The organism is Rheinheimera mesophila, assembly GCF_000986865.1.
Classification (GTDB): Bacteria; Pseudomonadota; Gammaproteobacteria; order Enterobacterales; family Alteromonadaceae; genus Pararheinheimera; species Pararheinheimera mesophila.
In genome coordinates, this window is record NZ_LAVS01000006.1 from 1 (window position 1) to 57,671 (window position 57,671).

The 57,671-nt window shown below is 48.4% G+C and carries 52 protein-coding genes, 1 tRNA gene and 2 rRNA genes (1 of these 55 running past the window's edge); 38 read left to right on the forward strand and 17 right to left on the reverse strand.

Annotation, left to right across the window (positions count from 1 at the left end; translation table 11 throughout):
- The 3 genes from SD53_RS03845 to SD53_RS03860 all read left to right on the forward strand — a co-directional run.
- Positions 1-660: ribosomal RNA gene (locus tag SD53_RS03845) — 23S ribosomal RNA — on the forward strand; the annotation flags it as partial.
- Positions 661-740: 80 nt separating this feature from the next.
- Positions 741-855 (forward strand): 5S ribosomal RNA (gene rrf, locus SD53_RS03850).
- A gap of 633 nt (positions 856-1,488) precedes the next feature.
- Positions 1,489-3,516, forward strand: a complete 2,028-nt coding sequence (locus SD53_RS03860; RefSeq protein ID WP_082101772.1) for a S9 family peptidase — start codon at positions 1,489-1,491, stop codon at positions 3,514-3,516.
- 76 nt (positions 3,517-3,592) lie between these two features.
- On the opposite strand, the gene fre is transcribed toward SD53_RS03860, so the two are convergent.
- Genes fre through ubiD form a run of 3 tightly spaced genes read right to left on the reverse strand, consistent with a single transcriptional unit; the run spans position 3,593 to position 6,090 of the window.
- Complete coding sequence (gene fre / locus SD53_RS03865) at positions 3,593-4,288, reverse strand: NAD(P)H-flavin reductase (protein WP_046518913.1); 696 nt, start codon at positions 4,286-4,288, stop codon at positions 3,593-3,595.
- Positions 4,289-4,303: 15 nt separating this feature from the next.
- Complete coding sequence (locus SD53_RS03870) at positions 4,304-4,582, reverse strand: 2Fe-2S iron-sulfur cluster-binding protein (protein WP_046518914.1); 279 nt, start codon at positions 4,580-4,582, stop codon at positions 4,304-4,306.
- Entirely contained in the window at positions 4,579-6,090 is a 1,512-nt protein-coding gene (ubiD, locus tag SD53_RS03875; RefSeq protein ID WP_046518915.1) for a 4-hydroxy-3-polyprenylbenzoate decarboxylase, read from the reverse strand. Before ubiD ends, SD53_RS03870 begins: the two co-directional genes overlap by 4 nt.
- A 217-nt stretch (positions 6,091-6,307) precedes the next feature.
- Here ubiD and SD53_RS03880 point away from each other — a divergent pair, with 217 nt between their 5' ends.
- Positions 6,308-7,078 carry an EAL domain-containing protein gene (locus SD53_RS03880; RefSeq protein ID WP_046518916.1) on the forward strand — a complete coding sequence of 257 codons (771 nt, stop codon included), beginning with the start codon at positions 6,308-6,310 and terminating at the stop codon, positions 7,076-7,078.
- Positions 7,079-7,129: 51 nt separating this feature from the next.
- Positions 7,130-8,302 carry a cystathionine beta-lyase gene (locus tag SD53_RS03885; protein WP_046518917.1) on the forward strand — a complete coding sequence of 391 codons (1,173 nt, stop codon included), beginning with the start codon at positions 7,130-7,132 and terminating at the stop codon, positions 8,300-8,302.
- 25 nt (positions 8,303-8,327) lie between these two features.
- Here the strand turns inward: SD53_RS03885 and SD53_RS03890 are convergent, their stop codons facing one another.
- Entirely contained in the window at positions 8,328-9,023 is a 696-nt protein-coding gene (locus SD53_RS03890) for a VC0807 family protein (protein ID WP_046519003.1), read from the reverse strand.
- 310 nt (positions 9,024-9,333) lie between these two features.
- Here SD53_RS03890 and bfr (SD53_RS03895) point away from each other — a divergent pair, with 310 nt between their 5' ends.
- Positions 9,334-9,810: a bacterioferritin gene (gene bfr, locus SD53_RS03895; RefSeq protein WP_046518918.1), complete on the forward strand. Its 477-nt coding sequence runs from the start codon at positions 9,334-9,336 to the stop codon at positions 9,808-9,810.
- A 2-nt stretch (positions 9,811-9,812) separates the two neighbouring features.
- Entirely contained in the window at positions 9,813-10,280 is a 468-nt protein-coding gene (bfr, locus tag SD53_RS03900; RefSeq protein ID WP_046518919.1) for a bacterioferritin, read from the forward strand.
- A 63-nt stretch (positions 10,281-10,343) separates the two neighbouring features.
- Here bfr (SD53_RS03900) and SD53_RS03905 read toward each other — a convergent pair.
- A tRNA-OTHER gene (locus SD53_RS03905) sits at positions 10,344-10,406 on the reverse strand.
- Between the two features lie 61 nt (positions 10,407-10,467).
- On the opposite strand from SD53_RS03905, the gene SD53_RS03910 reads away from it, so the two are divergent.
- Entirely contained in the window at positions 10,468-11,229 is a 762-nt protein-coding gene (locus SD53_RS03910; protein WP_052749243.1) for a fumarylacetoacetate hydrolase family protein, read from the forward strand.
- A gap of 41 nt (positions 11,230-11,270) precedes the next feature.
- Positions 11,271-12,617 (forward strand): cation:proton antiporter, encoded by a 1,347-nt coding sequence (locus SD53_RS03915; protein WP_046518921.1) that lies wholly within the window; start codon positions 11,271-11,273, stop codon positions 12,615-12,617.
- An 8-nt stretch (positions 12,618-12,625) separates the two neighbouring features.
- Here the strand turns inward: SD53_RS03915 and SD53_RS03920 are convergent, their stop codons facing one another.
- Positions 12,626-13,759 carry an RNA polymerase sigma factor gene (locus SD53_RS03920; RefSeq protein ID WP_046519004.1) on the reverse strand — a complete coding sequence of 378 codons (1,134 nt, stop codon included), beginning with the start codon at positions 13,757-13,759 and terminating at the stop codon, positions 12,626-12,628.
- Between the two features lie 5 nt (positions 13,760-13,764).
- A complete protein-coding gene (locus tag SD53_RS03925; protein ID WP_241481746.1) occupies positions 13,765-14,655 on the reverse strand; it encodes an alpha/beta fold hydrolase in 891 nt (296 codons plus the stop codon).
- Positions 14,656-15,030: 375 nt separating this feature from the next.
- On the opposite strand from SD53_RS03925, the gene ppc reads away from it, so the two are divergent.
- A complete protein-coding gene (ppc, locus tag SD53_RS03930; RefSeq protein ID WP_046518922.1) occupies positions 15,031-17,661 on the forward strand; it encodes a phosphoenolpyruvate carboxylase in 2,631 nt (876 codons plus the stop codon).
- 49 nt (positions 17,662-17,710) lie between these two features.
- Here ppc and SD53_RS03935 read toward each other — a convergent pair whose 3' ends face one another.
- Positions 17,711-19,951 carry a TonB-dependent receptor gene (locus tag SD53_RS03935; protein ID WP_046518923.1) on the reverse strand — a complete coding sequence of 747 codons (2,241 nt, stop codon included), beginning with the start codon at positions 19,949-19,951 and terminating at the stop codon, positions 17,711-17,713.
- A gap of 253 nt (positions 19,952-20,204) precedes the next feature.
- A complete protein-coding gene (locus SD53_RS03940; protein ID WP_046518924.1) occupies positions 20,205-21,149 on the reverse strand; it encodes a hypothetical protein in 945 nt (314 codons plus the stop codon).
- Between the two features lie 159 nt (positions 21,150-21,308).
- Here SD53_RS03940 and SD53_RS03945 point away from each other — a divergent pair, with 159 nt between their 5' ends.
- Together SD53_RS03945 and SD53_RS03950 are read left to right on the forward strand one after the other, a co-directional pair.
- Positions 21,309-22,568, forward strand: a complete 1,260-nt coding sequence (locus SD53_RS03945) for a beta-barrel domain-containing protein (RefSeq protein WP_046518925.1) — start codon at positions 21,309-21,311, stop codon at positions 22,566-22,568.
- 93 nt (positions 22,569-22,661) lie between these two features.
- A complete protein-coding gene (locus SD53_RS03950; RefSeq protein WP_046518926.1) occupies positions 22,662-24,776 on the forward strand; it encodes a peptidase domain-containing ABC transporter in 2,115 nt (704 codons plus the stop codon).
- On the opposite strand, the gene SD53_RS03955 is transcribed toward SD53_RS03950, so the two are convergent.
- The 3 genes from SD53_RS03955 to SD53_RS03965 form a co-directional block, all read right to left on the reverse strand.
- Positions 24,773-25,138 carry a VOC family protein gene (locus tag SD53_RS03955; RefSeq protein ID WP_046518927.1) on the reverse strand — a complete coding sequence of 122 codons (366 nt, stop codon included), beginning with the start codon at positions 25,136-25,138 and terminating at the stop codon, positions 24,773-24,775. The genes SD53_RS03950 and SD53_RS03955 overlap by 4 nt on opposite strands.
- Positions 25,139-25,153: 15 nt before the next feature.
- Positions 25,154-26,356 (reverse strand): S-methyl-5-thioribose kinase, encoded by a 1,203-nt coding sequence (gene mtnK, locus SD53_RS03960; protein WP_241481747.1) that lies wholly within the window; start codon positions 26,354-26,356, stop codon positions 25,154-25,156.
- A 62-nt stretch (positions 26,357-26,418) separates the two neighbouring features.
- Positions 26,419-27,225 (reverse strand): copper resistance protein NlpE N-terminal domain-containing protein, encoded by an 807-nt coding sequence (locus tag SD53_RS03965; RefSeq protein ID WP_046518928.1) that lies wholly within the window; start codon positions 27,223-27,225, stop codon positions 26,419-26,421.
- A gap of 201 nt (positions 27,226-27,426) precedes the next feature.
- Here SD53_RS03965 and SD53_RS03970 point away from each other — a divergent pair, with 201 nt between their 5' ends.
- A complete protein-coding gene (locus SD53_RS03970; RefSeq protein ID WP_046518929.1) occupies positions 27,427-30,513 on the forward strand; it encodes an efflux RND transporter permease subunit in 3,087 nt (1,028 codons plus the stop codon).
- Entirely contained in the window at positions 30,500-31,567 is a 1,068-nt protein-coding gene (locus SD53_RS03975; RefSeq protein WP_046518930.1) for an efflux RND transporter periplasmic adaptor subunit, read from the forward strand. The genes SD53_RS03970 and SD53_RS03975 overlap by 14 nt, the downstream gene beginning before the upstream one ends.
- Here SD53_RS03975 and SD53_RS03980 read toward each other — a convergent pair.
- The 3 genes from SD53_RS03980 to ygfZ form a co-directional block, all read right to left on the reverse strand.
- The gene (locus tag SD53_RS03980; RefSeq protein ID WP_046518931.1) at positions 31,564-32,034 is read right to left on the reverse strand and encodes a CreA family protein; all 471 of its coding nucleotides are present in this window, start codon (positions 32,032-32,034) and stop codon (positions 31,564-31,566) included. The two genes, SD53_RS03975 and SD53_RS03980, sit on opposite strands and share 4 nt — an antisense overlap.
- A gap of 66 nt (positions 32,035-32,100) precedes the next feature.
- Positions 32,101-32,586, reverse strand: coding sequence for an FKBP-type peptidyl-prolyl cis-trans isomerase (locus tag SD53_RS03985; protein WP_046518932.1), 486 nt, complete (start codon positions 32,584-32,586; stop codon positions 32,101-32,103).
- Between the two features lie 11 nt (positions 32,587-32,597).
- On the reverse strand, positions 32,598-33,572 hold the full coding sequence (ygfZ, locus tag SD53_RS03990) for a tRNA-modifying protein YgfZ (protein ID WP_046518933.1): 975 nt from the start codon (positions 33,570-33,572) through the stop codon (positions 32,598-32,600).
- 115 nt (positions 33,573-33,687) lie between these two features.
- Between ygfZ and SD53_RS03995 the strand changes: the two genes are divergently transcribed.
- Entirely contained in the window at positions 33,688-33,939 is a 252-nt protein-coding gene (locus SD53_RS03995; protein WP_046518934.1) for an FAD assembly factor SdhE, read from the forward strand.
- Positions 33,917-34,363, forward strand: coding sequence for a protein YgfX (locus SD53_RS04000; protein ID WP_125060977.1), 447 nt, complete (start codon positions 33,917-33,919; stop codon positions 34,361-34,363). Before SD53_RS03995 ends, SD53_RS04000 begins: the two co-directional genes overlap by 23 nt.
- Here SD53_RS04000 and nadB read toward each other — a convergent pair.
- A complete protein-coding gene (gene nadB, locus SD53_RS04005) occupies positions 34,346-35,950 on the reverse strand; it encodes an L-aspartate oxidase (RefSeq protein ID WP_046518936.1) in 1,605 nt (534 codons plus the stop codon). The genes SD53_RS04000 and nadB overlap by 18 nt on opposite strands.
- A gap of 335 nt (positions 35,951-36,285) precedes the next feature.
- Here nadB and rpoE point away from each other — a divergent pair, with 335 nt between their 5' ends.
- From rpoE to SD53_RS04090, 17 genes are all read left to right on the forward strand, one after another.
- A complete protein-coding gene (gene rpoE / locus SD53_RS04010; RefSeq protein WP_046518937.1) occupies positions 36,286-36,861 on the forward strand; it encodes an RNA polymerase sigma factor RpoE in 576 nt (191 codons plus the stop codon).
- Between the two features lie 23 nt (positions 36,862-36,884).
- On the forward strand, positions 36,885-37,523 hold the full coding sequence (locus tag SD53_RS04015) for a sigma-E factor negative regulatory protein (RefSeq protein ID WP_046518938.1): 639 nt from the start codon (positions 36,885-36,887) through the stop codon (positions 37,521-37,523).
- A 2-nt stretch (positions 37,524-37,525) separates the two neighbouring features.
- Positions 37,526-38,449: a MucB/RseB C-terminal domain-containing protein gene (locus SD53_RS04020; RefSeq protein ID WP_046518939.1), complete on the forward strand. Its 924-nt coding sequence runs from the start codon at positions 37,526-37,528 to the stop codon at positions 38,447-38,449.
- Positions 38,450-38,908 (forward strand): SoxR reducing system RseC family protein, encoded by a 459-nt coding sequence (locus tag SD53_RS04025; protein ID WP_046518940.1) that lies wholly within the window; start codon positions 38,450-38,452, stop codon positions 38,906-38,908.
- A 160-nt stretch (positions 38,909-39,068) separates the two neighbouring features.
- Entirely contained in the window at positions 39,069-40,868 is a 1,800-nt protein-coding gene (gene lepA, locus SD53_RS04030) for a translation elongation factor 4 (protein ID WP_046518941.1), read from the forward strand.
- 14 nt (positions 40,869-40,882) lie between these two features.
- Positions 40,883-41,806 (forward strand): signal peptidase I, encoded by a 924-nt coding sequence (lepB, locus tag SD53_RS04035; protein ID WP_046518942.1) that lies wholly within the window; start codon positions 40,883-40,885, stop codon positions 41,804-41,806.
- On the forward strand, positions 41,806-42,480 hold the full coding sequence (rnc, locus tag SD53_RS04040; protein WP_046518943.1) for a ribonuclease III: 675 nt from the start codon (positions 41,806-41,808) through the stop codon (positions 42,478-42,480). The genes lepB and rnc overlap by 1 nt, the downstream gene beginning before the upstream one ends.
- Positions 42,470-43,366, forward strand: coding sequence for a GTPase Era (gene era / locus SD53_RS04045; RefSeq protein ID WP_046518944.1), 897 nt, complete (start codon positions 42,470-42,472; stop codon positions 43,364-43,366). Before rnc ends, era begins: the two co-directional genes overlap by 11 nt.
- Before the next feature lies 1 nt (position 43,367).
- Positions 43,368-44,048: a DNA repair protein RecO gene (gene recO, locus SD53_RS04050; protein ID WP_046518945.1), complete on the forward strand. Its 681-nt coding sequence runs from the start codon at positions 43,368-43,370 to the stop codon at positions 44,046-44,048.
- A 2-nt stretch (positions 44,049-44,050) separates the two neighbouring features.
- Complete coding sequence (gene pdxJ, locus SD53_RS04055; protein WP_046518946.1) at positions 44,051-44,782, forward strand: pyridoxine 5'-phosphate synthase; 732 nt, start codon at positions 44,051-44,053, stop codon at positions 44,780-44,782.
- Positions 44,782-45,159, forward strand: a complete 378-nt coding sequence (acpS, locus tag SD53_RS04060; RefSeq protein WP_046518947.1) for a holo-ACP synthase — start codon at positions 44,782-44,784, stop codon at positions 45,157-45,159. The genes pdxJ and acpS overlap by 1 nt, the downstream gene beginning before the upstream one ends.
- 139 nt (positions 45,160-45,298) lie before the next feature.
- Positions 45,299-45,535 (forward strand): hypothetical protein, encoded by a 237-nt coding sequence (locus SD53_RS04065; RefSeq protein ID WP_046518948.1) that lies wholly within the window; start codon positions 45,299-45,301, stop codon positions 45,533-45,535.
- A 64-nt stretch (positions 45,536-45,599) separates the two neighbouring features.
- Positions 45,600-46,388, forward strand: a complete 789-nt coding sequence (locus SD53_RS04070; protein WP_046518949.1) for an SAM-dependent methyltransferase — start codon at positions 45,600-45,602, stop codon at positions 46,386-46,388.
- Position 46,389: 1 nt separating this feature from the next.
- A complete protein-coding gene (locus tag SD53_RS04075) occupies positions 46,390-46,926 on the forward strand; it encodes a GNAT family N-acetyltransferase (protein WP_046518950.1) in 537 nt (178 codons plus the stop codon).
- 128 nt (positions 46,927-47,054) lie between these two features.
- Positions 47,055-47,330, forward strand: coding sequence for a hypothetical protein (locus SD53_RS04080; RefSeq protein ID WP_046518951.1), 276 nt, complete (start codon positions 47,055-47,057; stop codon positions 47,328-47,330).
- An 80-nt stretch (positions 47,331-47,410) separates the two neighbouring features.
- Positions 47,411-49,081, forward strand: a complete 1,671-nt coding sequence (locus tag SD53_RS04085) for a GGDEF domain-containing protein (protein ID WP_125060978.1) — start codon at positions 47,411-47,413, stop codon at positions 49,079-49,081.
- Between the two features lie 70 nt (positions 49,082-49,151).
- Complete coding sequence (locus tag SD53_RS04090; RefSeq protein ID WP_046518953.1) at positions 49,152-49,823, forward strand: hypothetical protein; 672 nt, start codon at positions 49,152-49,154, stop codon at positions 49,821-49,823.
- On the opposite strand, the gene barA is transcribed toward SD53_RS04090, so the two are convergent.
- Positions 49,820-52,594, reverse strand: coding sequence for a two-component sensor histidine kinase BarA (gene barA / locus SD53_RS04095; protein ID WP_046518954.1), 2,775 nt, complete (start codon positions 52,592-52,594; stop codon positions 49,820-49,822). The two genes, SD53_RS04090 and barA, sit on opposite strands and share 4 nt — an antisense overlap.
- A gap of 86 nt (positions 52,595-52,680) precedes the next feature.
- Here barA and rlmD point away from each other — a divergent pair, with 86 nt between their 5' ends.
- From rlmD to SD53_RS04120, 5 genes are all read left to right on the forward strand, one after another.
- Positions 52,681-54,021, forward strand: coding sequence for a 23S rRNA (uracil(1939)-C(5))-methyltransferase RlmD (gene rlmD / locus SD53_RS04100; RefSeq protein ID WP_046518955.1), 1,341 nt, complete (start codon positions 52,681-52,683; stop codon positions 54,019-54,021).
- A 3-nt stretch (positions 54,022-54,024) separates the two neighbouring features.
- Complete coding sequence (relA, locus tag SD53_RS04105; protein ID WP_046518956.1) at positions 54,025-56,217, forward strand: GTP diphosphokinase; 2,193 nt, start codon at positions 54,025-54,027, stop codon at positions 56,215-56,217.
- Positions 56,218-56,289: 72 nt separating this feature from the next.
- Positions 56,290-57,072, forward strand: coding sequence for a nucleoside triphosphate pyrophosphohydrolase (gene mazG / locus SD53_RS04110; protein WP_082101774.1), 783 nt, complete (start codon positions 56,290-56,292; stop codon positions 57,070-57,072).
- Positions 57,073-57,170: 98 nt separating this feature from the next.
- Positions 57,171-57,503, forward strand: a complete 333-nt coding sequence (locus SD53_RS04115; protein ID WP_046518957.1) for a hypothetical protein — start codon at positions 57,171-57,173, stop codon at positions 57,501-57,503.
- Positions 57,504-57,553: 50 nt separating this feature from the next.
- Positions 57,554-57,671 carry the start of a hypothetical protein gene (locus SD53_RS04120; protein ID WP_046518958.1) on the forward strand. The gene runs 788 nt beyond the window's last position, so only the first 118 of its 906 coding nucleotides appear in the window; its start codon is at positions 57,554-57,556; its stop codon lies beyond the right edge, outside the window.

Consider the following 57,671-nt stretch of genomic DNA (forward strand, 5'->3'; position numbering starts at 1 on the left):
TGACTGGGGCGGTCTCCTCCTAAAGAGTAACGGAGGAGCACGAAGGTTGGCTAAGTACGGTCGGACATCGTACGGTTAGTGCAAAGGCAGAAGCCAGCTTAACTGCGAGACAGACACGTCGAGCAGGTACGAAAGTAGGTCTTAGTGATCCGGTGGTTCTGTATGGAAGGGCCATCGCTCAACGGATAAAAGGTACTCCGGGGATAACAGGCTGATACCGCCCAAGAGTTCATATCGACGGCGGTGTTTGGCACCTCGATGTCGGCTCATCACATCCTGGGGCTGAAGTCGGTCCCAAGGGTATGGCTGTTCGCCATTTAAAGTGGTACGCGAGCTGGGTTTAGAACGTCGTGAGACAGTTCGGTCCCTATCTGCCGTGGGCGTTGGATGATTGATTGGAGTTGCTCCTAGTACGAGAGGACCGGAGTGAACGAACCGCTGGTGTTCGGGTTGTCATGCCAATGGCACTGCCCGGTAGCTATGTTCGGAACGGATAACCGCTGAAAGCATCTAAGCGGGAAGCCGGCCAAAAGATGAGTCATCCCTTGTACCTTGAGTACACATAAGGGTCGTTGGAGACCACAACGTTGATAGGTGAGGTGTGGAAGCGTGGTGACACGTTAAGCTAACTCATACTAATTGCCCGAGAGGCTTAACCATACAACGCCCAAGGTGTTTGTGTGTGGTGTGATACAGAATTCGAATCAGCTTGCTTGTTAAAGACACAAAAACAGTTTTTGCCTGGTGGCAATAGCGCTGTGGAACCACCTGAATCCATTCCGAACTCAGAAGTGAAACGCAGCCGCGACGATGGTAGTGTGGCAGATGCCATGCGAGAGTAGTTCACCGCCAGGCTCCCAAATAAGCCAAAGGGCCCAGTCTAACGACTGGGCCTTTTTGCTTATGTGAATTTAGTGGTGGACCATTCGAGCAGGGCATCCCCCATGCGACAAAAACGTCAGGAACGTTTTTGGACCGCCAACGGCGGGTCCCGCAGGGACGAGACCCAGGATGGGGCGAGCACTGTAGTTCACCGCCAGGCTCCCAAATACAGAACCCCGCTCACTGAGCGGGGTTTTTTATTTGCGTTGCCACAGGCGGTCACCAGGGTGAAACAGGAAAAACGGGACGCAAACAGTTTGGCGTCACGCCTGTTTCACGCCGCGCGCTCTGCAAGCGGCCGGACAAGAGGTTCCGCTGTCACCTCACCCTGAACCCCATGGATGGGGTGAGCACAAAAACGTCTGGAACGTTTTTGAACGGCGCAGCCGGCCCGGAGGGTGGAGGGCAGGAGGCCCGTAATAAAGTAGTTCACCGCCCCGGAATTCAAAGCAAATCTGCTTTTTAAAATCCCACAAAAAACACCCTCACAAGCAACTCCACCAATACCCAACCCCAAAACACCCCCATTAGCCGCATCACTCTGGCAATAATCATCCAACACAACCTAGTATCTGCTCAACCCATAATCAGAATAACGAGGTTCAGGTGCATTTATTGATTAAAACAGCAGTTTTCGCAGCGATTTCAGGTATCAGTCTGAGCACAGTAGCTGCACAACAACCCCTGCAGTATGAAGATGTTTTCCAGTTAGAGTTTGTCTCCGATCCGCAGATCAGCAGTGACGGCGATCAGGTGGTTTTTGTGCGTAATCGCTTTGACCAAGCTCTGGACAAACGTATTGGCTCTTTGTGGCTCAGTGAGACCAAAACGGGCCAGCTACGACCTTTAGTGTCAGAGCAGGCGGATATCAGCTCACCTATTTGGTCACCTGATGGCAAAAAACTAGCTTTTATCTCATCAGCTTCAGGTAAACCACAGATCCATATCCGCTGGATGGACAATGGCCAGAGTGGCCAGGTCAGCCACTTACCGGCTTCTCCTTCCGGTTTAAGCTGGTCACCGGATGGGAAATGGCTGGCTTTTTCGATGTTTACGCCAAAAAAAGCAGCAAGTCCTGTGACTTTACCTGGTAAGCCCGAACAAAATGACTGGGCTAAAGCACCTATTTATATCGACACTATGCAATACCGCGCCGACGGCCGGGGCTATTTAGCGGCTGGTTATAAACATATCTATTTGATGGCGGCTGAGGGCGGTACTCCTATCCAGCTCACCAGCGGCGATTTTGATCATGCTAGTGAAATTAGCTGGCAAAACGACAGCAAAGCTTTTTATTTTTCTGCCAACCGTCAGTCGGATAAAAGGGCTCAGGCTCAGAATAGCGACCTCTATAAGCTGACTATTGCAGATAAAAGCCTGACGCAAGTCACTGATCGTTTTGGCCCTGACCATGCGCCCGCTTTATCTGCTGACGGAAAATGGCTGGCTTATCTAGGTTATGACGATAAGAAACTGGCGCATCAAGCCGATCAGCTATACGTGAAAAATCTGCAGTCTGGTGAAGTAAAGGCTCTGACCGCCGATTTAGACCGGGCTATCGACAGCTTCCGTTGGGATGGCGACAGCGATGCGCTTTATATTCAATATGACGATCAGGCGCAGGGAAAAATTGCCTTACAGCCCCTGAATGGTAAACGTAAAGTGCTGGTGGAGCAGGTTGGTGGCACCTCCTACAGCAGACCTTATACCGGCGGTAGCTTCAGTGTGTCGGAGGATGGTGACATCGCCTATACCCAGATGTCGACCCAGGCGCCGGCTGAGCTCGGCCTATGGCAGGATGGTAAAAAGAAACAACTGACCGAACTGAACAAAGACTTGCAGTTGGCCCGCGATATAGGCGACGTAGAGGAATTTTGGGTCACTTCTTCTGTGGATCAGCGTAAGTTACAAAGCTGGCTGATTTTGCCGCCAAGCTTCGATAAAACCAAAAAGTATCCGTTGATACTGGAAATCCATGGTGGCCCTCATACCGCCTACGGCCCTGTGTTTGCGATGGAATTACAACTGATGGCGGCTCAGGGCTATGTGGTGTTGTATACCAACCCTCGTGGCAGTACCAGTTATGGGATGGAATTCGCCAATTTAATTCACCATAAGTTTCCAAGTGAAGACTACAACGATCTGATGGATGTGGTGGATGCCACTGTCGCTAAAGGTTTTATCGACCCAGAGCAGTTATTTGTCACTGGGGGCAGTGGTGGTGGTTTACTGACCAGTTGGATAGTGGGTCATACCGACAGATTTAAAGCCGCTGTGGCGGTTAATCCTGTGATCAACTGGTTTAGTTTTGTGCTCAATGCCGATATGTACAACTACTTTAGCCAGTACTGGTTCCCTGGTATGCCATGGGAAAAACCAGAGCACTACCTGAAACATTCTCCTATCAGCTATGTCGGCAATGTAAAAACCCCCACCATGCTGATGACGGGAGAATCCGATCATCGAACGCCTATTTCTGAGACTGAGCAGTTTTATCAGGCCTTGCAATTACGTGGGGTGGAAACCGCTATGGTGCGGATCCCCGGTGCTTCGCATGGTATCCATATCAGACCCAGCAATATGATGGCGAAACCTGCCTATATCACTTACTGGTTTAACAAATACAAAAAGTAGAGCCGTGGTGTAGCTGTAAATACAAAGGGCCGCCTTATTTAAAGCGGCCTTTTTGTTTTGTGAATTAGCATGTTATTCAGATATAAGCAAAAGCATCGGCAAACATTTGTTCGCGTTTTGCACCTTGCTCAAGGAATGCGTCCCGCACTACACCCACCATAGGGAAAGGACCCGCTATGTAGATGTCGTATGCTTCCAGCGAGACAAAATCTTCCAGTACCGCCTGGTGCACCAGGCCAGAACGGCCTTGCCAGTTATCTGAAGGGCTTTGTACCACAGGTACCAGTCTATAATCGTGATGAGCAGAGGCCCATTGTTGCAGTTCAGGCATATGATAGAGGGCTTCTTCATGACGTACGCCCCAGTATAAAAATACCGGTCGCTTCACGCCTGCTGCTGCTATGGCCTGGGCTATACTGTAGACATAGGAAAAACCAGTGCCACCCGCTAGCAACAAAATAGGGTTATGGCTATCTTCGCGCCAAAAGGCCTGACCTAAACCTACCTCGACAGTCACAGTATCGTTGCTTTGCAGATGAGCTAAAGCCTGACCTGAATACTGATCGGCTACAGCACCGCCAATTTGCAACTCCAACTGTTGCTGACCCGGAATTGAAGCCACAGAAAATGGCCGTTTGTCTTGATCCGTTATGCATAGCTGTAAATACTGACCCGCTTTAAACTGCACTTCTTGTTGTGGTGTCAGCAGTACCTGATGCACACCAGAGGTTAATGGCTGAATTTTATCGACGGTACAAATCACTTTGGTCATGAATAATCCTGCGGCTTAGCCACGAATAAAAGGGTGGTGTAAGGTCAGATCTGACTCGGCATAAGCCAGACAACAATAGGTAAAGTTTTGTGCTTTATCCAGATCAGTCAAAGGTTCAGGTGGCAAATAAGACACAGAGCCAGAGCGCAGTCGGCAGACGCAGGAGGTGCAAACGCCCTGCTTACAACGAAATGGAAAGTCGATGCCATGGCGTAACGCCGCTTCGAGAATAGTTTCGTTGCTTTCCACCTGAAAACTCAGGCCACTGGGTAGTATTGTGACCTGATGGCTCATTTTTGACCCGGTACTTTGAGTGTTTGACTGCTCTGCTCAGCCGGTAGTATACCCAGTTCAGCCCAGATACTATCTACTTTGGCTTTGACGGTCGGGTCCATCACTATAGGTTCGCCCCACTCGCGAGTGGTTTCGCCCGGCCACTTATTGGTAGCGTCTAAGCCCATTTTTGAGCCTAAACCCGACACTGGCGAAGCAAAGTCCAGATAATCGATCGGCGTATTTTCTATCAGGGTGGTATCACGGGCAGGATCCATGCGTGTGGTAATGGCCCAGATCACATCCTGCCAGTCACGCGCATTGATATCGTCGTCACAGACAATCACAAATTTGGTGTACATAAACTGCCGCAGGAAAGACCAGACCCCCATCATCACGCGTTTGGCATGACCAGGGTATTGTTTCTTCATGGTCACAACCGCCATCCGATAGGAGCAACCTTCGGGCGGCAGATAAAAATCAACTATTTCTGGAAACTGCTTTTGCAGAATAGGCACAAAGACTTCGTTCAGAGCCACGCCTAAAATCGCCGGTTCATCTGGTGGACGGCCAGTGTAGGTGCTGTGGTAGATCGGATTTTCTCTGTGGGTGATATGAGTTACAGTAAACACAGGAAAGGAGTCCACTTCGTTGTAATAGCCGGTATGGTCGCCATAAGGGCCTTCAGGCGCCATTTCACCCGGCTCGATATAGCCTTCCAGTACATATTCGGCACTGGCTGGCACTTGCAAGTCGTTACTGATACAGCGAGTCACTTCGGTATTATCACCACGTAACAAGCCAGCAAAAGCGTACTCAGATAAGGTATCTGGCACTGGCGTTACCGCGCCTAAGATAGTGGCAGGATCCGCGCCTAACGCGACTGACACCGGGAAGCGTTGACCCGGGTTGGCTTTTTGCCATTCTAAAAAGTCCAAAGCGCCGCCGCGATGTGATAACCAACGCATAATCACTTTGTTTTTCCCAAGCACTTGCTGACGATAAATACCGAGATTCTGCCGCTCTTTATGAGGGCCTCTGGTGACTGTTAAACCCCAGGTGATCAGAGGGGCTGCGTCACCGGGCCAGCAGGTCATCACCGGAATTTTGCTTAAATCCACCTGATCGCCGGACAGCACTACTTGCTGACAAGGAGCGCGTTTCACCTGTTTGGCCGGCATATTCAGCACTTGCTTGAAAATAGAAAACTTACTGAAGGCATCTTTGAGCCCTTTTGGTGGCTCAGGCTCTTTCAAAAAGGCCAGTAACTTGCCAACCTCACGCAATGCAGCCACATCCGTCTGACCCATCCCCAAAGCGACCCGTTCTGGTGTACCAAACAGGTTCGCGAGGACTGGCACAGCAAAACCCTTAGGATTTTCAAATAATAAGGCGGGACCACCCGCACGTAAGGTACGGTCCGCTATTTCAGTCATTTCCAGATAAGGGTCGATTTCCATCGAGATTCGTTTGAGCAATCCGCGTTGCTCCAGCTGACTGATAAAGTCACGCAGGTCTTTGTATTTCATAGGGCTCAGGCTCTGCTAAGTAGAGGACTATTATACATGGCTGACTTAGGCAAACCAGCCTGTACTGTGGTTGCGACAAGGCAAATACGGCCTGAACGCAAACTAAGACCAATTTGATTTCACCAGTCATTTTGTCGAACTGAGCGCAGTTCACTTGCATTCACCGGGTCTGGTCATCTAATGTGATAGGCAAACCATTGCTTTTTGGGTTACTTTTATGGATTTTCCAGAACAAATCAAACAACAAAGCTGCATGGACTGCTTAAGCGGCCAATCTTTAGGTTTTGAGATCCGTATGGCTTTTCAGCCGATCATTGATTGGTCCTCACAAGACATAGTGGGCTATGAAGCTTTGGTGCGTGGACCCGAGGGGCAAGGTGCAGGTTGGGTTTTTGAGCAGATTAATGATAACAATAAATACTACTTTGACCAGGCGTGCCGTGTGAAAGCGATCGAGACAGCCTCTAAACTTGGGCTGAAAAAATTGCTCAGCATTAACTTTTTACCTAACGCAGTGTATAACCCTGAAACCTGCATTCGTGCCACTATCGAGGCTGGCGATATGTTCGGCTTTGATATCACTCAAATTATGTTTGAGGTGACAGAAGGCGAGCAAATTACCGATCAGGCTAAATTAAAACGTATTTTTGAAAGCTATGCTAAACGTGGTTTTATTACCGCTATTGATGATTTTGGCTCTGGTTATGCCGGTTTAGCCTGGCTGACTTCGTTACGACCGGCGGTGTTGAAGTTAGATATGGGATTGATCCGGGATATCGATAAGGACACTGTAAAACAAGCTGTGCTGAAGGGGATTTTGACCGTGTGCTGCGAGTTAAAAACCAGAGTATTGGCTGAAGGTGTCGAAACCAAAGCGGAGCTGGATTATTTGGCTGAGGCGGGTATTGATTGGTTTCAGGGGTATTACTTTGCTAAACCGCAGTTGGAAAAACTACTGAGTCATTCAGAGATCCAGGTCTGGCGTTAATGACCATTTCGCTGTAGATTATCGGACATCTGGATGTCCAAGGTCTTTCTGATGAAAAAAGCAACTCAACTAATCCATGCGGGCCGCGGTAAAGAGTGGACTGGCTCCGCGGTTAATCCGCCCGTAGTACGAGCTTCTACTATTGTGTTTGACACTATGGCTGAGCTAAAGCACGCGACAGCGCATCGTGGCGACCGAGTGCCTTATTATGGCCGCCGTGGCACGGCGACTCACTTTGCGTTGCAGGATGCCATCTGTGATCTGGAAGGTTCAGCCGGTTGTGCTTTGTACCCTTGTGGTGCAGCGGCCATTAACGCTGCCTTACTGAGCTTTTTAAAACAGGGTGATCACCTGCTGATGGTCGACACCGCCTACGAACCTACCCGGGCCATCTGCGATAAGTTATTGGCAGGCCTGGGCATAGAAACGACTTATTACGATCCATTGATTGGGGCAGGCATCAGTGCGCTGATCAAAGCCAATACCAAAGTGATTTTTCTCGAGTCTCCGGGTTCTCTGACCATGGAGTTGCAGGATATTCCGGCTATCAGTGCTGTCGCTAAAGCTCATCATATAGTGTTGATGCTGGATAATACCTGGGGTACACCGGTGCTGCTGGATGCTTATGGCCTGGGGGTGGATGTGTGTATTCAGTCGGCCACTAAATACATAGTGGGGCACTCAGATGCCATGCTGGGTATCGCCACGGCCAACGAAAAATACTGGCCACAACTACGTGAGTACAGCTACCTGATGGGCTATTGTGCGTCGGCGGATGATGCCTATTTGGCCAGCCGTGGTCTAAGAACCCTGAAGGTGCGGTTAGCTCAGCATCAAACCAATGCATTTACCATCGCAAAATGGTTACAACAACGACCTGAAGTTGAGACCGTGCGTCATCCAGCTTTGCCTGAAAACCCTGGACATCAGATTTTTCAGCGTGATTTCCATGGCAGTAATGGCTTGTTTTCTTTTGTACTAAAACAAGGCGATGCCAAGGCTGTGGCGGCATTTATTGAAGGTATGCAGCATTTTAAGATGGGCTTTTCCTGGGGTGGATACGAGAGTCTGATTATTCCGAACTTCAGTATTCAAAAACTAAGAACCGCCAGTCCTTGGCCTTATTCAGGCCCGCTGATCCGTTTACATATAGGTCTTGAAGATACAGAAGATTTAATTGCCGATTTAGCGGCAGCATTCGAGCGCTTTCATCAGGCGCTGTAATCACAGCGCCTGATGTTGTTGTCTGTTATTGTCGGAGAAAGGATTCAATACTTTCGCCTGTCACTTTGCCTATCTGACTAAACAGATACCAAATCGCCACCATTAGCATCAGGGTACAAGGCAAAGCAATCACCGGAAAACTTAGCGCCGTCATCTGTGCCAGCTCTTCATTAAAAGCAGGAGTGCCGGGAGCACTGACCAATAAGTATTTCGCCAGACCATAATTCAGTACCGAGGATACAACAAAAGATCCAGCCACCAGATAGGCACAGTTTTGTAATTTAGCGGCAAAGAGTTGTTCTGCATTATTGGCTTTTAAACAGGCTTCCAGTTTGGCTAGGTCCATCAGGTCATCGTTCAGCAAAATTTTCTTCACCAACGGATACTTACTGCGTTGGCTGACTAACACCAATAGCGCAATAATGCCGGGTACAGCAGCTTCTTTGACTGCGATATAGGCTGGATCGAGCTGCAATAAGCTGATGCCGCCAGTCAGTAACACGCTGATCACCCCGAGCACTGATAAAAAGTTGACCTTTTTACTTTGCTGCAATTCCCACAAACCAAAACCTAGCGGAAAAGCTAAAGCCACCACTAAAGCCCAGACCGGGCCTAATTGCTGATCTTCGCTTAATTTACTCAAAATCAGCGTCGGAATAACGATATTGAATATCAGATTCACTAAAAAACCTGATGATTTTTTCTTTTCTGTTTGACTCATAAATTCCAGCCTTACTGCCTGTTTTGTTGTCATAACGGCTTAGTGTGGCGCCGAGTATATCTGATTTAACCTGAGTTACGCAGTATCAGGCCGAACAGTTGTATTCGGCCGATGAAAAGAGCTGTAGCACAATCATTTGAACAAAAGCGTTAAGCTACTGATTTAAGGAGTGTTGCAAAAACTTAGCAAGAACTCTGGCATTAAAGCGAACCATTCGCAATGTCATATCATTGATTTTATTGGTTTTTTATTGATTTTGGTGAGGTTTCGGCTAGAATAAACACAAATTTTGAATCTGCAGGTACCAGCTATGAAAGGCCAACCTTTAGTGCTCGCTAAGCTCAACGAGGTGCTGACCTCAGAGTTAACCTCTATTAACCAGTATTTCTTACACGCCCGTATCTATAAAAACTGGGGTTTGGCTCAGCTCAATTCAGTGTGTTACAAAAAATCGATCAAAGATATGAAGCAGGCGGATGAGCTGATTGAGCGTATTTTATTCCTCGAAGGCCTGCCAAACCTGCAAGCTTTAGGCAAATTACGTATTGGTGAAGATACCGAAGAAATGCTGCAGTGTGATTTGGATTTTCAGCACGATCAGCTGCCGTTATTACGTGACGCCATCAAATTATGCGAACAGCATCAGGATTATGTCAGCCGCGAATTGCTGCAGGAAATTCTGGAGCACGAAGAAGAGCATGTCGACTGGATTGACACGCAGCAGCAACAAATTGCTTTAGTAGGCTTGGAAAATTACCTGCAAAGCCAAATGGGTTCAGGAGACTAACAATGAAAGGTAATACACAGGTTATCGCAGCGTTAAACGAGCTGCTGTCGAATGAACTCAGCGCCATGGATCAGTATTTTATCCATGCCCGTATGTATCACGACTGGGGCTTAAGCAAACTGTTTGAGCGTATTGATCACGAAGTGACGGATGAAAAAGCTCATGCGGCAGCTCTGATTGAACGTATTTTGTTTTTAGAGGGCACACCGGATTTATCCAAACGTGATCCGTTGCAAGTCGGCACTGACGTGCCATCCATGCTACAAAATGATTTAAACGTGGAATACACCGTCGGCGCCTTGCTGAAAAAAACCATAGCGCTGTGTGAATCTGTGCAGGATTACGTTACCCGCGATTTGCTGATGACTTTATTGGATGACACCGAAAACGATCATGCCCATTGGCTGGAACAACAGCTGCGTCTGATCAAGCTGATTGGTTTACCCAACTACCTTCAGTCGCAAATCTAAGGCTGTTGTCTGTTCGTGAAAAAAGCACCTTCGGGTGCTTTTTTGCTTCCGGTAACCAGAAATTGGAGCGGGTGACGGGAATCGAACCCGCGGGAAGCTTTCATTCTGCCATTGAACTACTCCCGCAGGCGTCTTAAAGTACAAAGCCCTGTAAAGGCAAGTCAACCAATATCTGAAGGATTTTAGCGTGACTCCAGAACAAATTGAGCAGGCCGCGGCCTGGTTGGCGAATTATCGTCGTCGTGGTGAAGCCGCACCTTTATTACCTGCCGAATTGCGTCCTACTTCATTGGCGGAAGCTTTTGCGATTCAACAATGGTTGTTTATTGAGTTGGATTGGCCTGTTATTGGTTGGAAAGCCGGGCTGCCGGGGCCGGATAAATGGGTGCTAGCGCCTATAGCTAATCTGCAACAAGGCGAGCTTTGCTTGTTTGAACAACATTCAGAGCAGTACAGCATTGAACCTGAGCTGGCATTTTTACTGGCGAGGGATTTACCGGCCCGCGCTGAACCATACAGTGAAGCTGAGATCAAAGCGGCGATAGCCGCCACCCATTTAGCGCTGGAGCTGATTATACGGCCTTACCAAGCCGATGCTGGTGCAGAGTTTTTCGATCAACTGGCGGCTGGTTTATTTAATCAGGGGTTATATATAGGTCCTGCGATAGCAACCGACAGTATTCCACACCACTTCGAGCTGGAGCTGGATTATGCAGGTCAGCCACAGCAGTTCGCTGCGCAGCACCCGAATTTGGACCCGCTATTGCCTTTGTATTGGTTGGTGAATCATTTAAGCGCTCAGGGGATAGGTTTAAAGCAAGGCCAATGGGTGATCACTGGCTCTTACGCAGGCGTAGTGCAAGTGCCTGCGAATACAAAGTTAAAGTTGCAGTTTGGGTCCTTTGGTCAAATCAGCACTCTTTGCCGTCATCAGGCTGTGATAAGCTAATTGACTGATTTTGTTATTTGTACTGGCATGGAGAACTCTGGATGGAATTTTTACCAGCCTGGCCTTTGACTATTACACCACTGTCATCTTTTGGTTTATTGCTGCTGATTGGCAGTTTAGGTGGTTATCTGGCGCACCGTATTTCCTGGTTGCCCAGTATCACAGGATTTATGCTGGTTGGGTTTTTGGTTGGGCCCAGCGGTTTAGGTTTGCTGACCGAGTCTGTATTGAAAGACTCCCGTATTCTGATCGATATAGCCTTGGCATTGATTTTATACCGGCTGGGTTCGTCACTGGATTTACGCTTTTTACGCCAGTCACCGCGTTTGCTGGTGATAGCTCTGGTAGAAAGTAGTCTCACCTTTGCTGCTGTATTTAGTCTGTTATGGTTATTTCAGATGCCGCTGGTGTTGGCCGCCTTAATTGCCGCTATTTTGGTGTCGTCTTCCCCTGCAGTGTTACTGCACGTTGCCCATGAAGTTGGAGCCAAAGGCCCGGTCACCGAAACGGCGAAGTCGCTGGTGGCTTTAAATAACCTGTTGTCTTTTTTGGCTTTTGCTTTTGTGGTGCCGGTTTTGCTGGTAGAACAAGATGCCAGCTGGCAGCAAATTGTGCTGCAACCTTTGTATTTGCTGCTAGGTTCCGCCTTGTTGGGTGGTGTGATTGCCTGTGGACTGCATTTTTTAACCAGCCGCACTCAAAGTGCGGTGCAGTACAAACTGGCGTTAGTGGTTGGCGCTTTGATGTTATGTCTGGGGCTGGCGCAGCAATTAAAACTTTCGGCGCTTTTTGCTCCTTTAGTAGTAGGCATCGTAGTACGCAGTATGGAACGTGACGACGTGGTGTCTGCGTTGGAATTTGGCAGCGCCTTTGAGCTGTTTTTTATCGTGTTGTTTGTATTTGCTGGCGCTAATTTGCATTTTGCCGAGCTGGTGGCTTTTGCCCCTGTCATTATGGCGCTGGTGGCGGTTCGTTGTGCCGCCAAGTGGTTTGGTGTCAGTGTCAGCTCTGTATTGTTAGGGCAAACAGTGCGAACCGGCGCTTCGTCCGGCTTGCTGCTGATCCCCATGGCAGGTCTGGCGATAGGACTGGTACAAAGCTCCAGCCAATTAGTACCCGAACATGCGGCTGTGATCAGCGCTATAGTGCTGGGTGCTGTTACAGTGTTTGAAACCATAGGGCCTCCTATCGCCTCTTATGCCTTCAGGCTAGCTGGCGAAACCGAAGCTCAGGCCTCTGCTGCCATGACGGATCAGGCACCACAGCATCCCTGGCAAGCCGATGGCACTGTAGCCGTGGATTTGTCTGCTTTGCATGCACCAGAACCAACAGAGGCTGTGCCTGCTGAGCCGTCTGCACCGAAACGATTTAAATTCTGGCGCTGGTGAGCGAAAGTCTATTGCCAGCGGCCACTTTGGATTAAGCCATAAATCAAACCAAATAAGCCTGTACCATAACCTGCGGTCATACCCAACAGACACCAACGCATATTTTTGCGATTCACTCTGGCAAGCTCTGCAGCATCTGGGTACTGCCGTTGCAGGCGTGGATTAATGATCTGCTGTAAGCGCAGTTGGCTATAGCTCAACCCCGCGATAAAGACTGCAAAAGCTGCCAGTGGTGCCCAGACTCCGCTGGTCAGCTCGTAGGCTGCAGTGAGTAAAAGCCCTGACATCAAAACCCAGAGAATCGTCTTATTGCGTAAGGTTTTTAATGCGGCTTTTTCATCTTCACTATCGGCTTTACTCAACACCGGCTTCATAGCCAGGATCACACCCGCTACTGCTGCTAAAGCGCCAATCATTGCTCCGCCCAGCAGTACTGCTATTTTCGCCAGCCAGCCACTGTGTTGGGCTGCCACAGAGACAGAAGTCGCTGCGGCGACAGGAGGCGCAACACTGGTCAACGCTGCGGCAACCATAGCGCTAAAACCTAAGCCTGGTGCCGTACTTAATACCAGTTGGCCGTAACGGGTTAATAAGTTGTCTTTTAACTGCTCCCGTACTCTGGACAGTTTTTTCCTGACATTGGCATCGCTTAACCCCAATAAATCAGCTACTTGCTGACTAGATTGCTCTTCCCGGTAGTAAAGTAAAACAATCTCTCTGCTGTCTTCCGGTAACTGACTGATAAAGTCCTGCATGATGATTTGTTGTTGCTCACGTTCCAGCACATCCTGCATTGAGGTGGTGGGGTCAGCAAAGTTTTCCAGTAAAGATTCTGCCTCTTCTCCCAGTATTTTTTGTTTGACCTTGTTATCCCGCAGGTAGTTGTAACTGCGATGTCGGGTCATTTGCCTCACCCAGGGTAAAAAGCTGGCGGGTTCGCGCAGTGTGGCTAACTGTTGCCAGATATGTATAAATACTTCTTGTGCGACTTCTTCACTGGCGTCCAGATCCTTTACTATGGCTAAGGCTATACCTGTGACTGTATGGCGACATTGAGTAATCAGACGCTCAAAAGCGCTGCGATCCCCTGCTGTGGCTGCGAGCACATCAGGTAATAATTTCTGTTCCACACTGGTTAACATTTTCATTATTCCTTTATGAAATCAGTGATTTGCGCTAAAAGCCATTCGGGCTGATCCCACATCATAAAATGACGTGCCTGCCAGTTAAAGTCCAGTCGCGCTTGCGAAATGGTGTTAATTTGCTGTTGATACAAGGCCTGAACTGCAGGGCGCATGATTTCTGAAGCTACAGCACCTCCAGCGCCTAATAACAAAACCGGCTGCTGAATTTTATGCACTTCACTTCTCAGATCTGTGGTTAAAAGTTCAGCGATCACTGCGCCCACAGTGGCCGGATCGGACGCGCCTGCCATTGCTGTGATTATTGCTGCATGCTCCGGCCTGCTGACCTGAATCGCCATACCTTGTTCTGTACTTGCGGCCAGTTGGGCTGGGGTCATCTGCTGATAATACTGCTGCATCATTTTTGCCTGAGGAGCCATTTGTGCCACAGTGGTGGCGCTGTCTCGGCTAAAGACAGGGGCCAGATAAGGTAAACCATCTACCGCTATTAATTTACCCGTTAGCTGTGGATAGGAACTTGCGAGCTGAAAAGCCAAAAACGCGCCCATGCTGTGGCCTATGAGTACCGGCTGCTGCAACTGCTGGTGTCGGATATAGTCTGCCAGTTCAGCAGTCACTTCTGTTAGTTTTACAGGGGTCGACAAGGCTGGAGTTCCGGCAAAACCGGCCAGGTTGATCAAATGTAGCTGATAGTTTGGTTTTAATGCAGTTGCCAGTTGCTGCCATACCCGCTGATCCGACATCAATCCCGGGATCAGAATAATAGCTTTGCCTTGGCCCTCTACCAGCACCTGAAAGCTGGAGGTCCGGGCCTCATCTGCTTGAAGGCTTTGGCTTAGCAACATAAAGACTGCAGAGCAGAGCAGCATAAAAGCTTTTTGTTTTAACATCATGGTCACTCCTGAAGTTGAATCAAGCTGCACTGTTTGGCAGCACTGGTACTAAGTACCGTCAGCTATGAAGGCTGTGACACCTATTTGAATAAATATTTCAGACTTCTATACTTCTGGCTTTCTATTTTGTTGGTCGTTTTGTAATCTATCAGGCTTGAGCACTAAACAAATACCCGTTAGGGTGAGTAAGAAAGCTAAAAAAACACCCAAACTAAGTGGAGTTGCAGCAAGCTGGCAAGTGCGCGAAACCAGGGGAGCACAGTTGTTCTGTGTGACCGCAGTAAGAGCGCGAAGTCAACACAACTGCGGCTTTAGGTACGAAGGGGATAAAAACCACAGTATGAAACTGTAGGCAGTGCAACGAGGAGAATGGGAATGTCGCAATATGCTGCCTTGAGGGCAAATGTCGGATTGTTGGGCACCCAGTTGGGTGACACCATACGTAATCAGTTAGGTGATGCTGTTTTACAACGCATTGAGCAAATTCGTGCCTTAGCTAAAGAGGCGAGGCAGGGTACAGAGCTGCAGGATCAGCAATTAAAACAGCTGCTGGCCGGTTTAACCGATCAGGAAATTCTGCCGGTCGCCCGCGCTTTTGCGCAGTTTTTAAATCTGGCGAACTTAGCGGAGCAGCATCATACCATCAGTAAATCGGGCCGTGCTTCTATCGAAAAACCCGAACCTGTGGCTGAACTGCTGCAACTGTTGCAGGAGAAAAATGTCAGCAAAAGCCGGATTGAGCAGGCTGTGGCGGATTTATCTATAGAGCTGGTGCTGACTGCACACCCGACCGAAGTCACCCGTCGTACTCTTATTCATAAGCTGACCGAAATTGCCGCCTGTTTGGCACAACTGGAGCAGGATTTAGCGCCAGCGCAACAGAAAAAAGTAGAAAACCGCTTATACCAGCTAATCACTCAGGCCTGGCATACCAACGAAATCCGTGAACAACGGCCGACCCCTGTCGATGAAGCGAAGTCTGGTTTTGCTGTGATTGAAACCTCTTTATGGGACGCTGTACCTGAGTTTATCCGTGATTTGGATACGGCTCTGATCCCGGTACTGGGGCATGGCCTGGCACTGGATGCAGCTCCTATTCGTTTTTCATCCTGGATGGGGGGCGACAGAGACGGCAATCCTTTTGTGACAGCGAAAGTCACCCGTCAGGTGCTGCTGTTAAGTCGCTGGAAAGCTGCGGATTTATTCAGCCGTGATTTAGATGTGTTGGCAAATGAATTGTCGATGGATCAGGTCAATGACGCATTGCGTGCTGTCGTTGGCGATGTATCGGAGCCATATCGTAAGTTATTGAAAGATCTGCGTCAAAAGTTGCTATACACCAGAGATTGGCTGACCGAAGCATTAAAGCATGACAGATTACAGCGCCCTGAGGATTTAATTTGGCATAACCAGCAGCTACTGGAGCCCTTGTTACTCTGCTATCAATCGTTACACGACTGCAAAATGCAGGTGGTGGCTGAGGGGTTGTTAAAAGACACTATCCGCCGTGCTTACGCCTTTGGTTTAACTTTGCTGAAGCTGGATGTACGACAAGAGTCAGGCCGTCATACTGCGGTATTCAGCGAGTTTACCCGTTATCTTGGGATTGGCGATTATGCCGAATGGGATGAAGCTACTCGTCAGGCGTTTTTACTGAATGAACTGAGCAGTAAAAGACCTTTATTCCCCCGTAACTGGACTCCAAGCCCTGAAGTGAAAGAAGTGCTGGATACCTGCGATATTGTCGCCCGACACGGACCAGAAGCTTTATCCACTTATGTTATTTCGATGGCGGGCAAACCCTCGGATGTGCTGGCGGTACAATTACTGCTGAAAGATGCCGGTATTCGCTTTCCGATGCGGGTGGCACCTCTGTTTGAAACCCTGGCCGATTTAACCAATGCACCGGAATGTATCAGCAAATTGCTGGCGATTGACTGGTACAGAGGTTATATCAATGGTCGTCAGGAAGTAATGATTGGTTACTCCGACTCAGCCAAAGATGCCGGCGCTTTTGCCGCGGCGTGGGCGCAGTACAGTGCGCAGGAAGCTTTGGTCGCGATTTGCCAGCAGGCGAAAGTACAACTGACCTTATTCCATGGCCGTGGCGGTACTATAGGCCGAGGCGGTGGTCCGGCGCATGCTGCTATTTTGTCTCAGCCGCCTGGATCGCTGGCTGGTGGTCTGCGGGTGACCGAACAAGGTGAAATGATCCGCTTTAAGTTTGGTTTAAATGGCTTAGCGCAGCGCAGTCTGGCCTTGTATGCCAGCGCTGTACTGGAAGGGCTATTGTTACCGCCACCAGTACCGGAGCAAAGCTGGCGTGAGCTGATGCAACAACTGGCTACTGTCTCCTGCGAGGCTTACCGCGCTGTGGTGCGGCATCATCCGGATTTTGTGCCTTATTTCCGTGCTGCCACCCCAGAGCTGGAGTTGGGGCAGTTACCACTGGGCAGTCGTCCACCGAAACGTAATCCAAATGGTGGCGTTGAAAGTTTACGTGCTATCCCGTGGATTTTTGCCTGGTCGCAAAACCGTCTGATGCTGCCAGCCTGGTTGGGGGCGGGTAGTGCGTTGGCTGTGGTGGTGGAGCAAGGGAAAACAGAGCTGTTGGCGCAAATGCGCGCGAAATGGCCGTTTTTCGCCACCCGTTTGTCGATGCTGGAAATGGTGTATTTAAAAGCGGACGCAGAAATTGCCGCTTATTATGACGAAAAACTGGTACCAGAACACTTGTTGCCTTTAGGTTTGCAATTGCGTCAGCAACTGGCCGCAGATACAGCCTTGCTGTTAAGGCTGATCCAAAGCGATACTTTAATGGCCAATGAAGCCTGGATCCGAGAGTCTATTATGCTGCGTAATACCTATGTCGACCCACTGCATATCCTGCAGGTGGAATTGTTAAACCGGGTGCGGCATGAACCTGAAACAGTAAACGACAGTATTAAACGGGCGTTGATGGTGACTATTGCCGGTATAGCTGCGGGTATGCGTAACTCAGGTTAAGCTCAAAAAAAGGGCGCACTCTGTGCGCCCTTCTCACTACTTTTTTAACTTAGAAAAAGCTTTTCTTAAACTCAACACCTATGATCCGAGGTTCGTTGACGAAACCTGTCAGGTTATTGAAGTCGATAGCGCCTTTTAAGTTGTCTTCGTCGGTAATATTACGACCAAACAAAGCCACTTCGTAGTCGTTATCAAAGTTCAGATAACCAATACGTAAACCTGCTTCGAAATTGCCGTTGGTACGGTACTCTGCAGATTCATACAGGAACAGGTTGGTTTCACCCTGACGGGCTACGTCGCCGTAAATGTAGATTTCACCTGTACTGACCGGAATATCATACCGGGCATTGACTGTTAAAATAGTCTCAGGAGCTTGCGGGAACGGGTTGCCGTCAATAAAGACTAAACCATCGCCATTCGAAGGATTTGTTGGAGTACACATGCCTGAACCGCATGGTGCAACTAACAGATTTTGATCTTTCAGCTCGGTGTTGTTGTAGCTGAAACCACCACCTACGACCAGGCTCTTGGTGGCACGCCATTCCGCGTCTACTTCAAAGCCGTACCCTGTGCCTTTGTCAGCATTTAACAGCTGGTTGCCCTGAGTTTCGCCACCAATAGCGGATAACTGAATATCGTCGATAGTGTAATAGAACAGAGCACCGTTCAGACGCAGTGAATCGTCCAGTAAGTCAGACTTGGCGCCCACCTCGACAGAGGTAATAGTTTCAGACTCAGCGACTGATGGAGGTGCTTCAAAGGCGACATCACGGCCCTGAATAGACTGGGCGCGGAAACCGCTGGCGACACGACCAAACACACTAGTTGCATCTGTTAAGCGGTAGTTCGTGCTTAATTCCCAGCTAACCTGACCGTCATCGACTTTGATTGGGTCATAGTCCTGAATGCTGGCTGCCCCTATAGTCAGCGCGAAGCCGTCTACGTTTTGCTGGCCAACCCAGAAAGTTTTTTCGTCGTAGGTGTAACGAATACCACCAGTGATATCCCAACGGTCAGTCAGGTTGTAAGTGGATTGACCAAAGACAGCCCAGCTTTCATTACCGTGGTAAACCGTGGTGGCACCAAAGAAACCATCAATACTGGTGACTCCAAAAGAAGAATCAAAGTAAAAGGCGCCAACCTGCCATTCTAAAGCTTCGCTGGTATCACTGGCTAAGCGGATTTCCTGAGTAAACTGCTCCAGATCGTCTAACTGATCTTCTGTCACTGCCTGGAATGGTACAACGCCAGGGCCAGCCGGAGTGCCGCCGTCGATATCACCTTTGCCTTTACCATCGGCATTTTCCTGGGCAGTGATCGAAGTGAAAGTCATGCCATCAATATCAAATTCCAGCGTTAACGACGCACCAAAGTTATCGTATTTCTGGAAGTTGCCGTCACCGTCATCATAGTAGACAGTATCGCGATCGTAATTGTCGTTCAGCTCGTTGCTGCCCGGCGTTAAAATGTTGGCTCTGAACAGTGAAGAGGTACCGTCCAGCTTGCGGCCATGAACATTCAATAAGGCAGAAAAGGCATCCGTGTCATATAAAAATTGCAGACGACCTGCTTTTTCATCATGACCCCCGGTAAAGTCTTTTTCACCGGTAAAACCGTTATCGACCCAGTCGTCACGGTTTTGATTCATCAGAGAAATACGAGCCGATAGCTCGTCAGTTAAACCACCCCCTGCAGCACCTTCCACATTGATCGTGCCGTAGCTGCCGACTGTCGCTTTGGTATAAGCTTCAAAATCCTGCGTGGGTTTGACTGAACTGAATTTCACAATACCAGCAGTGGTGTTACGACCGAACAAGGTGCCTTGTGGGCCACGGATCACCTCAGCCTGCTCGATATCAAATAACGGGAAACTTTTCAGGATCACGTTTTCCATCACCACGTCATCCATAATCACAGACACCGGCTGAGAAGCGGCCAGGTCAAAATCTGTGTTTCCTAAACCACGAATGTAAAAACGTGGTGCAGCACGGCCGTTTGATGATTCAGCATATAAACCCGGAACTTTGCCAGATAAAGCCTGAATATCCTCGCCACCTGCAAACAAAGCGTCAAATTTTTCGCCGCTTAAGGTTGCAATAGAGATAGGAACTTCCTGGGTGCTTTGCACACGTTTTTGTGCTGTCACCATAATGCGTTCCAATTTGGTCTCTTCAGCAGCCTGATCTTTGTCACTTTCCTGCGCGAATAAAGCAGGAGAAAGACCCACGGCTGCAGCGAGCAGACTGGCCTGAATACTCAATGCCAGAACAGACTTTTTGCATGTTTTCATCAATGTTTTACCTTAGTTTTAGGCTGTTATGTATTTTCTGGTGCGTCCTGCGAGCTATTATCAGCGCGAACCCTACAAACTCTGGAGTGACCACAGTGTTTGCTCTGATAACTTAGTTGCTACTATAGCATTTTGTAGTTACTTTTGCCGATCTGGTAGATAAAATGGCTATTATTCATCAGCTTGTCTCAGATTATTTGCTTATTATCTACTGAAGAGAAGTCTGGTTTACCTGATGATCACTGAATCGGATTCAGGTTTTGAGCTGAAACAGGGCGGTGTAAATTGAGCAATGGCCCTGATGAGAAGAGTAATAACTGACCAACAACTTCCCTTGTTGCAACACCATACCAGCGTAACTGGTATCTCCACCTGAAGGTAAGGCGATAAGCTCTGTCAGTTCACCAGTGTTTTGGTTCAGAGTCACCAGGCTGGTTCTGACGTTTTCGTCGTAAAGCCGCACTACTGCCAGCATCTGGCCTGATGCCGTAAAAACGGCTTGAGGACCGCCAATACGACAACCTATATCTTGCCAGTGCCAGTTTTGGTAAGGAGGCAAGGCCCAACCCAATTGCCCATGATCAGGATCTTTGCGTAATAAACACCAGGCTTTGTCGTTGTGATCAAATAATAAAGCGGCCTCATTTGCATACCCCTCTGCATAGATACGAGGGGCCGCTACGACAAATGCCCCTGATGTATTTTGCTGATATAGACGGATATGGCGGTCTATGCCGCATTTATAGGCAATTGCATAAGCCTGTTCACCCAGCCAGCTCAAGCGCCACAGCCAATAATCGGCTTCACCCACAGCTTGTGGTTCAGACCAGTGTCGTCCATCTTCCGATTCCCACAGATAGGACTGGTAGGCCTGTGTGGTTCTGTCGTGAAAAGCGGCGGCTGCCAGTAATTGCAATTTGCCTTGTGGCGTTGCTGTCAGTTTGCCATCCCTTAAATCTGCCGCAGGGTGCTGTAGTACAGCCAGAGTCCGCCACTTTTTGCCCTGTACTGAACTCATAATTCGTAGCACTCCATCTTTGGAATGGTGAGTCGACGCCTGACGAAACACTAAATAATAACGCTGCCTGAAGTAACACAAATCAGTAAAGGCGTTGTGTTTGCCCGCTTTCCAGACGCGTTGGACCCAAAGCAGTTCTACGTTGGCTGACCGGTAGGGTTCTGAGTTGTTTTTTGGCATTGCTAACCGTTTTGTGTTAATTATTTGTTTGTTTTTTGTGATTCTACTACACTTGGTTTCTGTTTCAGATTCCAGTTTTCAACAGTGTCGGGTGTATGCCTGTCGACACCAAGTGAACAATCTTTTGGCAGTTTACAAAACTGCGGGGAGTTTCACTATATGGCGACAGAGCAGGCTTTATTCCGGGCTAAAGCTGTGCAGGCACAGCAGCAGCGACTTGAAGGCCAGGTCAGCATTGTTCAGCCTGTCAGCAGTACGGTGTTATGTTGCTGTCTGGTCTTAATTGTTTGCAGCCTGCTGCTGTTTTTACATCAGGCAAACTTTTCCCGCAAAGAGACAGTTCAGGGGTATCTGAAGCCTACCGCTGGCGTAGTCCGTATCCAAAGCCAGCGTTCAGCCGTACTCAAACAGCTATATGTGACGGATGGCTCCAGAGTTGAGGCCGGTCAAAAGCTGGCATTATTGAGTAGTGAGGAATTCCTTGCTGCCGGACATAGTTTAACCTCTCACTTGCAAAGCAGTCTGACGCATCAACTGAAATTAAACAGCCAGAAGCAGCAAGAACTGATCCAGAGTTTCGAGCAACAAGATCAGCAATTATCTGCACAAATTCATCATATCAAACAGCAACTTTCAGACAATCAACGCCAACAGCAGTTACTGTCTGAACGTATAGAGTTACAGGCTGAACGTCTGTTGGCTCAGCAGGCTCTTGCACTCAAAGGGCATTTGCCCAGATTGCAGTTCGAGCAGCAACAGGATCAACACCTGATGTTGCAGCAGCAACTAGCTGAAATACAAACTCTGGCTCAATCCATTCGTCAGCAACAAATCCAATGGGAACACCAGCGGCAAACTTTGCCTGTGGAGCGCCAGCGTCTGTTACAGCAACTTAAAGCCGAGCGGCTGCAGTTTGAACAGCAAAAAACTGAACTATTGGCTAGAGGCGAGGTACTGTTAACTGCGCCCGTGGCCGGCCGGGTTACTAATTTGTTGGTAAGCCAGGGACAACAATTACAAGGCTCTCAGGTATTAATGCAACTACTGCCGGAATCCGGTGTTTTGTATGCACACTTGTTAGTACCGACCCGGGCTTTTGGTTTTATCCAGCCAGGACAAAAGACCTGGCTCCGATTTGATGCGTTTCCTTATCAACGTTTTGGTCTGTATCAGGGTGAAGTCAGCCAGTTGTCAAAAGCTGTGCTGATGGCACAGGACCCTGATAGCCCGGTACAGATCCATGAACCTGTCTATCAGGTCCAGGTTCGGCTGGATCAGCAGTTTATCGAGGCTTACGGTGAACAAATGCCTTTGCAGGCGGGAATGTTATTAACTGCCGATATCGTGCTTGAGCAGCGTTCGGTATTAAGTTGGTTATTGGATCCATTGGTCAGTTTAAAAGGGCGTTTTCAGATTTAAATCAGATAGCAAAGGGAGGTCGATACCGTGAGTGAAAGGATAAAAAACGGCTATTTAGTCAGTCGGATCCAGAGTGGCGGCTAGAGGGCTCCGATGCAAATCATTTATCAATCTGAAGCCGCTGAGTGTGGTTTAGCTTGTCTGGCGATGGTCGCAGGTGCTTATGGCTACAAAACCGATATGGCCAGTTTGCGCCAGAGATATCCATTGTCACTCAAGGGTGCGACTTTGCAGCATTTAATGCAGTTGGCTGACCAGCTTGGATTAGCGGGCCGTGCTTTGCGACTGGAGCCGGAGGAGCTGTCTCAGCTAAAACTTCCTTGTATTTTGCATTGGCAGATGAGTCATTTTGTCGTGCTGGTGAAAGTCAAAGGTCAGAGAATCCAAATTCTTGATCCGGCTTTTGGCAAGAGAGATTTAACTGCGGCTGATGTTGATCAGTGTTTTACCGGTATAGCGCTGGAACTAAGCCCGACAGCAGGCTTTGAACCGGCTGACCAACGGCAGAAATTAACGATTCGGCAGTTTTGGTCTTCGGCGTCTGGTTTGTGGGCCGCCTTGGGTCGGATCCTGTTGATGTCGGTGGTACTGCAGTTTTTTTTACTGGTCGCGCCTTATTATATGCAACTGGTTATTGATGAGGTCTTGGTCAGCCGTGATCTGGACCTGCTGTATGTGTTGGCGTTTGGCTTTGGCTTTTTACTGCTATTGCAAATCTTGACCAATATACTGCGCAGTTGGTTGGTGCTGCACTTAGGTTCTGTCCTCAATTTACAACTGGCAACCAATCTGTTCCGGCACCTGTTGCACTTACCTCTTAGTTTTTTTGAAAAGCGTCATATGGGCGATATAGTGTCGCGCTTTGGCTCTTTGCAACAGTTGCGGGAATTACTGACCAACAGCCTGATCGAAGCGTTAATTGATGGTCTGATGGCGTTAGCTGTGTTGGTTCTACTTTTTGTGTATCAGCCTGTGCTGGCCGCTGTGGTACTGGCCGCTGTGCTGCTCTATGCCCTTTTGAGGTTTATTTTTTACGCACCGCTGAAACAATGCACAGAGCAGAGCATTGTCGCTCAGGCAAAAGAACAATCCAGTTTTATGGAGAGCATTCGGGCTATTCAATCGCTGCAGCTGTTTTCAAAACAAAGTCAGCGTTTAAGCCTGTGGCAAAATCAGTACTCTGTGGCCGTTGATCAACAATTCAGATTGGGTCGTTGGCAGGTGTCACTGCAGGCTGTACATCAGCTATTGTTTGGTCTTGAGCATATTATTGTCATTTATCTGGCCGCTTTGGCTGTGCTTGATCATGCATTTAGTGTCGGTATGTTATTCGCTTTTGCCAGTTATAAAAGTCAGTTCACTCAAAGAGCGGCGGCTTTTATTGACCACTGGGTTGAGTTTCGGATGCTGGAACTGCACTTACAGCGTTTAGCCGATATTGCTCTTGCTGAAACCGAAAAATCAGGTGAAACCCAGCCTTACCTACCACTACAGGGCCATATCGAATTACGTGATCTGAGTTTCCGGCAGACAGTACAGGACCCCTGGTTATTTCAACGGCTCAATTTCACCCTGTCACCCGGTGAAAGCGTCGCTATTGTTGGTCCATCAGGGGTAGGAAAAACCAGTTTGTTAAAAGTTATTCTTGGATTTTCCACTGTGCAGCAGGGGAAGGTGTTGGTGGATGGGATGGATATATCCAGCTTTGGTGTACAGCACTTTCGAAGCCAAATTGCCGCTGTTATGCAAAATGACCAGCTATTATCCGGTTCTATTATGGATAATATTTGTTTTTTCAGCCCCAAACCCGATATAGAGCAGGCGATGCAATGTGCTGAGCTTGCCGCTATCCATCAGGATATTGCGGCAATGCCGATGGGCTACAATACACTGATTGGTGATATGGGCTCCGCCCTATCGGGTGGACAAAAACAACGCTTATTGATTGCCCGGGCTCTGTATCATAAGCCCCGGGTTTTAGTCTTGGACGAAGCCACCAGTCATCTTGATGTGATGCTGGAGGCTCGTGTGAATCAGGCGATTCGTCAGTTGCAGATAGGCCGCATTATAGTGGCGCACAGGCCTGATACCATCTTAACAGCGGATCGGATTTTATTATTGCAGCAAGGCCTGCTGACGGATATCACGTGCGAGTTTCAGCAACTGCATGGTTCCGCTGCATCATTGAATCATGCTCAGGTCAGTTAGTTTTTAGGTTGCCAGAGTTCAAATCTGTTACCTTCGGGGTCCATAGCCCAGCCAAATTTTCCGTAGTCGCCGTCTTCGATCTGTTCATCTACCCAGACATCAGCGGCTTTGAGTTGTTTTAACATGGCATCCAGATCGGTGACCCGGTAATTCAGCATACTTTGCTGGTTTTTTGCGCCAAAATAAGTCGTATCAGCGGCAAAAGCAGACCAGACCGTTTCATCTCCGGCTTTAGCGATAAAGCCGCCATAAGACGTGCCAGGCTCAAGCTGTATTCCTAAATGCTGCTGATACCAAAGGGCCAGAGCTTGTGGATCTTTAGCGCGAATAAATACGCCGCCTATACCTGTCACTTTTTCCATCCCGGACTCCCGTGATTACACCAGTTTTGCCAGTAATTGCTCTGGTGTGAGTTGCCGACGCTGCATAATTAAATCCCGACCCAGAGCCAACAGTTGCCGCTGAACCTCAAGTTTAACTCTCTGATCCGTGAACTTGTTCAGTTCCTCCGGTTGTGCCCAGCCGACGGTGCGCCGGATCAGCTCGCAGCCAGCATAACCTAATGTATCCTGCCATAACTGGCGCAGAAAGTGCTGTTGATACATGGCATTCTGGAAACTTTGATCCCGGGTTTCCTTTTGCATCAATGTAGCGAATTCAGCAGAAAACTCTTGCCAGAATACGTTGATTTGACCGGAAAAATACGGCTGAGCCTGAGTTTTTTTGCTGGCGCTCTGTACTATCAAATTGAGAATCAAGCTGGCGATCCAAGTACCAGTATCAAAACCTGCAGGACCATAGCAGCCAAACTCTGCGCCTATTACCTTGCACTCTGCATGGCTGATTAAGACGTTACCGCAATGCAAATCACCATGCAGCAAGACTTGAGGTTTGGTCAGATAGTCTGCTTTTAACTGTGCGACTTCAGCTTGTAGTGTCTCATCACTCCATAGCTGCCGTAGCTCTGGCAGTTGCGCCGCACTCAGACTATTGCGTTCGTGATTGCAGTAGGGATCGGTAAAGACCAGATCTTCAGTGACTAAACAAAGTTCCGGGTTATTAAACTGCAACTGCCGCGCTTTTTTAACCGGCCCCGTCAGCACAAAGTCGCTGCTATAAAAACCGGTTTTTGCCAGATAACGGCCCAAATGCAGCCCGATACGCTCTGGCTGTTGTCCGGCGAAAAATAAATGCCGAAGTACGGCGCAGTCGGATAGGTCCTCCAATAATAATGCAGCAAGCTCCTGGTCATAATAGAGCACCTCTACCAAATACTCAGGACAAATTTTGGCGTGATGTTTTAGCACATCAGCTTCAATTTGTGCCCGGTGTAAACTGACAGGCCAATATTGGGTCAATCCTGAGTGTTCGGGCAGAGCTTGTTTGACGATAAGGCTGGTGCCTCTATTGTTTTTAATCCGGAATACCTGATTCAGACCCGTGGTATCGAGCTGTTCTGCACTCAACTGACTATGATCACCAAACAAATCACTGTGCTTGTCGGCGAAAGCTGCGGCATCTTTTGGGCTTAAAGCGTGGTAAGGCATCAGGAGCAGATCCATCAAATAAAAGGCCATCATCGCAAACCCTTTCGGACTACACAATGGCCTTTTTATTCAGACGCTTGGTCGGCTTCTGGATCTTAAGGTTGAACGGCACTAAAACGCAGTAATGCAGCAGTTCGTGCTTTATAAAAAGCTAAGCCAGAGTCATTCAGGCTGTAGTTGTCCACGCCCTGTAGCGTGGTTAAAAACTGCTGTTCGAGCGAAGCATTCAGACAGGCTTTCTGAGTGGTCGCCATTGGCTTAAAGGTCAGGCGCAGACCGTCGGTTTCATAAGCTCCGGTAAACTGGTTACAACCGGCAAAACCGCTGACCCTGCCATCTTCCGCGAACTGCAGATAAGGGGTCAGATCTGGTTCTGTCGTTGCTGTGGTTTGCCCCATGATTTCGGTCAGTTTCCAGCGTACCCCGGTCAGGCTTGGCTCCGCTTTATTTTGCTTGTTCAGTTTATAATTTTCGGCTAAATCACCACTGATCACCTTTCCTTGCATATCCAACTGGATCAACTGATTTTCCCCCACTTTATACAGGGCCGGGCCATCTTTTTGATTAAGCAAACGAATCACAGAGCCGTTCGCATCCCACTCAAACTGACCTTGTTGTGTAAAGGCTGTAGCATCTTTGCCAAGATATAGGGTGCTGAGCTGATAACTTTGGTCCATATTTAAAGTCAATGACGTTTCAATGCCTTCACAGTCTGCGCAAGGTACTACACCTTTGTATTCTCCAGCCCAATCCAAAGAGTTGGCACTGTTGCTTTTATCTGGGACAGCCGAAGTATCCGCTGCAGTGGTCGGCTGAGGTGGCGCAGAGGACTCAGTAGGGGCGGGGCCGCAGGCTGCTAAAATAAGCCAGGTGCTCAGGCTTAGGATCACGGGTTTTATCATAAAAATTCTCCATCTGTCGGTCAGGGCCATGTCTTGTGCCGTACTTTATACACTGTGCGCTGTACCAAAACTGAATTGGCAGGAAAAAATACTACGCCAACCTGTATTCACAACCGCTGGTCACAGCACACTGGAGCCTGTGATAGCACTGGATACACTGCTCATCAGCTATCTTGTCCCTCAATAGAGTAGAACAGAGTGATGAACTTAACCCGAAGCAGTATAAAAAATCCGGCCGCTGTGGTGGTGGTCAGTCTGATTATGGTGTTGTTTGGTCTGCTTGCCGTGGCAAAGTTACCCGTTCAGCTTTTACCTTCGATCGAGCAGCCGCAAATTTTTATCCAGAATGGCTGGCGTGCCGCCGCACCTGAAGAAATGGAATCCACCATCATTGAGCCGCAGGAGGCTGCGCTGCGTACTGTGCCCGGTGTCACTGAAAGCAGCAGTTTTATTGGTGCTGGTTTCGGCTCCATCACCCTGACCTTTGATGTGGGTCAGGATATGCAGCAAGCCATGCTGAACGTCATTAACGCGCTAAATCAGGCACCTCCCAGACCACGTGAAGCCGCCGAGCCTGTCGTTTCACTCAATAGTGGCGCCGGACCTGTCGCCAGTTTGTTGATCCGCAAGCTGGATGAAAATGCCGATGCAGATTTTACCGCCTTACAGCCAGTGATTGATGATGTGGTCTATCCCAGATTAAAAGCTATAGCAGGTGTCTCCCAGGTCGATTTAGCCAGTCGCCGCGCCAAAGAGTTGCATATCGTATTTGACCCCTATCGTCTGGCTGCGCTGGGCTTGTCGGTCGATCAACTGAGTTCAAGGATCGGCCGTGCCAGCAATGTGTCCGGCGGTTTTGCAGAAGTAGGTCGTCGCGAGTATACAGTGCGTTTCGTTGGGCAGTATGATCCGGCGCACTACGAGCAAATGGTGGTGGCTTATCAGAACGACAGGCCTGTGTATTTACACGAAGTGGCCGAAGTGAAAATTGACTATGCCGAACAGGCTGGCTTTACCAAACGTAATGGGTATCCAGCCTTTTACATTACGTTACAGCGTGCTGCTGGTTCCAATACGGTCGAAATTCTGGATGCGCTGAACAAAGAAATAGCCGATTTAAATCAAAATGAATTGCAAAACAAAGGCATCGAAATAGTGCTGAGTTTTGACGCTTCAGTTCATATCAAAAGAGCCATAGAGCTGGTCAACGGCAATCTGATTTTGGGCATTGCTTTAGCCCTTGGTATTTTGTATCTGTTCTTACGCGGTTGGCAGGCCACTCTGCTGATTGGTTTAACCATTCCGGTGTCTTTGATGATGTCGATTATGGTGCTGGATCTATTTGGCCGCTCCTTAAATGTGGTGTCTCTGGCCGGGCTGGCCTTTGCGGTCGGTATGGTGCTGGATGCCGCCATTATAGTGCAGGAAAACATAGTACGGTTATTGCAACAGGGATTCGCACTGGAGCAGGCGGTGAAAAAAGGTACGGCTCAGGTCAGTAGTGCGCTCTGGGCCTCCACTGCGACTACCATAGCTATTTTTGTGCCGGTGTTATTTATGCAGGGTGTGGAAGGGCAATTGTTTTACGATTTAGCCCTGACCTTGGCTGTGGCTGTAACCGCCTCATTATTGGTGGCTTTAACTGTGTTGCCTGTCGCTTCTTTGTATTGGTTAAAACCTCAAACCGGTCAGGACGCTGTGCTGATGTTCTGGCAGAAGCTGGCCACCAGTATGAGCTATCTGACGCTCAGCCGGAAAAAGGCCTTGGTATGGGTGGCGGTATTTGTGCCCGGTGCTGCGCTGCTTATTGCCTTGTTATTACCCAAAGCTGATTTCCTGCCTCAGGCCTCTATCGATACAGTGTTTTCTGGGTTCTCTTTGCCGCCTGGTGCCAATATGCAGGTGCTGGAGCAGGAGATCGGTGATCTGTTGGTCAGCCGCTTACGGCCCTATTATCAGGAGAAAAAATACCCTGCGATCAAGGGCTATAACCTGTCGATCAACAGAGGTTTTAACGTACTTTTTGTTTATGCCGAAGACCCAGACAGCATAGAGGACATGATCAAACTGCTGCGGGAAGAAATTTTAGTTGGTTTGCCGGATACCAATGCGTTTAGCGTGCAAGGCTCGTTATTTAACTTTGGTTTTGGCAGTGGCCGTGAATTGAACTTAGATTTTCAAGGCCCTGATGTACCGCAACTGATGCAGCGGGCGGCAGAGGCTATGCCAAAAATCGAGCAATTACTGCCCGGAGCCACGGTACGACCTGTGCCTGATTTGGCGCTGGCTCAGCCTGAACTGCGTTTAATGCCGGATGAAAACCGTATAGCACAAAGCGGTGTCGATCGTTTCACCGTTGCCAATATGGTGCGTGCTGTCACCGACGGTATTTATATCGGCGAGTACTTTGATGGTAATGAACGGATGGACATTATTCTTAAAGGGCAGGGCTGGCAAACTCCAGAGCAACTGACGGCAACACCTTTGTACACACCAGGCTCAGGTGGCCAGACCTTAGGTCAGCTCAGCGAGCTGAATTACACTACAGGCCCTACTTCATTGCAGCGAGTCAATGGTTTGCGCACTATCAGTTTACAAATCACCCCACCTGCTACTATGCCGTTGGATGAGGCGATGCAAATTTTACAGCGTGAGCTGATGACCCCGTTGCGTGATGAAATGCCGGAACAAATTTCAGTGCAGTTTCGCGGTAATGCCGACCGTTTATCGCATGCGATGACGGAGATGGGGAAAAACTTTGCTGTCGCTGTATTTATTCTGTTCCTGTTGATGGCTGCATTATTTCGTTCAGCCAAGGACAGTCTACTGGTCGTGCTGACCATGCCTATGGCTATTTTAGGGGGAGTGGTGGCACTGCGATTGCTCAATCTGGTGACTTTTCAGTCGCTTGATCTGCTGACCATGATAGGTTTTGTCATTTTGCTGGGGCTGGTGGTGAATAATGCCATTCTGTTAGTTGACCAGTGCCGACAAAGCCAGCGTCAGGGGCTGACGTTGGATCAGGCTTTGTATCAGGCGATTCTGACCCGCTCCAGACCGATTTTTATGAGTACTTTAACCAGCATTTTTGGCATGTTACCTCTGGTCCTGGTGCCGGGCGTTGGTTCTGAGATATACCGGGGTTTAGCCGCTGTGATCGTAGGCGGCATGACCTTTAGCATGCTATTTAGTCTGGTTCTGATCCCGGCTTTATTACGTTTGACCTCTGCAGTCCGGCAAAACGACCGGCCTGCCATTCCTTTGGAGATCTCTGATGCAACTTTATAAGTGGGTCCTGACATCGGTTTTATTGTGTTCTGCTGCTGTTGTCGCACAGACTCCAGCCGAAAAGGTGGTCAGTGTGGCAGAGGTGCAGCAGCAGGTGATGCTGCCTCATACCATGGTAACAGCTCAGGTACAAAGCCGGTATCAGGCGGATGTGACAGCCGGGGTCGAAGGCCGGTTGTTGTGGTTGGCTGAACCCGGCACGCAAATTAGACAAAATGAAGTGATAGCCCGACTGGATACCACGCCGTTGCAACTGCGCGTCGACGAGATGAACGCCCGCATCAGCAGAGCGGATATTCAGTGGAAGAGATTGCAAAAAGATGCCGCCCGTTTGTTGGAATTGAGCAAAAACAACAGTGTGGCCCTGACTCAGCTCGATCAGATCAGTGCGGAGCGCGATAGCGCTGAGGCGGAGCTGAAGTTATTGCGGGCTCAACTGGCGCAATTGCAGGATCAAATTGACCGCAGCTCTGTCAAAGCACCTTTCGCTGGTGTTGTCGCTCAACGTTTCCATCACTATGGTGAAGATATCAGTAGGACAGATGCGTTAGTGCGGCTGGTGAATTTAAATGACTTAGAGGTGGTGGTATTTGCACCGCTGAAATATGCCGCCTTTTTACAGCAGAATCAGTTGCTGCAGGTGTTTCACAGCGGTGGCGAAAGTCAGTTGCCGGTGCGGAATTTGATCCCGGTTTCTGATATGCGCTCTCAAACCTTTGAAGCCCGGATTAAAGTGCCAGAGCAATTGTTAGCCAACTTTCAGGTCGGTCAGTTAGTTTCAGTGGCCGTACCTACAGCTATCGCCCGGCAACAATTACTGGTGCCACGCGATGCTGTGGTGGTAAAGAGTGAAGGTCAGTTTGTGTTTGTCGTGGATAAAGAGCAAAAAGCACAGCAAAAGCCTGTGCAGTTGGGGCAGGGCATGGGCAAGTTAATAGCGGTGGATGCAGAGCTGTCCGCGGGTGAGCAAATCGTGATCCGTGGTGGCGACACCTTAACTCCAGGCGATAAAGTGAGGGTGCTGACCGACAAGGAGTTCCCGGTTAAAACTTAAGGCGCTTTAGTAGCGGCCTTATCTTGCCAGGCTGCAGTACCCCAAAGTGGAACGCTGGTCAGCGAATGTTTGTAGCTGCCTGTGCTTTCTTTGGTGGAATAAGACAAATACAACAAGGTCTGGCTGCTGCTGTCCAGAATACGGCGGATTTTTAAGTGCTTAAACAATACACTTTTTGAAGTGCTGAAAATCACTTCGCCATTTTTGGACTGGTCAATGCCTTGCAGCATGGCGGCGGTAATTTCACCGGTCTGGCGGCAAGCGATCGACATATCGGACGGATCGGCAAAATCCAGGTTGGCTTCGACATGACTGATATGGCAAGTGACACCGGGGATTTTTGGATCGTTAAAGGTCTGAATTTTAATGTCCTTGGTGGTGAATAAACCTAAGCTGACATCCGCGACCTCTTTCTCTGAACAGGCCACCAGACCCAGAGCCGTCATCACCAAAAGCCACTTTTTCATGATCCAGTATTCCTTTTTAACTTGATAACAAAACGGAGCTACAAAGCTCCGTTCTGACATTTTGTTTTAGTGACCCGCGTGGCCGTCTAAACCATGCACATGGCCGTGCGCCAGTTCCTCTTCGGTGGCATCGCGGACTAACACCACTTCCACATCGAAAGTGAGATCAATGCCCGATAAAGGATGGTTACCGTCGACCACCACTTCGTCTTCTGTCACGTCCAGTACAATCACAGACTGCTCACGGCCGTCCGGGCCTGCAGCGCGAAAACGCATGCCTACCTGCACATCCATGCCTTCAAATAAATTACGGGGGACGGCCTGAGTTAACTCATCATGGCGATCACCATAAGCGTCTGCTGCTGGCACTTCAACGGTGAATTTATCACCTGCAGCTTTACCTAATAATGCTTGTTCTAAACCGTGAATTAAGGCGCCAGTACCAAAAATAAAGACTAGCGGTTCGCCGCCGGCTGAACTGTCTAATTCGTTGCCTGCTTTGTCAGCCACAGTGTAATGAATGGCGACTACTTTTTCTGCTTGTATGCTCATGCAAACCTCAGTTACGCGAGTGAATAAGGCAAGGGTGATATTGCTAAAACCGATGCGTCCGTCGTTGCTAATCGCAGTGGATCAGCTGGGTTAATATCGTTTGGTAACACCGCCAACACCCAAAGTTGCCCCTGAATATTCACTGCATTAATGACCTGGCCAACCCGGCGCCAGTTTTCCGACCATTGTACTTCAATATCTGTACCGCTGGCTGGAGTTTCCTCTGTTTGACTGGTGAGGATATAAGCTGCCCTTTTATTTTTACCCAGATATTTCATTCGGGCCACAGTTTCCTGGCCTATGTAACAGCCTTTGGTAAAACTAATGGCGTTGATACTTTGTAAATTCAGCATTTGTGGCACATATTCGCCGATCACCGCCTGCTCTAAATAAGAAAATCCTTGTTGGATATGTTGAGCTAACCACAAGGTTGGAGCGGCCAAATAAGCCGATTGTTCCGCCAGCAATTGCCGGGCGTGGCTAAAATCCAGTACCAATAAATAATGCTCATCAGCCAGACGCAGCAATTTGCCCCCTGCAACAGAGCTTAGCTGGCCAACGGCGGCTGGCTGGGGGTAAGCCAATTTCTGTAATAAAGCGGCACTACCAGTGCCACTAATGCCTAAAATCGCCAGGCTGTCATGGCCAGCGTCAAAACTGACCTTAGAAAACACGCCAAATTTTTTCAGTTGAGTGGCGGAGGCTTGTAACTCGTCGCGAAAGCCGATATACCATAAGGCTTCACCGTCGGCGCATAAATGAAATTGCGCCCACATTTTACCTTTGGCGTCACAATGCGCACCGCGCAGAAAATTGTCGGCGGTTAAGGTATTCAGATCGGCAGTCACCTGTCCCTGCAGGTATTTGTGGTTATCCGGTCCAGAAATAATCAGACTTTCAAAGCCAGGTAATGGACTGATAAAGGCGCCTTGCACAGAAGTAGACAAAGAAGCGAGTTGATCGGCACTGATCCAGGATGCTTGCATAAGGGTAAGTCTCTTAAAATACTAAAACGATCATTGGGGAATTTCGGCAAAAGCTCAACCCCTCTGAAGTTTTTTTGTTAGAATCCGGTCACTACCCACTATAGGAAAGCTGTATATGAAAGAACTCATGGGTAAACCCCGCCTGCGCTGGGCTTGTCGTCGTGGCATGCTGGAGCTTGATGTGCTGTTAGCCCCTTTTGTTGAGGAAGGTTATGACGCTTTAACTGACGCACAAAAACATGCTTTTGAAGCCTTGTTGGCCTGTGATGACCCCGATTTATTTGCCTGGTTTATGGGGCATGGAAAACCTGCAGATCCGCGGCTGCAGGAGATGGTAGCTATCATTGTCAACAGAGTACGGGTATAACCTTAGTCTGATCCCATCTCGTATGCGCCAGCTCCTCTACCTGGCGCAGAGCGCGTTTATTTTGCTTATTTTTCTGCTGCAGCCTTTTTACGCGCTCTGGTGGCTGGTGTTATGGCCCTGGTTATTTTTTTGCTTTTATCAGTTGTTGCAACAGTGGCAACAACCTGTCAAAGCGCGACTACTATTTTTAACTGAAAAGGGTGAGCTGAAATGGTGGCAGGATGAATTGCCGGCAGGACAGTTGTCGGCCACATCGCTAGTCTCGCAGTTAGGTATTTGGTTACGCTGGCAGGATGCCGAACAACAGCCCCAGCAGTTGTGGTTATACCGGGATAACTTATCTGAAGAACATTTTCGCAGTCTGGCCCGGGTCTGCCAGAGCGTAAAGTGGCAACAACAAGCCGGCTCAGCGAACCGGCGTTAAGATAGTTGGCCTGGGTTGTGCTAACTGATGCGGATAATCCAGATTGTAATGCAGGCCGCGGCTCTCTTTACGTTGCATGGCGCTGCGGATAATCAGCTCTGCTACCATGGTTAAGTTCCGCAGTTCCAGCAGGTTATTGCTCACCCTGAAGTTGCGGTAGTACTCCTGAATTTCGCGCTGTAATAATTCCACCCGATGCAAAGCGCGCTCCAGGCGTTTTTCGGTGCGGACTATACCGACATAATCCCACATAAAAAGTCGTAATTCGTGCCAGTTGTGAGTAATTACTACCTCTTCATCCGAGTCTGTGACGCGACTTTCATCCCAGACAGGTAAATCTGTAACCAGTGGGATGGATGCTAATTGTTGCTTGATATGGCGTGCCGCAGACTGGGCAAAAACCACACATTCCAACAAGGAATTGCTGGCCATCCGGTTCGCGCCGTGCAGCCCTGTATAGGCAACTTCACCTACCGCATACAAATTATCAATATCAGTTTGGCCATTGAGGTTGGTCATCACGCCACCGCAGGTGTAATGCGCAGCAGGTACTACAGGTATAGGTTGTTTCGTAATATCTATACCGACGCTTAAACATTTGGCGTAAATGGTGGGGAAGTGCTCGATAATAAAGTCTTTTGATTTGTGACTGATATCCAGATAGACACAATGAGCACCGAGTTTTTTCATTTCATAATCGATGGCGCGGGCCACAATGTCGCGTGGCGCTAATTCGGCTCTTTCATCGAAATCCGGCATAAAACGACTGCCATCCGGCCGCTTTAAGTAAGCTCCTTCGCCGCGCATCGCTTCTGTGATCAAGTAGTTTTGTGCTTCAGGATGATACAAGCTGGTGGGGTGGAACTGATTAAATTCCATGTTAGCGACGCTGCAACCGGCACGCCATGCCATGGCGATGCCATCACCACTGGCGACATCCGGATTGCTGGTGTACAGATAGACTTTGCTGGCACCACCTGTGGCCAGCGCCACACATCGTGCACCTATGACTTCGACACATTCTTCATCACGGTTCCAGACGTAAGCACCGTGGCATTTTTGTCCTGCTAATCCGAGCTTTTTGGATGTGATCAAATCAATAGCATTGTAGTTTTCCAACAACTGAATATTTGGATGGCCTTTTACTTGTTCAACCAAGGTGATCTGCACTGCACGGCCTGTCGCATCGGCAGCGTGCAAAATACGTCTATGACTGTGACCACCTTCACGGGTCAGGTGGTACTTCAGTACACCGTCTTCGTCTTTGTACTGGTCAAAAGGTACACCCTGAGCTATTAGCCATTCCATCGCATCTTTGGCATGTTCAGCGGTAAATTGCACCGCAGCGGCTTCACACAAACCGGCGCCTGCGATTAAGGTATCGTCGACATGAGAGGCAATACTGTCATTTTCATCAAAGACAGCGGCTATGCCACCCTGGGCGTATAAGGTAGAGCCTTCACGTAAAGGACCTTTACTCAACACTATCACTTTGGCACTGTCGGCCAGATGCAAAGCCAGCGACAAACCTGCAGCACCGCTGCCGACAATTAATACGTCACAAAGATGTTTTTTTTGTTGTTGCATGAGATACACTTAATCAGTCAAAAACACATAAATGTCTGTAATTTGGGTCTTTATACCAAAGTAATTGAAGTTGCAGTGCGGCGGCAAGCGCACGAGACCCCATGAACATAGTTGGCTATGTGATTGGGGCGAGTAAACGCAGACAACAAAACTGCGGCTTCAAGAATAAAGGTATATACGCTACTTTTCGGCAACTGGCCGTGCGATTTGCAGCAAATTGTAACTTTTTTTACTTACTTGCAGAACTATTCATAGAGCGTCCAGTCATAAGGGTACGCTTGACGAGCGCCAGTTGCAAAAAGAAAGTAGTATTTAGCATTAGGGGAAAGGCTCGGATGAGCGAGCAAGAATTGGATTGGCAGATTGTCCAGCGGGTACAACAAGGGGATAAAGCAGCATTTAATCTGCTGGTAAGAAAATACCAGCATCGAATTGCGAACTTAATCTCACGTTATGTTTCTAACCATGGCGATGTGGCAGACGTAGCTCAGGAAGCCTTTATTAAAGCTTACCGCGCTATTCCTGGCTTTCGTGGTGAGAGTGCATTTTACACCTGGTTGTACCGGATAGCTGTGAACAGCGCTAAAAATTACCTGGTAGCGACGGGACGCAAGCCACCCTCTACTGATGTAGATGCGGACGATGCCGAGTTTTACGAGGGCAGCGATGCGTTGAAAGAGCAGGACTCTCCGGAAAAACTGTTGTTATCCGAAGAAATACGGCATGTAGTGTTCGATACCATTGAAAAGTTGCCAGACGAACTACGCACGGCTATCACCTTGCGTGAATTGGATGGTTTGAGTTACGAAGAGATTGCGGAAGTGATGGGATGTCCTATAGGGACAGTCAGAAGCCGGATTTTCCGTGCACGTGAAGCTATTGATGCGCAGTTAAAACCGCTCATTAGTTGAACCTCTACTAAACAGGAATCGGTATGTCGTCAGAAAAATCAGATTGGCTCTCGGCTGCGAGCGATAACCAAGCGATTAGCCCGGAACAATTAGACAGATTGCTGCAAGATGCGGAATTACAGCAAAGTTTTGCGCGTTATCATTTGATTGGTGCTGCCATTCGTAATGAATTACCTGAAAAGCTGGATCTGCAGTTTGCAGATAACTTTGCCAGCCTGTTAGAGCAGGAGCCTGCTTATCAGTTAGAAAGCAGTGCTGCAGTGCAGAAACAGCAGACTGTGGTGTCGTTCTGGCAGAAACTGGGTGAAGCCGCCAATACCGGCTGGTTCAAAACTGGCTTTCAGGGCGCTGTAGCGGCCAGTGTGGCACTCATTGCCGTATTGGGTGTGCAACAGTTTCAAGGGGCAGGTCAGGATACTGATTTGAACTCGCCTTTACCTGTGTTACAAACCCAGCCTGTTGCTGGTTTTGCAACGCCAGTCAGCCTGAGTCAGACCTCGGTGGATTCCCGTTTCGAACAGGAACAGCGTCAGGCCATGCTGGAACAACAAAAACGTTTGCAGCAGTTGTTGCAGGCACATCGTCAGCAAATCCGGGTGATGGACACCGCGCAGCAGAAGTCCGTTGTAACTCCTGCTGAGAAACCAGTTCAAGAGCAATAAATATGGGTTGGAAAGGCTTAAGTAGTGCCTTGATCATCTTGTGTTACTCCAGCCTGAGCTTCGCAGAAGACTCGGGTTGGCAGTGGTTTGAGCGCAGTCAAAGCTCGGTCCGTCAGTATAATTTTGAAGCCTCTTTTGTCGTGATTAAACCCAATCAGGTCGATAGTTACCGTTGGGTGCACGGCGTGCAAAATGACACCGAAATCGAACAGTTGATGCCACTGGAGCAAAGTGGTGTAGAAATTCTTCGTCGTAATCAGATGGTGTATTACCTGGCACCGGAAAAAACGCCGTTAGCAACCAACAGTAGTACGATCAAAGAGCTACCTGCTTTGCTGTACCAGAACATCGAGTCTGTTAAAGCGCTTTACGATGCAGTGCCTGGTGGTTCTACGCAGTTGTCCGGCCGGTCGGCGCAATTGTTGCGCTTAACCCCGTTACAAAATAGCAGACCAGGCTATTGGTTGTGGTTAGACAGTGAGACCGGATTTCCGCTGAAGATTGATACCCTGACGGTGCAAAATGAAGTGCTTGAGCGCTGGGTTGTCACTCATATTCTGCCACATGCCGCTTTGCCGGAGGCGTTAAGCGTCGCAGCCAAAGCCGAATTGCCTGTTAGCGCTGAAACCATGCCTGCTGCCGCTTTACCTGAAAGTCCACTGGAATTGTCCTGGTTACCTGAAGGCTATCAGCAAGTGGCTGTGACGGCCGCTATGGTTCCACAGCAAGTGCTGGAGCAATGGCTGTTGTCTGATGGTTTGCATCAGGTGTCGGTCTTTGTCCAGCCTGGCGCAAGTCTGCCCGCTCAGGCTTTCCGGGATGGTGCGACCACTATCTTTGTGATGCCGAAAAATCAGTTTGATGTGACAGTGATAGGCCCGGTGTCCATTGAAAATGCCCGGCAGATTGCCGAATCGGTGCGCTGAATGCTGGAAGAAATTGCCACTGTGATGAAAAGCCAGGCCGATGGCGTCTGGTTAAAAACCCAAAGTGTCAGCAGTTGTAACGCCTGTCAGGCGAATAACGATTGTGGTACTGGTGTGGTGGCAAAAGCTTTAACTCCGCGTGAAAATCTGTTTTTTGTCAAAAGTCAGTTGCAGTTATTGGAAGGTCAAAAAGTGAAAATTGCCGTCAGCGAGCAACAGTTGTTGTCCGCTGCCGCACTGTTGTATTTGCTGCCGTTGTGCTGCCTGATTGCTGTGGCTGCCTTCCTCAGTCGCTTGCAACTGGCCGAAACTACCGTAGTGCTGGGGTCGTTAGCCGCGCTGCTTGCCGGTTTTGTAATTGCCAGGTTGTTCACAGGCTCTGCAACTGAACAGCAGCACGTTGAAATCATTGCGGTGTTGCCGGAGCTTGCCGTGCAGCATGTTCGCCTTACCGACTAAAGCTCCACTGAAATCCGCTGTAACATCTGAACACATAGCAACCACTGCAGAGATCGAGTACAATTCGCGGCAAATTTATCTGAATCAACTTTGGTGTTCGCCCGGTTTGTGACCATAAGGGTTAGAGTGGGGCCACCTGATAGCAGCTTTAGCGGAAAAAATGCCAAAAATTACTCATATTCGTAACTTTTCAGTCATAGCCCACATCGACCATGGCAAATCAACCTTGTCGGATCGTTTGATCCAGCATTGTGGTGGTTTATCCGACCGTGAAATGCAGGCACAAGTTTTAGATTCTATGGATCTGGAACGTGAACGTGGCATCACTATTAAAGCGCAAAGCGTGACTTTGCATTACAAAGCTAAAGATGGCGAAACCTATCAGCTCAACTTTATCGACACGCCAGGCCACGTTGACTTTACCTATGAAGTCAGCCGTTCTCTGGCCGCTTGTGAAGGTGCATTGTTAGTGGTGGATGCGGGTCAGGGCGTTGAAGCTCAGACCGTGGCTAACTGCTACACAGCGCTGGAAATGAACCTCGAAGTGTTACCTATTCTGAATAAAATCGACTTGCCACAAGCCGATCCGGACCGGGTTTCCGAGGAAATTGAAGATATTATCGGTATCGAAGCTGTGGGCGCAGTGCAATGTTCTGCCAAAACAGGTTTAGGTATTGAAGATGTACTAGAGACTATAGTCGCCAATATTCCATGCCCTGAAGGTGACCCAGATGGTCCGACTCAAGCCTTGATCATCGACTCCTGGTTTGACCCTTATCAGGGTGTGGTATCGCTGGTGCGGGTAAAACACGGCAAAATCCAGTTGAAAGACAAAATCAAAGTGATGTCGACCGGTATGGTGTACGAAGTCGACAAAGTCGGTGTCTTTACTCCTAAAGCCAACAACACAGGTATTTTAAGTACAGGTGAAGTAGGTTTTGTGATCTGTGGTATCAAAGAAATTAAAGGCGCGCCTGTAGGCGATACCTTAACTTTGGCAAAAAACCCTGCAACCGAACCCTTACCAGGCTTTAAGCGGATTAAACCTCAGGTCTATGCCGGCGTGTTCCCGGTTTCCTCTGACGATTACGAAGATTTCCGCGATGCGCTGGAGAAACTCAGCTTAAACGACTCGTCTTTGTTTTATGAACCAGAAAGTTCCAGCGCTTTAGGTTTTGGTTTCCGTATTGGTTTCCTCGGTATGTTACACATGGAGATCATTCAGGAGCGTTTAGAGCGTGAATACGATCTGGATCTAATCACCACTGCGCCGACCGTAGTGTACGAAGTGATCACCAAAAATGGTGAAACTGTGATGGTCGATAACCCAAGCGCATTACCGCCTGTGGGCAATATTGATGAAATTCGTGAGCCTATAGTGGAAGCTCATATTCTGGTACCACAGGAATACTTAGGTAACGTGATTAATCTTTGTATTGAAAAACGTGGTGTGCAGATGAATATGACCTACCATGGCCGTCAGGTGGCTGTAGTGTACGAACTGCCGATGGCGGAAGTGGTGATGGATTTCTTCGACCGCTTAAAGTCCACCAGCCGTGGTTATGCTTCGCTGGATTACTCCTTTAAACGCTTCCAGGCATCCGAGATGTCGCGGGTTGATATTTTGATCAACGGTGAGCGGGTCGATGCCTTGGCTATTATCAGCCATAAAGATTTCGCCCAAAGCCGTGGTCGCGAGCTGGCGGAAAAACTGAAAGATCTGATCCCTCGTCAGATGTTTGATATTGCCATTCAGGCCGCCATAGGTGCTCATGTGATTGCCCGTACCACGGTTAAGCAATTACGTAAAAACGTGTTGGCGAAATGTTATGGCGGCGATATCAGCCGGAAGAAAAAGCTGTTGCAGAAACAGAAAGAGGGTAAAAAACGTATGAAGCAGGTGGGTAATGTGGAAGTTCCACAAGAAGCCTTCCTCGCCATTCTTAAAGTCGGTAAATAACAACAAGGGTAGTTATGGCAGGTTATTTTGCAATTTTCCTCGTAGTATTGACCTTAGCCAGTGGTTTAATCTGGCTGATCGACGTACTGGTATTTGCGCCTAAGCGCAAAGTTAAAGTTGCGACCGCTCAGGCTGCTGCAGCCGGCGGCCTGCCGTTAAGTGCTATAGAAGAACTGGAAAAACCTTCTTATCTGGCTGAGACTGCCAAAGAAATTTTCCCGCTGATTCTGGCGATCACCATCATCCGTTCGTTTTTGTACGAGCCGTTTCAGATCCCATCGGGTTCGATGATGCCTACCTTATTGGTCGGTGACTTTATTCTGGTGGAGAAGTTTTCCTACGATGTGAAAGACCCAGTCTGGCGTAAGCCGCTGATCACCACAGGCCGGCCAGAACGTGGGGACGTGATCGTATTTAAATACCCGGAGCAGCCTACAGTCGACTTTATCAAGCGCACTGTCGGTTTGCCGGGCGATCGTATTATTTACAAAAACAAGCAGTTATTTATTCAGCCAGCCTGTACAGCGGCAGATAAAAGCACTTGTCCTGGTTTAGAAGCCGTACCTTTAACTTTGCAGGCGGAAGGCGAATTTATGGATGGTGAATTGCCAACCAAACGCTATTCAGAGCAATTTGGTGAGCACAAACACGACATTTTGCAGCATCCGTTTAAATCAGAACAACTGATGCAGTATTACAAACAGCCGGGTACCGCCATCGAAGAGTTTATTGTGCCTGAAGGCCATTATTTTGCTTTAGGTGACAACCGTGATAACAGCCGTGACAGCCGTTTCTGGGGTTTTGTGCCTGAAGAAAATCTGGTCGGCAAAGCGGTGTTTATCTGGATGAGTTTTGAATTTAGTGACGACCCGGACAACTGGTTACCTTCCTGGGTTCCGGTCGGTGTGCGTTTTGAACGTTTAGGCAAAATTAATTAATGCAAAAACCTGTCAGCGGCCTGATGAAAAAGCTGGGGTACCAGTTTCAGCAGGTCGCGCTACTCGAACAAGCCCTAACTCACCGCAGTTGTAAAGGTGAGCATAATGAGCGACTGGAATTTCTCGGCGACGCCCTGCTCAGCATGGTGATTGCAGAAGCCCTGTACAAGCATTTCCCTAAGGCCCGCGAGGGTGATTTAACCCGCATGCGTTCTTCGTTGGTGAAGGGCATTACTCTGGCCGAAATAGCCAAAGAACTCGAGCTGGCGCAGTACCTGCGCCTGGGGCCGGGTGAAATGAAAAGCGGTGGTTTACGCCGTGAATCTATTCAGGCTGACGCCGTAGAAGCTATTTTAGGTGCTATCTTTTTAGACTCTGGTATTGATGCTTGCAAAGAGCGTATTTTAAGCTGGTTTGGTAGTCGTTTAACCGACATCCAGCCTGGCGTACAAAAAGACAGTAAAACCCAGTTGCAGGAATACCTGCAGGGACGTCGCCTGCCTTTGCCTCTGTATGAAGTGATCGATACGCAAGGCGATGACCACGATCAGGTGTTTACTGTGCGTTGTACTGTGCAGGGCAGAGCCCCTGTAATCGCGTCTGGCAACTCCAGACGTAAAGCTGAACAGGATTCAGCCCGAATGTTGTTGGAACAGATAAAAAATGACCACTGAGACTTTTGCCGGACTGGTAGCTATTGTTGGCCGTCCAAACGTGGGTAAATCCACTTTATTAAATCAGCTGATTGGTCAGAAGGTTAGTATTACTTCGCGTAAACCCCAGACGACTCGCCACCGTATAGTGGGCATAGACACTCAGGATAATTACCAAACGGTTTATGTCGACACGCCCGGCCTGCATATCGAAGAAAAACGTGCTATCAACCGTCTGATGAATAAAGCCGCCGCCAGCACTATCCTGGATGTAGAGCTGATTATTTTTGTGGTGGAAGGGACGCGCTGGACAGACGACGACCAGATGGTGTTAAACCGTCTGATCGCGGCAAAAAAACCAGTGCTGCTGGTGGTGAATAAAGTCGATTTATACAAAGACAAAGAAGAGCTGTTACCGCATTTACAGTGGCTCAGCAGCCAGCTCGACTTTATGCAAATTGTGCCTTTGTCGGCAGAAAAGGGCACCAATGTGCAGGAACTGCGGGCCTTAGTGCAAAAGCAGTTACCGCCTTGTGAATTCTTTTTCCCTGAAGAATATGTCACGGATCGCAGCAGCCGTTTTATGGCGTCTGAAATAGTCCGCGAAAAGCTGATGCGTTTTTTAGGCGACGAATTGCCTTATGCAGTCACGGTAGAAATTGAACGCTTTAAATGGGAAGAAAAACACTACCATATCGCCGCTTTGGTGTTGGTGGAACGAGACACCCAAAAGCAGATGGTGATAGGGAAAAAAGGCGAACGTATTAAAACCATCGCCACTGAAGCCCGTAAAGATATGGAAACCTTGTTTGAGCAGCCGGTATTTTTGCAGGTCTGGGTGAAAGTGAAATCCGGTTGGGCCGATGACGAGCGAGCACTTCGCAGCTTAGGTTACGGCGAAGACTAAAATGGATCATCGCAGCTGGCCAGCTTTTATTCTGCACAGCCGCGCTTTTAAGGAACAGCAGTTGTTGGTGCAATTGCTGTTGCCTGAACTGGGCCGGGTCAGCGCTGTGATGCGTAAATCCAGCAGTAAAAAACAACAACGTTTATCGCTACAGCCTTTCCAGTTACTGCAACTGGAGCTGCTGGGCCGCTCTGAATTAAAAACCGTCAGTAAAGCCGAAGAAGTGGGTCCCGCCTTTTTACTGCAAGGCGAAAAGTTATTTGGTGCCATGTACTTAAACGAGCTGATTTGTCGGTTATGGCCGGAAAACGTTGGCTCGGATCTGTTATTCGACTTGTACCAACAGACGTTGCAGCAATTAGTGATGACAGAGCTTGAGCCTTGTTTACGTAAGTTTGAATTTTCCCTGCTGACTGAGTTAGGTCAGCCGGTGGACTGGCACTACGATTCAGCAGGCGAAGTTTTACAGGACGGCGCTTTGTACCAATGGTGGCCCGAGCAGGGCTGGCAAATCGCTGGCAAAGGCTGGAAGGGTGAGCTGCTTAAAGCCATAGGCCAACAGCAGTGGCAACACCACGAAGTACTAAAAACCGCCAAGCAGTTAAGCCGTGTATTATTAGCACCTTTGCTCGGCACTAAACCTTTGACCAGCAGAGCATTATTTCAATCGATCAGGAATTAGTTATGAGCGCCATTTATTTAGGTATCAATATCGATCACGTTGCCACTTTACGTCAGGCCCGTGGCACGTATTACCCTGAACCTGTGCATGCGGCTTTATTGGCTGAACAATTTGGTGCCGATGGCATTACAGTGCATTTACGGGAAGACCGTCGTCATATTCAGGACCGCGATTTATTTCTGTTGCGCCAAACCATAGCCACCCGATTAAATTTTGAAATGGCGGTAACGGAAGAAATGTTAGGTATAGCCGCTCAGCTCAAACCTGAATTTTGCTGTTTAGTGCCGGAAAAACGCCAGGAATTAACCACTGAAGGCGGTTTAGAGGTGGCAGGCCAGTTCGATAAAATTCAGGATGCGGTGCAGCGTCTGCAACAGGATAATATTTTAGTCTCGTTGTTTATTGATGCGGACGAAAACCAAATAGCAGCAGCGGCTAAAGCTGGTGCGCCTTATATTGAAATTCATACTGGCCAGTACGCAGAAGCGACCGATCCAAAAAAACAAAAAGCAGAGCTGAAGCGTATTACCGAAGCCGCTGCTTATGCCGCTTCATTGGGCTTAACAGTCAATGCCGGTCATGGCTTGCATTACCATAATGTGCAGCCGATAGCCGCCATTCCTCAAATGTACGAGCTGAATATTGGCCATGCGATCGTAGCCCGCGCCATTTTCTCTGGTTTAGGCCCGGCGGTCGCTGAAATGAAACGCCTGATGGTGGAGGCGCGCCGTTAATGGCCATTGTTGGTTTAGGTACCGACATTATTGAAATAGCGCGTATAGAGCAAAGTCTGGCGCGCTCTCCCCGTTTAGTACAACGAGTGCTGACAGAATCTGAGCAGCAAATTCTAGCGGCTCATGGCCAGCCCGCCCGATACTTCGCCAAACGTTTTGCCGCTAAAGAAGCAGCAGCTAAAGCTCTTGGCACTGGCATAGGCCGGGGTATTTCCTTCCAACATTTTACCGTTAGCAACGACCCATCCGGTCGTCCTCAACTTGAACTCACAGGTCCGGCTAAAGAGCTGGCTGATTCCATGCAAGTACGTTGTGTCTGGCTCTCCATCAGCGACGAGCAGGCTTATGCCTGTGCTACTGTGATTCTCGAGTCCTGAGTTTCGCTTTTAGTTTTCTTGGTAGTACTAGTCAACACCTTAAAATAAACTGTAGTATCGGGGCAGGCGCAGCTGTATTTGCCTGAACTGGCTTAGCTATTTAAGCCATGTAATGATCTTATTTATTAAGGAAAATCAAATGTCTACAGTGATTAGCTTATTGGAGAAAATGGGCCAGGACGCCAGTTTACGTTATGCCGATAAAAAAACGGTAACAGAGCAGTTAGACCCGGCTTTAGCTGCTGCTATTCTGGCTGGTGACCAACGCCAGCTTGAAGCTATGCTCGGTGCAAAGAACAAGATTGTATGTATGATTTATGCAGCGGAAGAAGATGAAGAGCAGGATAACCTGACTGTTTTAGCTAAGGCTGTTTAATCAGAATAAATAATTGCTACCTTAGGGCAGCTTTTAGCAAAAAAATTGGCTGTAGGTGAAGTAAATGCAAAAAGGTAGTTTGGTCTGTGTAGGCACAGGTATGACTTTGGGTTCTCATATCAGTCCTTTGTCCCGCAGTTATATAGAACAAGCCGATGTAGTTTTTGTATTGGTCGCAGATGGTACTACTGAGTTGTGGATCCAGGGTATGAATGCTGATGTTCGAAGCCTGCAGCCTTATTATTCTGAAGGCCAGTCCAGGATGATCACCTATAAACAAATGGTGGCGGCTATGCTGGCGGAAGTGCATGCAGGCAAAAAAGTCTGTGGTGCTTTTTATGGTCATCCCGGAGTTTTTGCCTGGGTACCGCATCAGGCTATTAAAGAAGCTAAAGCACAAGGTTATCAGGCTCATATGGAGCCAGGCATTTCAGCTGAGGACTGCTTATATGCGGACTTGGGCTTAGACCCAGGCACTTATGGTTGCCAGCATTATGAAGCCAGTAACCTGATGTTTTATCAGCGCACTATAGATACAGCGGCTTATTTAATTTTATGGCAACCAGGGGTCGCAGGTGATAAGTCGCTGGCGAAATTCAGCACAGGCAGTGCTTATCGAGAGATTTTGGTTGAGCTGTTAAGCCAATGGTATCCGTTGGATCATCAGGTGATTTTATACGAAGCCGTGACTTTGCCTATTCAACAGCCCCGCATTGAACAGATTGCTTTGTCTGATTTACCCAAAGCGCAGATGGATTTAAAAACTACTCTGGTGATTCCTCCAGCTACAGTAGCTAAAGCCAATCAGGTAATTCTGGATAAGTTAAAAACTCTGGTGACACAGGAAGGTTAATATGGCTCAGGACTGGCAGCAGGCAGCAAAAGCAGAAAATTTTGTGATCAGCAGCTCACGTTTGTTGATCCGGCCTTTGGCTGAACAGGACCTGCAACTGTATCTGGACTTATATACCAATACTGCGTCTATGGCTTTTGTTGGTGAGCCTTTGCTGCCTGAAAAAGCCAAACATAGCTTTCAGATAGCCTTAGGTCTTAATGCCAACACGCCTTTTAAACGATTATTTCTGACCATTGTTGCGTACGGACAAAGCGCAGGCTTATGTGCTATCAATCAATGGAACAGTGAAACTGCAGAAGTTGAAGTGGGTATTATGTTATTGCGCCCCTTGCATGGTAAGGGCTATGCAAAGGAAGCTTTGGCCGCACTCATTCAGCGGGTACAACATCAATTTCACGGTGCAGTGATCAAAGGTGATTTAGATCCTAAAAATAAAGCCGCAGTGCAGCTGGTCGTAAAAACCGGTTTTCAACCTGATTTAATCTGCCCCAGAACCTACTGGGTGAAACATAATGACGCTTTAATGTCATTCTGATAAAAACTTCAATCAAGAACTGTTTTTGTTAGCTTGTGCTTTTAATTTTATCGCTTTAAAGTGGATTTGCGTGAGCCCTTCTGGTATCAGGCTTAGATTGGTGCTTTGTTTGCAGTTTGGGGGTTGTTATGTCAAAAATCATCAGTTTGTTAGAGAAGATGGGCCAGAATGCTGAGTTTCGTTATGCCAACGCTGAGCAGTTAGCAACCTTAATGACGGACACGGATCCTGCGTTAATTGATGCAGTCATTGCGGGCGATCAAGCTCGTCTTGAGCATTTGTTAGGAGCCAGGACTAACGTAGTGTGTGGACTTCACCCTGCAGAAGAGCCGGAAGAAGAACCTCAGGATGAGCCTGAAGATCAGCCTGAAAAAGAGGTTAATTCTGTCCTGAAGGTTGGTTAGTTTTGCTCGTCATTTTTGGCGATACAAGAAGATACAGTCGGCAGATATTCTGGCTGCCTGTATTTTTATTTGCGTTTATCTTGCCAACTTATCTGCAGGCGTCAGTAGAGCAGTTAACTCATCTCGATAAAATCAAGAGTTCAAAATTTGCAGAGTTCAGTGAAGGTATTGATGTTTTAGCGAAAAGCGGAACGCACTTATCACCTTTCGAAGCGGACTACCTGCAATTACTCAAGGCATATAAGCTCAGTTACCTTGGCGATATAGATCAAGCGCTATTGATATTACAGCCATTGACTGCAAACTCAGATCCGGCCATCTCTTTTCGGGCTAAAGCTTTATCAATTAATAGTCTTATTATTATCAGAAGGTATCTCGACGCATTTTTGTATTTTGAACAGTTGATCAATCAATTGCCCCAAGTACACCAGCCTATAGCCAGAGAGCATGGTTTAAGAGTCATAGCTATGATGTATACCATGATTGAGCGTTATGACTTATCTGTTTCTTATCTGGACCAGCTTATAGCAGAGAACCCCAGTGAAAATTCAGTATGTGCAGCTTATCAACTGCGACTTGAAGCCTGGTATTCCAGTGATCAGACAGAGTTGTTGAAGCGTGAGATAGACTCAGGTATCCAATACTGTGAAGACCATAATGAGCCTCTGTGGAGGCAACTTATTATGGTGACCAAGGCAAAATTATTATTTAAAGAAGGACTTTATGAGCAGAGTAAGCAGCTTTTACTTAAAGAACATAAAAAAGCTGCGGATACTAAATATCTGCGCTTAATCACAGAGTTCAATTATTTGTTGGCTGAGAGCTTCTTAATGCTGGGTGAGTTGGATAAGGCCAAAGCATACGCCAATCTGGTTGTCGCTGAGGCAGCGTCTTTTAAAAACTACTTTCCACTAGTCCACTCCTATCAGGTTTTGTATCGTGCCGCTAAACAAGAAAAAGACTACCAGCAGGCACTTGGTTATCATGAACAGTATACTGCTGCGTTCACAGCTTTTATGGATGATAAGTCGGCCCAACAGATGGCCTACCATACGGCCCACTCAGAGATTTTGGCGCAGAGTCAAAAAATTGCCTTACTGGACAAAGACAATCAACTGTTGCAGTACGAGCAAACCACACTGAAACATCAGGCTACCTTGAATAAACTATTGATTATTGGTTTAGCTGTGTTGGTGTTAGGTTTTGCTGTGATGACCTATCGAAGTTTTATTGCCCGCCAGCGTTTTAAAGCTTTAGCAGAGTATGATGATTTAACCGCTATCAGCAACAGATACCACTTTTCCACTTCAGCCAAAGGGGCTTTGGCTTTGTGTGAAAAAGGTCAGTTACCCGCGGCTCTTATTGTGTTTGACCTGGACCATTTTAAACAGATTAATGATCAGCATGGCCATGCTGCAGGCGATTGGGCTTTGCGCCAGACCGTGGATACCTGCCGTAATTTCATGCGCAATAACGATGTGTTTGGCCGTATTGGTGGCGAAGAGTTTGCCATCTTATTACCAGGTTGTCAGAGCGATAAAGCGCATTTACTGGCGGAGATCTGCCGGGATGCGATCAGTAATATTGATACCGCAGCTTCGGGTTATGACTTTAAATTAAGCGCCAGCTTTGGTGTCACGTCGGCAGAACTATCGGGTTATCACTTAACCAAACTGATTGAAGATGCCGATACCGCTATGTATCAGGCTAAACAACAAGGCCGGAATAAGGTCCAATTCTTTCAGGGCTGATTGCTCAGCCCTGTTGAATTTTTAACTGGTTTTGCTGTCAGACACTCCGGTTGATCATCGGAGTTCCGCTTTGAAAATATGGATATTTTCTATTGTTGTTCATGCCTTGTTGCTGTGGGCTCTGACTCTGGTCCTTATTCCTGTACCTGAAAAACCTGCCAGCTCTGCTGTTATTCAAACCTATAGCTATACAGCAGTTCGTGAAAAGCCAATTAGTGAGTCGCAGGTTGCCGCAGCGCCGGTTCGTCACAATGACACAGCAAAGCCTGTTGTTCAGAGTACCGAAAAACGCTCTTCTGCCAGTCGTAAAGCCAGCAAATCCGCGAAGGTGAGTCGATCTGAACAAGGGGTTGTAAGCGCTGATCCGGTCGTCAATTCACAGCCGATGGCTACAGCACCAGCTCCGGCTAAACAAAATAGCTCCTTAGCAGAGCGCGCTTTAGCTGCTGTCTCTGCTAACACCTCAGAGCCGATAAGACAACGCCACGACCAATCTGAGCTTGTGATCAGCTCCGGTAGCAGTGTAGAGGGAGAGCTTGCTCCTGCCATGTTAAAAACAGTAAAAACCTATGCAGATGGCTCAGAACTGGTCAAAGGGGTGCATGGCTGCTGGAAAATTCCGCCTGTGGAATCCCGCACAGGGGCAACCTGGATGACAACCAGTACCCCTTGTGAAACCGACACTACAGCAGAGCAAATCAACGATATTTTGCAGAAACGCCGCACTTACGCTAATGATTAGCCTGATACTTGGGTTGGTACTGGCTCTGTCAGCAGTGGCGGCCAGTTTTTGGCATCCTGCAATAAAGCGTGGATCCTGTCTTGCAGTTCAAACAACTCAGGCTCCAGTTGTTCGGTTTTTTTACCTTTTTTCAGTTCAGTTTCAATCAGTTCTGTCAGTTGTTTCAGGACGGGCAGTCCGGTATAACAACTAGCACCATGCAGTTTATGGATATGTTGCAGCAGTTGTTCCGCGTCCTGTTGTTGCATCGCCTGCTGAATAAGCTGCAGGCTGTCGGGTAAAGACTGCACCAGCATCCATAACATTTCTTTGGCTAAATCCAGTTTGCCGCCCGCTCTTTGTAAAGCCAGAGTCCAATCCAGTTGTTTGCTTTGTGGTAGCTGATTTTCGCTGACAGAGGCTGCTAAAGCCTGTTGGAAATCAGGGCAACATTCGCGCAAGGTGTAATGCAGCAGTTTTTCATCCAAAGGTTTGGTTAAAAACTCACAAAAACCTAAGGCTAAAAGTCGCTCGCGTTCACCCTCTAACGCATGTGCGGTCACAGCAATAATAGGCGTGGCCTCGTTCAGCGAACTCTGCTGAATACGCTGACAGGCCTGAATACCGTCCATCACAGGCATATTAATATCCATAAAAATCAGATCGTAATGCTGCTGGTTGGCCTTTTGCCAGGCCTCGGCCCCGTTACGGGCTGAATCGACCTGTTCCACCATTTCACTCAGCAAGGTGTTGATCAGCTTTAAGTTGGCCTCGTTATCATCCACCGACAATACCCGTAGACGAGCTTTGGGTTTGTCCTGTAAGGGGTTTTGCTCAGGGAAATCCAAATAAGGCTGCGCCAAAGTCATTGCCAGTTTGCGGTAATGCGCAGGTTTGGATAACACTGCTTTGGCACCAGAGGCCTGCAGCACTTCCCGTAAGTTAGGCGACAGGGTATTGACCAGCAAATACAACTGTTCGCTGTGCAATTGCAGTTGCTGCAGTAGTTCGATCACCTGATTCACCTGATTCAGTGAAATAGAGCGGCCAATCAGCGCCATATCAATCTGAGGTTGCAACGCCAGCGTTTGGTTCAACTGGCTCATATTGCTACAACTGATAATGTTCAGTCCCCACTGATCCAATTGAGCCAGCATGGCTTCGCGGGAATACTGCTGGGGTTCAAAATACAAAATCGTTTTGTGTTTCAACTCTGCCAAAGGCAAGGGTTCAGCGATGGACAAATGATGGCGTTTGCACAGCAAGGTAAACCAGAAGGTTGAACCTTCACCCGCTTTACTGTCAAAGCCAATTTTACCGCCCATGGCTGTGACCAGACGCTGTGAAATCACTAAACCTAAGCCTGTGCCACCATAACGGCGGCCAATACTGTTGTCAGCCTGACTAAAACCGCCGAACAAACTTTTTTGCTGCTCTTCAGAAATACCTATGCCGGTATCCTGCACCGAAAAACGCAGTTGCCATTGCTCATCTGGCATAGGCCGGCCGCTAACGCGGATCACTACACTGCCTTGTTCAGTGAATTTAATCGCATTACCGGCAATATTGGTCAGGATCTGATTAATCCGCATCGGGTCGGCAATTAAATCGTCAGGACAACTGTTGTCGATTAATAAAACCAGTTCCAGTTGTTTATCAAAAGCGTTCGACGCCAATAACTCCACTGCGTCGTGCAGTAAATCACGTAACGAAAATGGCTCAGGGTTAATCGGCATCCGGCCTTCCTCCAGCCTGGCGTAGTCCAATACGTCGTTGACCAGACTGAGTAAGCTATTGGCCGACTTTTGAATAGTGGCCAGATAATCCTGCTGGTTATGAGTCAGGTTGGTTTTGAGGAGCTGCCGGGCAAAACCGATAACGGCATTCAGCGGTGTACGTAATTCGTGGGACATTTTAGCGAGGAAGTCAGATTTGCTGCGGTTATCTTCCATCGCTTTTTTGCGCGACAGATCCAGCTCAATGTTTTGCATTTCCAGCTGTTCCATACTTTGTTGCAAGTCGCTGGTGGCCTGCTCAATACTTTGCTGCATCTCTTCGTCATGGCTTTTCAGCGCAGTGGCCAGCGCATTGATCCCGGCACGCAATTGCTCTAATTCACCTAAAAAAGGCTGTTGGAGCTGGCTTTGATACTGGCCTTCCCTTAACTGATCGATCACATCGCCCATCTGCTGCAAAGGATGGCTGACCTTCTTAATCAGGCGCAAACTAAAGTACACACAGGCCGCCAGCCCAAGTAAAATAATCAGCAGGCTGCTCAGCAGTGAGGTTTGCTGCGCCAGCATCACTTTGTCTTTTGCCACTTGCACCGAGATATAGCCCAAGGGTTGGTCAGCCGGTGCTGCGCTAAAGTCGGCCTGCTCAGGCAGGATAGGCGTGCGGATCACCAGCCAGTTGCCCAGGTCCGTAATAGTACTTTGCTGTGGAATGGCCGTGTCGGGCTGATACTTCAGCATGGCAAAGTCTTTGTGATAGTTGGTGGTGACAAAAAGCTCGTGGTCGGCATTAAAAATAGCGATACTTTTCACCAGCGCTGAGTTCTTTCTGTGGCTGACATCCAGCAAACGTTTGACGTCTTGTCTGCTGTTATGTAACAAGGCATGCTCACTGGCTATCGCCAAAGGGACGGCAATGTTTTCCGCCTGTTCTTCCAGATACTGAGCCAAATCATGATAGCGGGCATAGCTAAAATAACCCCCAAGGCATAAACTGACCAGCAGGGTCGGCACCAGGGTGGTCAATAAGACCCAATCTCTTAAACCAATTTTCGTCATCTGTCGCGCTGCTTGATAGAATAGTCCGGAGCGAATTGATAATGACACAAGGCTTACAAAAAGCCCACCACAGGTACTAAGTCCAGATGGTCAAAATTTATCAGGCTGCCAAAGGCACCAGAGATAAACCTCAACAGTTAAAGCAAATCGAAGTACAGATCGAACGTCTGGATCACGAAGCTCAGGGCATAGGCTTTGAGCAAAAGCGTATAGTTTTTGTCAGCGGCGCTTTGCCCGGCGAACGGGTCAAAGTACAACTGACTGAACAAAAAGACAAATCGGCCAAAGGTAAGGTGGTCAAAGTACTACAGGCCTCGCCGCTGCGTCAGACTCCGGCCTGCAAACATTTTGCTGACTGCGGTGGTTGTCAGTTGCAGTATTTATCGGCAGAACATCAACTGGAGCTGAAGCAACAAGGTGTGGATCAATTAATCCGCCATCAGACGGGTTTAACTTCATTGCCCTGGCAAACCCCGCTAAAAAGTGCGGGCGAAGGCTACAGGCGTAAAGCCCGTATTGGTGTTTGGTTTGATAAAAAAACGCAGCAATTTACTGTAGGTTTTCGCAAAGCCAACGACAAAGTTATTACCTCTGTTGAGCACTGTCTGGTGCTAAGCCCCGCTTTAGCCCGGATTTTTAATGTGCTGCAGCAGCAACTGCCAACACTGCAGCAAGGCGCTGCTATTACTCATGTTGAAGCGCTGGACGCTGATGGTCAGGTGTATTTCATAGTGCGGCATATCAAAGCTTTGCCACTGTCCGATCAACAAGCTTTGATTAAGGCTTGGCCCGAAGCGGTATGGATAGGTGAAGCAGAACCTGAACTTTATCAGTATTGGCAAGTCGGAACTGCAGAACCCAGCTATGCTTTGCCAGCTTTGGGTTTAACATTGCAGTTCTCTGCCGCTGATTTTATTCAGGTCAATCAGAGTATGAATCAGCAAATGGTGCAACAGGCACTGGATTGGCTCAATCCGCAACCTGATGAGCACGTATTGGAGTTGTATTGTGGTATAGGGAATTTTAGTCTGGCGTTGGCGCAACGCGCCAAATCGGTGCATGGTCTGGAAGGCGTCACTGCTATGGTGCAACGAGCGCAGGCCAATGCAGCACTCAATGACCTGAGCAACCTGAGTTTTAGTCAGGCCGACCTGCATTTAGCCTGGCCTAAAGCCGACTGGAATCAGCCAAAGTACCAAAAAGTACTGCTCGACCCGGCCCGTGCTGGGGCTGTGGGGGCAATAGCGCAAATAGCGGGCTTAAGTCCGGCACAGATATTGTACGTATCTTGTAATTCGCTTACTTTTGCCCAGGATGCAAAAGTTTTACTGGCTTGTGGCTATCAGCTGGATAAAATCAGTGCGATGGATATGTTTCCACAAACCAGCCATCTGGAGTTGATGGCGTTGTTTCACAGGAGAAAGTAACGAATGGTGACGGTAAGGCAATCACATAGCGCCGAATACCACCCAGGCGGCACGCAGAGCTGGTTAAGCGCTTTAGGTTTACCTGACGCCAAAATTACCGCGCTACTGGATGCTGAGCTCTGGTTGCATCAGCAGAATCTGACCGATCAGGAGCCCGAAGTACAAACGGGCTGGGAGATGGTCGAAATTCTGGCTGATTTGCGTATGGACAAAGATGCCTTAACTGCTGCGTTATTATTCCCATTGGTTGACGCCAAACTGATAGAACTGGAACAAGTAGAAACGAAGTTTTGTTCTGCCGTATTGGCGATGCTCAATGCTGTGCGCCAAATGGAGGCCATTCGGTCTATTCCGGTGGGACCCAACCAAAGCACGAATCCACAACAAGCCGATAACCTGCGCCGTATGTTATTGGCCATGGTGGAAGATGTGCGCGCTGTGGTGTTAAAACTGGCGGCACAAATTTGTTATCTGCGCAGCGTAAAAAACGCCGATGAAGAAACCAGGGTATTAGCGGCCAAAGAAACCAACGCTATTTTTGGCCCACTGGCCAACCGTTTGGGTATTGGCCAGATCAAATGGGAGCTGGAAGATTTAGCTTTCCGTTACCTGCATCCACAAACCTATAAACAAATTGCCAGTCTGCTGGAAGAAAAACGCTTAGACCGCGAACAGTATATGCAGGATTTTGTCGCTTCAGTGCGGCAAAAAATGCAGGACGCTGGTATTGAAGTGGAAGTCTACGGCCGGCCTAAACATATTTTCAGTATCTGGAAAAAGATGCAAAAAAAGCAGTTGGCTTTTGATCAACTGTACGACATTCGCGCCGTGCGGATTGTTACCACCAAGGTACAGGACTGTTATGCTGCTTTGGGTATAGTGCATACCTCCTGGCGGCATCTGCCAAAAGAATTCGATGACTATATAGCCACACCCAAACAAAATGGCTATCAGTCGATTCATACCGTGGTGCTTGGCCCGGCGGGCCGCCCTGTCGAAATTCAAATCCGTACTCATCAGATGCATGACGATGCTGAACTGGGTGTGGCGGCGCACTGGCGTTATAAAGAAGGTACTGGCCATCCGGGTAAAGAGGGCCAGTTGGACGAAAAAATTGGCTGGTTGCGTAAACTGCTAGCCTGGCAGGAAGAGCTGGTGGACGGCTCGGATTTAGCTGAAGAGCTAAAAAATCAGGTCACCGAAGACAGGGTGTATGTGTTTACGCCAAAAGGCGATATTGTCGATTTGCCGCTCGGTTCTACGCCGCTGGATTTTGCCTATTACATTCACTCCAACGTCGGCCATCGCTGCATAGGTGCCAAGATTTCCGGCCGTATCGTGCCTTTTACCTACCAACTGAAAACTGGCGATCAAATTGAAATATTAACGGGCCGCGAACCGAACCCGAGTCGCGATTGGCTCAACCCAAACTCAGGCTATTTAAAATCCAGCCGTGCCCGTTCCAAAGTGCAGTACTGGTTCCGTCTGCAGGACAGAGATAAAAATATAGCGGCGGGCAAAGAGCTACTGGATACCGAACTGAACCGGCTGAATCTCACCATCGACAGCATTCCCAAAGTGCTGGCGCGTTTTAATGTCAACAGTATGGAAGAGTTACTGGCCGGTATTGGTGGCGGCGAAATTAAAGTCACCCAAGTGGTGCATTATGTGCAAAGTCAGTCGGGCAAATTGCAGCAGCCTGAGATCGACCCGCGCCTGATCAGCAAACCTATGTCGGCCCAGCCGAAAAGCCATGTGGTGGTGCAGGGTGTAGGTAACTTATTAACTCATATGGCCGGTTGCTGCCAGCCTTTGCCGGGCGATGCCATTGTCGGTTACATCACCCAGGGCCGGGGTATAGCAGTGCACCGTGACGACTGTGAGCAGTTTAAAGTGCTGCAGGAAGCCCATCGTGAGCGGGTGGTGGAAGCGACTTGGGGCGATAAATACGCCTCAGGTTATGAAGTCACTATTCGTATTGTGGCGCACGACCGCAATGGTTTACTACGCGATATCACCAGTATTCTGGCCAATGAAAAAGCCAACGTGCTGCGGATGAGTAGTAACTCGGATATTTCGCAGCAAACCGCTACCATCATTATGACAATGGAGCTGTATAACCTGGATTCACTGAATAAACTGCTGACCAAAGTCAGCCAGATTGACGATGTGATCGAAGCGAAACGCTTTCACTGATTTTAAATTCAATATGTTTTATTAAATAACGCCGGAGCCCCGAGCTCCGGCGTCTTTTCTACAGGATTTACCGTGTCACAACCACTGCAACAACTATTGGCCATTATGGCCAGACTACGCGACCCACAAAACGGCTGCCCCTGGGATAAAGAACAGACGTACCAGACCATAGTGCCTTATACGCTGGAAGAGGCTTATGAAGTGGCCGATGCGATAGCCCGCGAAGATTATGCCGAGCTGAAAGACGAGCTGGGCGACTTGTTATTTCAGGTGGTGTTTTACGCTCAAATTGCCAAAGAAGAAGGCCGTTTTGACTTTGACGACTGCGCTGCCGCCATTAACGACAAACTGATCCGCCGTCACCCTCATGTGTTTGCCGATATGAATTTAGCCAGCAGCAAAGCCGTGCTGCAAAACTGGGAAGCGATCAAAACTACAGAGCGTACCGCCTCTGGTAAAACCTCAGTTTTGGATAATATTCCGCTGGCGATGCCGGCCTTAAGCCGTGCCTACAAACTGCAAAAACGTTGTGCACAAGTGGGTTTTGACTGGCCTGATGTACAAGGCGCCTGGGATAAAGTGCAGGAAGAAATTCAGGAAGTGGCAGAACTACCTGCTGGCGCTGCTGAACTGGAAGAGGAACTCGGCGATTTAATGTTTGCGCTGGTGAATGTAGTGCGTAAACAAGGTTTTGACCCGGAAAAAGTCATGCGCCAGGCCAATCAAAAGTTTGAACGGCGTTTTCGTCAGGTAGAGCAGGCGTTAATACAACAAGGTTCTAGCCCAGCGCAAAGTACACTGGATCAGATGGAACTGTTGTGGTTAGAGGTAAAAAGGCAGGAAAAACAAAGCTAAAGGTAAAAATTAACAGCGAAAAGGCGCCCGAGACTTGACTGGTTTTTAATTTGTCTAATACTCTGGTTTGGAATAACTAAAATACTAAAGCCAGATCAATGACTAAGATAACCCCCATTTTACTTTGCTGCTTCAGCCTGCTTGTTTTAAGTTCCTGTGCAGAAGACTACAGCGCCAGAATTAAAGCCCCGGAACTGACCGTGGTGAACTCTACTGGCGAAACCATAGACCGTATTGTTGAACGTTCCTGTGAGGCTAATGATGATAGTAATGACAGAGTGCTGGCTCGCGATCTGAAAACAGGCCGCAGCCTGGTGATCCCGCTGGCGGTGACCTGCAGTAATCTGGAAGCCTTTAATAAAGAAGGACGTGTTGTTGGCCGTCAGGCTGAAGTGTCCACCCCCCCTGATCTGTATTGGCAAATCTACTGATCCGGCCCCCGAATGAATCCTCCATGCAAAAACAAAAAAGGAATAGAGGTATGAAGAATCTGTTGAAATTATTGAGCCTGACCGGCTTTGCTGTAGTGATGACCGGCTGTAGTTCTTATGACTATTATCAGGTGGAATCGAATTTCAAAATGAGCGCAGCCTCAGACC

What these genes read in the sequence shown, in the direction of transcription:
- fre (WP_046518913.1), bottom strand. Translation starts at nt 4,288, where the DNA reads ATGACCAAAGTGATTTGTACCGTCGATAAAATTCAGCCATTAACCTCT.
- SD53_RS03870 (WP_046518914.1), bottom strand. Translation starts at nt 4,582, where the DNA reads ATGAGCCATCAGGTCACAATACTACCCAGTGGCCTGAGTTTTCAGGTG.
- ubiD (WP_046518915.1), bottom strand. Translation starts at nt 6,090, where the DNA reads ATGAAATACAAAGACCTGCGTGACTTTATCAGTCAGCTGGAGCAACGC.
- SD53_RS03880 (WP_046518916.1), top strand. Translation starts at nt 6,308, where the DNA reads ATGGATTTTCCAGAACAAATCAAACAACAAAGCTGCATGGACTGCTTA.
- SD53_RS03885 (WP_046518917.1), top strand. Translation starts at nt 7,130, where the DNA reads ATGAAAAAAGCAACTCAACTAATCCATGCGGGCCGCGGTAAAGAGTGG.
- SD53_RS03890 (WP_046519003.1), bottom strand. Translation starts at nt 9,023, where the DNA reads ATGAGTCAAACAGAAAAGAAAAAATCATCAGGTTTTTTAGTGAATCTG.
- bfr (WP_046518918.1), top strand. Translation starts at nt 9,334, where the DNA reads ATGAAAGGCCAACCTTTAGTGCTCGCTAAGCTCAACGAGGTGCTGACC.
- bfr (WP_046518919.1), top strand. Translation starts at nt 9,813, where the DNA reads ATGAAAGGTAATACACAGGTTATCGCAGCGTTAAACGAGCTGCTGTCG.
- SD53_RS03915 (WP_046518921.1), top strand. Translation starts at nt 11,271, where the DNA reads ATGGAATTTTTACCAGCCTGGCCTTTGACTATTACACCACTGTCATCT.
- SD53_RS03920 (WP_046519004.1), bottom strand. Translation starts at nt 13,759, where the DNA reads ATGTTAACCAGTGTGGAACAGAAATTATTACCTGATGTGCTCGCAGCC.
- SD53_RS03925 (WP_241481746.1), bottom strand. Translation starts at nt 14,655, where the DNA reads ATGATGTTAAAACAAAAAGCTTTTATGCTGCTCTGCTCTGCAGTCTTT.
- ppc (WP_046518922.1), top strand. Translation starts at nt 15,031, where the DNA reads ATGTCGCAATATGCTGCCTTGAGGGCAAATGTCGGATTGTTGGGCACC.
- SD53_RS03935 (WP_046518923.1), bottom strand. Translation starts at nt 19,951, where the DNA reads ATGAAAACATGCAAAAAGTCTGTTCTGGCATTGAGTATTCAGGCCAGT.
- SD53_RS03940 (WP_046518924.1), bottom strand. Translation starts at nt 21,149, where the DNA reads ATGCCAAAAAACAACTCAGAACCCTACCGGTCAGCCAACGTAGAACTG.
- SD53_RS03945 (WP_046518925.1), top strand. Translation starts at nt 21,309, where the DNA reads ATGGCGACAGAGCAGGCTTTATTCCGGGCTAAAGCTGTGCAGGCACAG.
- SD53_RS03950 (WP_046518926.1), top strand. Translation starts at nt 22,662, where the DNA reads ATGCAAATCATTTATCAATCTGAAGCCGCTGAGTGTGGTTTAGCTTGT.
- SD53_RS03955 (WP_046518927.1), bottom strand. Translation starts at nt 25,138, where the DNA reads ATGGAAAAAGTGACAGGTATAGGCGGCGTATTTATTCGCGCTAAAGAT.
- mtnK (WP_241481747.1), bottom strand. Translation starts at nt 26,356, where the DNA reads ATGATGGCCTTTTATTTGATGGATCTGCTCCTGATGCCTTACCACGCT.
- SD53_RS03965 (WP_046518928.1), bottom strand. Translation starts at nt 27,225, where the DNA reads ATGATAAAACCCGTGATCCTAAGCCTGAGCACCTGGCTTATTTTAGCA.
- SD53_RS03970 (WP_046518929.1), top strand. Translation starts at nt 27,427, where the DNA reads ATGAACTTAACCCGAAGCAGTATAAAAAATCCGGCCGCTGTGGTGGTG.
- SD53_RS03975 (WP_046518930.1), top strand. Translation starts at nt 30,500, where the DNA reads ATGCAACTTTATAAGTGGGTCCTGACATCGGTTTTATTGTGTTCTGCT.
- SD53_RS03980 (WP_046518931.1), bottom strand. Translation starts at nt 32,034, where the DNA reads ATGAAAAAGTGGCTTTTGGTGATGACGGCTCTGGGTCTGGTGGCCTGT.
- SD53_RS03985 (WP_046518932.1), bottom strand. Translation starts at nt 32,586, where the DNA reads ATGAGCATACAAGCAGAAAAAGTAGTCGCCATTCATTACACTGTGGCT.
- ygfZ (WP_046518933.1), bottom strand. Translation starts at nt 33,572, where the DNA reads ATGCAAGCATCCTGGATCAGTGCCGATCAACTCGCTTCTTTGTCTACT.
- SD53_RS03995 (WP_046518934.1), top strand. Translation starts at nt 33,688, where the DNA reads ATGAAAGAACTCATGGGTAAACCCCGCCTGCGCTGGGCTTGTCGTCGT.
- nadB (WP_046518936.1), bottom strand. Translation starts at nt 35,950, where the DNA reads ATGCAACAACAAAAAAAACATCTTTGTGACGTATTAATTGTCGGCAGC.
- rpoE (WP_046518937.1), top strand. Translation starts at nt 36,286, where the DNA reads ATGAGCGAGCAAGAATTGGATTGGCAGATTGTCCAGCGGGTACAACAA.
- SD53_RS04015 (WP_046518938.1), top strand. Translation starts at nt 36,885, where the DNA reads ATGTCGTCAGAAAAATCAGATTGGCTCTCGGCTGCGAGCGATAACCAA.
- SD53_RS04020 (WP_046518939.1), top strand. Translation starts at nt 37,526, where the DNA reads ATGGGTTGGAAAGGCTTAAGTAGTGCCTTGATCATCTTGTGTTACTCC.
- SD53_RS04025 (WP_046518940.1), top strand. Translation starts at nt 38,450, where the DNA reads ATGCTGGAAGAAATTGCCACTGTGATGAAAAGCCAGGCCGATGGCGTC.
- lepA (WP_046518941.1), top strand. Translation starts at nt 39,069, where the DNA reads ATGCCAAAAATTACTCATATTCGTAACTTTTCAGTCATAGCCCACATC.
- lepB (WP_046518942.1), top strand. Translation starts at nt 40,883, where the DNA reads ATGGCAGGTTATTTTGCAATTTTCCTCGTAGTATTGACCTTAGCCAGT.
- rnc (WP_046518943.1), top strand. Translation starts at nt 41,806, where the DNA reads ATGCAAAAACCTGTCAGCGGCCTGATGAAAAAGCTGGGGTACCAGTTT.
- era (WP_046518944.1), top strand. Translation starts at nt 42,470, where the DNA reads ATGACCACTGAGACTTTTGCCGGACTGGTAGCTATTGTTGGCCGTCCA.
- recO (WP_046518945.1), top strand. Translation starts at nt 43,368, where the DNA reads ATGGATCATCGCAGCTGGCCAGCTTTTATTCTGCACAGCCGCGCTTTT.
- pdxJ (WP_046518946.1), top strand. Translation starts at nt 44,051, where the DNA reads ATGAGCGCCATTTATTTAGGTATCAATATCGATCACGTTGCCACTTTA.
- acpS (WP_046518947.1), top strand. Translation starts at nt 44,782, where the DNA reads ATGGCCATTGTTGGTTTAGGTACCGACATTATTGAAATAGCGCGTATA.
- SD53_RS04065 (WP_046518948.1), top strand. Translation starts at nt 45,299, where the DNA reads ATGTCTACAGTGATTAGCTTATTGGAGAAAATGGGCCAGGACGCCAGT.
- SD53_RS04070 (WP_046518949.1), top strand. Translation starts at nt 45,600, where the DNA reads ATGCAAAAAGGTAGTTTGGTCTGTGTAGGCACAGGTATGACTTTGGGT.
- SD53_RS04075 (WP_046518950.1), top strand. Translation starts at nt 46,390, where the DNA reads ATGGCTCAGGACTGGCAGCAGGCAGCAAAAGCAGAAAATTTTGTGATC.
- SD53_RS04080 (WP_046518951.1), top strand. Translation starts at nt 47,055, where the DNA reads ATGTCAAAAATCATCAGTTTGTTAGAGAAGATGGGCCAGAATGCTGAG.
- barA (WP_046518954.1), bottom strand. Translation starts at nt 52,594, where the DNA reads ATGACGAAAATTGGTTTAAGAGATTGGGTCTTATTGACCACCCTGGTG.
- rlmD (WP_046518955.1), top strand. Translation starts at nt 52,681, where the DNA reads ATGGTCAAAATTTATCAGGCTGCCAAAGGCACCAGAGATAAACCTCAA.
- relA (WP_046518956.1), top strand. Translation starts at nt 54,025, where the DNA reads ATGGTGACGGTAAGGCAATCACATAGCGCCGAATACCACCCAGGCGGC.
- SD53_RS04115 (WP_046518957.1), top strand. Translation starts at nt 57,171, where the DNA reads ATGACTAAGATAACCCCCATTTTACTTTGCTGCTTCAGCCTGCTTGTT.